This is a genomic window from Winogradskyella sp. 3972H.M.0a.05 (genome assembly GCF_040493455.1).
GTDB lineage: Bacteria > Bacteroidota > Bacteroidia > Flavobacteriales > Flavobacteriaceae > Microcosmobacter.
On sequence record NZ_JANFDA010000005.1, the window covers coordinates 115,343 to 173,013 of the forward strand.

Annotated in this window: 56 protein-coding genes (2 of these 56 running past the window's edge); 28 read left to right on the forward strand and 28 right to left on the reverse strand. The window is 35.6% G+C overall.

Features of this window, described 5'->3' with window-relative positions; all coding sequences use genetic code 11:
- Positions 1-1,086, reverse strand: partial view of a fasciclin domain-containing protein gene (locus tag NCE97_RS11355; RefSeq protein WP_353779381.1) — the 5' portion only. Its footprint begins 342 nt before the window's first position; the window shows 1,086 of its 1,428 coding nt (coding positions 1-1,086); the start codon lies at positions 1,084-1,086; the stop codon falls past the left edge of the window.
- A gap of 88 nt (positions 1,087-1,174) precedes the next feature.
- Between NCE97_RS11355 and NCE97_RS11360 the strand changes: the two genes are divergently transcribed.
- From NCE97_RS11360 to NCE97_RS11375, 4 genes are all read left to right on the forward strand, one after another.
- A complete protein-coding gene (locus NCE97_RS11360) occupies positions 1,175-1,870 on the forward strand; it encodes a toxin-antitoxin system YwqK family antitoxin (protein ID WP_353779383.1) in 696 nt (231 codons plus the stop codon).
- Positions 1,871-1,946: 76 nt separating this feature from the next.
- Positions 1,947-3,134 (forward strand): tRNA 2-thiouridine(34) synthase MnmA, encoded by a 1,188-nt coding sequence (gene mnmA / locus NCE97_RS11365; RefSeq protein ID WP_353779384.1) that lies wholly within the window; start codon positions 1,947-1,949, stop codon positions 3,132-3,134.
- Positions 3,135-3,159: 25 nt separating this feature from the next.
- A complete protein-coding gene (locus tag NCE97_RS11370; RefSeq protein ID WP_353779386.1) occupies positions 3,160-4,773 on the forward strand; it encodes a S8 family serine peptidase in 1,614 nt (537 codons plus the stop codon).
- Entirely contained in the window at positions 4,774-5,715 is a 942-nt protein-coding gene (locus tag NCE97_RS11375) for an NAD(P)H-dependent flavin oxidoreductase (protein WP_353779388.1), read from the forward strand. It begins immediately after the preceding gene.
- Here NCE97_RS11375 and NCE97_RS11380 read toward each other — a convergent pair.
- From NCE97_RS11380 to NCE97_RS11390, 3 genes are read right to left on the reverse strand one after another with little or no spacing between them, the layout of a single operon-like run.
- Positions 5,705-6,091: a Rid family detoxifying hydrolase gene (locus NCE97_RS11380; protein ID WP_353779389.1), complete on the reverse strand. Its 387-nt coding sequence runs from the start codon at positions 6,089-6,091 to the stop codon at positions 5,705-5,707. The genes NCE97_RS11375 and NCE97_RS11380 overlap by 11 nt on opposite strands.
- A gap of 20 nt (positions 6,092-6,111) precedes the next feature.
- Entirely contained in the window at positions 6,112-6,621 is a 510-nt protein-coding gene (locus NCE97_RS11385; RefSeq protein ID WP_353779390.1) for a hypothetical protein, read from the reverse strand.
- A gap of 31 nt (positions 6,622-6,652) precedes the next feature.
- On the reverse strand, positions 6,653-9,415 hold the full coding sequence (locus tag NCE97_RS11390; RefSeq protein ID WP_353779391.1) for a putative LPS assembly protein LptD: 2,763 nt from the start codon (positions 9,413-9,415) through the stop codon (positions 6,653-6,655).
- 109 nt (positions 9,416-9,524) lie between these two features.
- Here NCE97_RS11390 and NCE97_RS11395 point away from each other — a divergent pair, with 109 nt between their 5' ends.
- From NCE97_RS11395 to serB, 8 genes are all read left to right on the forward strand, one after another.
- Positions 9,525-10,673: an N-acetylmuramoyl-L-alanine amidase gene (locus NCE97_RS11395; RefSeq protein WP_353779392.1), complete on the forward strand. Its 1,149-nt coding sequence runs from the start codon at positions 9,525-9,527 to the stop codon at positions 10,671-10,673.
- 55 nt (positions 10,674-10,728) lie between these two features.
- Positions 10,729-11,670: an MlaD family protein gene (locus NCE97_RS11400; protein WP_353779393.1), complete on the forward strand. Its 942-nt coding sequence runs from the start codon at positions 10,729-10,731 to the stop codon at positions 11,668-11,670.
- 12 nt (positions 11,671-11,682) lie between these two features.
- Positions 11,683-12,990 carry a 4Fe-4S dicluster domain-containing protein gene (locus tag NCE97_RS11405; RefSeq protein WP_353779394.1) on the forward strand — a complete coding sequence of 436 codons (1,308 nt, stop codon included), beginning with the start codon at positions 11,683-11,685 and terminating at the stop codon, positions 12,988-12,990.
- Between the two features lie 239 nt (positions 12,991-13,229).
- Positions 13,230-14,012, forward strand: a complete 783-nt coding sequence (locus NCE97_RS11410) for a (Fe-S)-binding protein (RefSeq protein WP_353779395.1) — start codon at positions 13,230-13,232, stop codon at positions 14,010-14,012.
- A 2-nt stretch (positions 14,013-14,014) separates the two neighbouring features.
- Positions 14,015-14,212, forward strand: a complete 198-nt coding sequence (locus NCE97_RS11415; protein ID WP_353779396.1) for a hypothetical protein — start codon at positions 14,015-14,017, stop codon at positions 14,210-14,212.
- Positions 14,205-14,375: a hypothetical protein gene (locus NCE97_RS11420; protein ID WP_353779397.1), complete on the forward strand. Its 171-nt coding sequence runs from the start codon at positions 14,205-14,207 to the stop codon at positions 14,373-14,375. Before NCE97_RS11415 ends, NCE97_RS11420 begins: the two co-directional genes overlap by 8 nt.
- Positions 14,376-14,861: an ABC transporter ATPase gene (locus tag NCE97_RS11425; protein ID WP_353779398.1), complete on the forward strand. Its 486-nt coding sequence runs from the start codon at positions 14,376-14,378 to the stop codon at positions 14,859-14,861.
- An 88-nt stretch (positions 14,862-14,949) separates the two neighbouring features.
- Positions 14,950-16,173 carry a phosphoserine phosphatase SerB gene (serB, locus tag NCE97_RS11430; protein WP_353779399.1) on the forward strand — a complete coding sequence of 408 codons (1,224 nt, stop codon included), beginning with the start codon at positions 14,950-14,952 and terminating at the stop codon, positions 16,171-16,173.
- Between the two features lie 32 nt (positions 16,174-16,205).
- Here the strand turns inward: serB and NCE97_RS11435 are convergent, their stop codons facing one another.
- Both NCE97_RS11435 and NCE97_RS11440 read right to left on the reverse strand, forming a co-directional pair.
- Positions 16,206-17,036 (reverse strand): hypothetical protein, encoded by an 831-nt coding sequence (locus tag NCE97_RS11435; protein ID WP_353779400.1) that lies wholly within the window; start codon positions 17,034-17,036, stop codon positions 16,206-16,208.
- Positions 17,037-17,094: 58 nt separating this feature from the next.
- On the reverse strand, positions 17,095-17,568 hold the full coding sequence (locus NCE97_RS11440) for a hypothetical protein (protein WP_353779401.1): 474 nt from the start codon (positions 17,566-17,568) through the stop codon (positions 17,095-17,097).
- A 152-nt stretch (positions 17,569-17,720) separates the two neighbouring features.
- Here NCE97_RS11440 and NCE97_RS11445 point away from each other — a divergent pair, with 152 nt between their 5' ends.
- Positions 17,721-20,675, forward strand: a complete 2,955-nt coding sequence (locus tag NCE97_RS11445; protein ID WP_353779402.1) for a serine hydrolase domain-containing protein — start codon at positions 17,721-17,723, stop codon at positions 20,673-20,675.
- A gap of 97 nt (positions 20,676-20,772) precedes the next feature.
- Positions 20,773-21,909 (forward strand): N-acetyl-alpha-D-glucosaminyl L-malate synthase BshA, encoded by a 1,137-nt coding sequence (gene bshA / locus NCE97_RS11450; protein WP_353779403.1) that lies wholly within the window; start codon positions 20,773-20,775, stop codon positions 21,907-21,909.
- A gap of 24 nt (positions 21,910-21,933) precedes the next feature.
- Here the strand turns inward: bshA and NCE97_RS11455 are convergent, their stop codons facing one another.
- Positions 21,934-22,506 carry a hypothetical protein gene (locus tag NCE97_RS11455; RefSeq protein WP_353779404.1) on the reverse strand — a complete coding sequence of 191 codons (573 nt, stop codon included), beginning with the start codon at positions 22,504-22,506 and terminating at the stop codon, positions 21,934-21,936.
- 146 nt (positions 22,507-22,652) lie between these two features.
- Between NCE97_RS11455 and NCE97_RS11460 the strand changes: the two genes are divergently transcribed.
- From NCE97_RS11460 to NCE97_RS11485, 6 genes are read left to right on the forward strand one after another with little or no spacing between them, the layout of a single operon-like run.
- Positions 22,653-23,273, forward strand: coding sequence for a hypothetical protein (locus tag NCE97_RS11460; RefSeq protein ID WP_353779405.1), 621 nt, complete (start codon positions 22,653-22,655; stop codon positions 23,271-23,273).
- A gap of 27 nt (positions 23,274-23,300) precedes the next feature.
- Positions 23,301-24,653: a histidine kinase gene (locus NCE97_RS11465; RefSeq protein WP_353779406.1), complete on the forward strand. Its 1,353-nt coding sequence runs from the start codon at positions 23,301-23,303 to the stop codon at positions 24,651-24,653.
- Positions 24,653-25,000, forward strand: coding sequence for a 2TM domain-containing protein (locus NCE97_RS11470; RefSeq protein ID WP_353779407.1), 348 nt, complete (start codon positions 24,653-24,655; stop codon positions 24,998-25,000). The genes NCE97_RS11465 and NCE97_RS11470 overlap by 1 nt, the downstream gene beginning before the upstream one ends.
- A 2-nt stretch (positions 25,001-25,002) precedes the next feature.
- Positions 25,003-25,356, forward strand: a complete 354-nt coding sequence (locus NCE97_RS11475) for a 2TM domain-containing protein (RefSeq protein WP_353779408.1) — start codon at positions 25,003-25,005, stop codon at positions 25,354-25,356.
- A 1-nt stretch (position 25,357) separates the two neighbouring features.
- Complete coding sequence (locus tag NCE97_RS11480) at positions 25,358-25,687, forward strand: 2TM domain-containing protein (RefSeq protein WP_353779409.1); 330 nt, start codon at positions 25,358-25,360, stop codon at positions 25,685-25,687.
- Between the two features lie 37 nt (positions 25,688-25,724).
- Entirely contained in the window at positions 25,725-26,480 is a 756-nt protein-coding gene (locus NCE97_RS11485) for a LytR/AlgR family response regulator transcription factor (protein WP_353779410.1), read from the forward strand.
- Here NCE97_RS11485 and NCE97_RS11490 read toward each other — a convergent pair.
- Together NCE97_RS11490 and NCE97_RS11495 are read right to left on the reverse strand one after the other, a co-directional pair.
- Positions 26,472-26,900, reverse strand: a complete 429-nt coding sequence (locus NCE97_RS11490; RefSeq protein WP_353779411.1) for a DnaJ domain-containing protein — start codon at positions 26,898-26,900, stop codon at positions 26,472-26,474. The two genes, NCE97_RS11485 and NCE97_RS11490, sit on opposite strands and share 9 nt — an antisense overlap.
- Before the next feature lie 16 nt (positions 26,901-26,916).
- Positions 26,917-27,060 (reverse strand): hypothetical protein, encoded by a 144-nt coding sequence (locus tag NCE97_RS11495; protein ID WP_353779412.1) that lies wholly within the window; start codon positions 27,058-27,060, stop codon positions 26,917-26,919.
- Positions 27,061-27,247: 187 nt separating this feature from the next.
- Here NCE97_RS11495 and NCE97_RS11500 point away from each other — a divergent pair, with 187 nt between their 5' ends.
- The gene (locus tag NCE97_RS11500; protein WP_353779413.1) at positions 27,248-28,852 is read left to right on the forward strand and encodes a lipocalin-like domain-containing protein; all 1,605 of its coding nucleotides are present in this window, start codon (positions 27,248-27,250) and stop codon (positions 28,850-28,852) included.
- A gap of 1 nt (position 28,853) precedes the next feature.
- On the opposite strand, the gene NCE97_RS11505 is transcribed toward NCE97_RS11500, so the two are convergent.
- Both NCE97_RS11505 and NCE97_RS11510 read right to left on the reverse strand, forming a co-directional pair.
- Positions 28,854-30,029 (reverse strand): LETM1-related biofilm-associated protein, encoded by a 1,176-nt coding sequence (locus tag NCE97_RS11505; protein ID WP_353779414.1) that lies wholly within the window; start codon positions 30,027-30,029, stop codon positions 28,854-28,856.
- A 72-nt stretch (positions 30,030-30,101) separates the two neighbouring features.
- Positions 30,102-30,719 carry a superoxide dismutase family protein gene (locus tag NCE97_RS11510; protein ID WP_353779415.1) on the reverse strand — a complete coding sequence of 206 codons (618 nt, stop codon included), beginning with the start codon at positions 30,717-30,719 and terminating at the stop codon, positions 30,102-30,104.
- Positions 30,720-30,852: 133 nt separating this feature from the next.
- Between NCE97_RS11510 and NCE97_RS11515 the strand changes: the two genes are divergently transcribed.
- Positions 30,853-31,686: a universal stress protein gene (locus NCE97_RS11515; RefSeq protein ID WP_353779416.1), complete on the forward strand. Its 834-nt coding sequence runs from the start codon at positions 30,853-30,855 to the stop codon at positions 31,684-31,686.
- 76 nt (positions 31,687-31,762) lie between these two features.
- Here the strand turns inward: NCE97_RS11515 and NCE97_RS11520 are convergent, their stop codons facing one another.
- Complete coding sequence (locus tag NCE97_RS11520) at positions 31,763-32,143, reverse strand: hypothetical protein (RefSeq protein WP_353779417.1); 381 nt, start codon at positions 32,141-32,143, stop codon at positions 31,763-31,765.
- A 210-nt stretch (positions 32,144-32,353) separates the two neighbouring features.
- Here NCE97_RS11520 and NCE97_RS11525 point away from each other — a divergent pair, with 210 nt between their 5' ends.
- Positions 32,354-32,761: a hypothetical protein gene (locus NCE97_RS11525; RefSeq protein ID WP_353779418.1), complete on the forward strand. Its 408-nt coding sequence runs from the start codon at positions 32,354-32,356 to the stop codon at positions 32,759-32,761.
- Here the strand turns inward: NCE97_RS11525 and NCE97_RS11530 are convergent.
- The 10 genes from NCE97_RS11530 to NCE97_RS11575 all read right to left on the reverse strand — a co-directional run bounded on the left by NCE97_RS11530 (position 32,758) and on the right by NCE97_RS11575 (position 42,880).
- Positions 32,758-33,585, reverse strand: coding sequence for a universal stress protein (locus tag NCE97_RS11530; RefSeq protein WP_353779419.1), 828 nt, complete (start codon positions 33,583-33,585; stop codon positions 32,758-32,760). The two genes, NCE97_RS11525 and NCE97_RS11530, sit on opposite strands and share 4 nt — an antisense overlap.
- 56 nt (positions 33,586-33,641) lie before the next feature.
- Entirely contained in the window at positions 33,642-34,061 is a 420-nt protein-coding gene (locus tag NCE97_RS11535) for a CBS domain-containing protein (protein WP_353779420.1), read from the reverse strand.
- A 92-nt stretch (positions 34,062-34,153) separates the two neighbouring features.
- Positions 34,154-34,855 carry a sulfite exporter TauE/SafE family protein gene (locus tag NCE97_RS11540; RefSeq protein WP_353779421.1) on the reverse strand — a complete coding sequence of 234 codons (702 nt, stop codon included), beginning with the start codon at positions 34,853-34,855 and terminating at the stop codon, positions 34,154-34,156.
- A gap of 1 nt (position 34,856) precedes the next feature.
- Positions 34,857-35,303, reverse strand: coding sequence for a FixH family protein (locus tag NCE97_RS11545; protein ID WP_353779422.1), 447 nt, complete (start codon positions 35,301-35,303; stop codon positions 34,857-34,859).
- 126 nt (positions 35,304-35,429) lie between these two features.
- Positions 35,430-36,854 (reverse strand): cytochrome c oxidase accessory protein CcoG, encoded by a 1,425-nt coding sequence (gene ccoG / locus NCE97_RS11550; RefSeq protein ID WP_353779423.1) that lies wholly within the window; start codon positions 36,852-36,854, stop codon positions 35,430-35,432.
- Positions 36,855-36,880: 26 nt separating this feature from the next.
- Positions 36,881-37,855 carry a cbb3-type cytochrome c oxidase N-terminal domain-containing protein gene (locus tag NCE97_RS11555; RefSeq protein ID WP_353779424.1) on the reverse strand — a complete coding sequence of 325 codons (975 nt, stop codon included), beginning with the start codon at positions 37,853-37,855 and terminating at the stop codon, positions 36,881-36,883.
- Positions 37,852-38,037 carry a CcoQ/FixQ family Cbb3-type cytochrome c oxidase assembly chaperone gene (locus NCE97_RS11560; RefSeq protein ID WP_353779425.1) on the reverse strand — a complete coding sequence of 62 codons (186 nt, stop codon included), beginning with the start codon at positions 38,035-38,037 and terminating at the stop codon, positions 37,852-37,854. The genes NCE97_RS11555 and NCE97_RS11560 overlap by 4 nt, the downstream gene beginning before the upstream one ends.
- 6 nt (positions 38,038-38,043) lie before the next feature.
- Complete coding sequence (ccoN, locus tag NCE97_RS11565; RefSeq protein WP_353779426.1) at positions 38,044-40,236, reverse strand: cytochrome-c oxidase, cbb3-type subunit I; 2,193 nt, start codon at positions 40,234-40,236, stop codon at positions 38,044-38,046.
- Between the two features lie 18 nt (positions 40,237-40,254).
- On the reverse strand, positions 40,255-40,431 hold the full coding sequence (ccoS, locus tag NCE97_RS11570) for a cbb3-type cytochrome oxidase assembly protein CcoS (protein WP_353779427.1): 177 nt from the start codon (positions 40,429-40,431) through the stop codon (positions 40,255-40,257).
- Between the two features lie 73 nt (positions 40,432-40,504).
- Positions 40,505-42,880, reverse strand: coding sequence for a heavy metal translocating P-type ATPase (locus tag NCE97_RS11575; protein ID WP_353779428.1), 2,376 nt, complete (start codon positions 42,878-42,880; stop codon positions 40,505-40,507).
- Between the two features lie 108 nt (positions 42,881-42,988).
- Here NCE97_RS11575 and NCE97_RS11580 point away from each other — a divergent pair, with 108 nt between their 5' ends.
- The gene (locus NCE97_RS11580) at positions 42,989-43,666 is read left to right on the forward strand and encodes a Crp/Fnr family transcriptional regulator (protein ID WP_353779429.1); all 678 of its coding nucleotides are present in this window, start codon (positions 42,989-42,991) and stop codon (positions 43,664-43,666) included.
- A 3-nt stretch (positions 43,667-43,669) separates the two neighbouring features.
- On the opposite strand, the gene NCE97_RS11585 is transcribed toward NCE97_RS11580, so the two are convergent.
- Both NCE97_RS11585 and NCE97_RS11590 read right to left on the reverse strand, forming a co-directional pair.
- On the reverse strand, positions 43,670-44,158 hold the full coding sequence (locus NCE97_RS11585; RefSeq protein WP_353779430.1) for a YdeI/OmpD-associated family protein: 489 nt from the start codon (positions 44,156-44,158) through the stop codon (positions 43,670-43,672).
- The gene (locus NCE97_RS11590) at positions 44,159-47,371 is read right to left on the reverse strand and encodes a VPS10 domain-containing protein (RefSeq protein ID WP_353779431.1); all 3,213 of its coding nucleotides are present in this window, start codon (positions 47,369-47,371) and stop codon (positions 44,159-44,161) included.
- Between the two features lie 117 nt (positions 47,372-47,488).
- Here NCE97_RS11590 and NCE97_RS11595 point away from each other — a divergent pair, with 117 nt between their 5' ends.
- Both NCE97_RS11595 and NCE97_RS11600 read left to right on the forward strand, forming a co-directional pair.
- The gene (locus NCE97_RS11595) at positions 47,489-48,616 is read left to right on the forward strand and encodes a vWA domain-containing protein (protein WP_353779432.1); all 1,128 of its coding nucleotides are present in this window, start codon (positions 47,489-47,491) and stop codon (positions 48,614-48,616) included.
- Positions 48,616-50,082, forward strand: coding sequence for a MoxR family ATPase (locus NCE97_RS11600; RefSeq protein ID WP_353779433.1), 1,467 nt, complete (start codon positions 48,616-48,618; stop codon positions 50,080-50,082). The genes NCE97_RS11595 and NCE97_RS11600 overlap by 1 nt, the downstream gene beginning before the upstream one ends.
- Here NCE97_RS11600 and NCE97_RS11605 read toward each other — a convergent pair whose 3' ends face one another.
- Complete coding sequence (locus tag NCE97_RS11605; protein WP_353779434.1) at positions 50,083-52,512, reverse strand: ATP-binding protein; 2,430 nt, start codon at positions 52,510-52,512, stop codon at positions 50,083-50,085. It lies immediately after the preceding gene.
- A gap of 138 nt (positions 52,513-52,650) precedes the next feature.
- Positions 52,651-55,059, reverse strand: coding sequence for a TonB-dependent receptor domain-containing protein (locus NCE97_RS11610; RefSeq protein ID WP_353779435.1), 2,409 nt, complete (start codon positions 55,057-55,059; stop codon positions 52,651-52,653).
- Positions 55,060-55,238: 179 nt separating this feature from the next.
- Here NCE97_RS11610 and NCE97_RS11615 point away from each other — a divergent pair, with 179 nt between their 5' ends.
- Positions 55,239-56,312 (forward strand): sensor histidine kinase, encoded by a 1,074-nt coding sequence (locus tag NCE97_RS11615; RefSeq protein WP_353779436.1) that lies wholly within the window; start codon positions 55,239-55,241, stop codon positions 56,310-56,312.
- Positions 56,309-57,037: a LytR/AlgR family response regulator transcription factor gene (locus NCE97_RS11620; protein WP_353779437.1), complete on the forward strand. Its 729-nt coding sequence runs from the start codon at positions 56,309-56,311 to the stop codon at positions 57,035-57,037. Before NCE97_RS11615 ends, NCE97_RS11620 begins: the two co-directional genes overlap by 4 nt.
- On the opposite strand, the gene NCE97_RS11625 is transcribed toward NCE97_RS11620, so the two are convergent.
- Together NCE97_RS11625 and NCE97_RS11630 are read right to left on the reverse strand one after the other, a co-directional pair.
- A complete protein-coding gene (locus tag NCE97_RS11625; RefSeq protein WP_353779438.1) occupies positions 57,034-57,606 on the reverse strand; it encodes a YdeI/OmpD-associated family protein in 573 nt (190 codons plus the stop codon). The two genes, NCE97_RS11620 and NCE97_RS11625, sit on opposite strands and share 4 nt — an antisense overlap.
- On the reverse strand, positions 57,606-57,671 hold the 3' end of the coding sequence (locus tag NCE97_RS11630) for a M1 family metallopeptidase (RefSeq protein WP_353779439.1). The gene runs 1,572 nt beyond the window's last position; the window shows 66 of its 1,638 coding nt (coding positions 1,573-1,638); its start codon lies beyond the right edge, outside the window — the gene reads right to left on this strand; the stop codon is at positions 57,606-57,608. The genes NCE97_RS11625 and NCE97_RS11630 overlap by 1 nt, the downstream gene beginning before the upstream one ends.

Below are 57,671 nucleotides of genomic sequence, written 5' to 3' on the forward strand. Positions count from 1 at the left end.
ACCTTCAGTTCTAGATAAGATTCCAGCAAAATCAGTTCCTGGAGTCAACTCCGTCAACGCAGTAACTAAAGTAGAGAAGTTAGGATCTGCCAAAGCAAATGTCACAACGGTTGGTATGCCTATAACAGCATCTACGGCATGGATAACACCATTAGTACCGATTACATCTGCTTGAGCTACAGTAGAAACACCATTAAAGGAAACACCATCACTAGTGTTGAAATATAAACTTAGATTACTAGAATTTGGTCCAGAGGCACTTGTGCTTGTGTAACCAGCACCAGCATTAACTAAATCCGTAGATAGAGTTGTTCCTGCAAGAACATGATTTAAGAGTACTTGTGCTAAAGCATCAGTTGGAACATCAGTTAATGCAGCTCCATCTAAAAATGCATTAAAAGCATCGTTATCTGGTGCCAAAACTGTAAATGGACCATCTCCGCTTAGAACATCTACTAGACCACCATCAGCTAAGCCAAGCGCACTAACTAAGTTAGAGAAAGCTGGGTTTGCCAACGCATGGTTTACGACACTTGGTAAGCCTATAACTGCATCAATAATATGGATAGTACCATTAGATGCATCCACATCTGCACCTCCAGTAGTTACAGAAGCAACATTATTGAAGCGTACACCAGTTGTAGTGTCAAAATATAAACTCATGTTTTGTCCTCCAGCTCCAGTTGCTTGAGTGCTAGTGTAACCGCTTCCTAAATTTACTAAATCAGTTGAGCTAACATCTGCAGCGATAACATGATTTAATAAAATCTGTGCCAAAACATCAGTAGGAACTTCTTCTAAAGAATTAAAGTTGTTGGCAGTTAGGAAAGCATCAAATGCATCATTTGTAGGTGCTAATACAGTAAATGGACCAGCGCCATTTAAAACTGTAACTAAATCGCCATCAGCAGCTTGAAGTGCAGCTACTAAAGTGCTAAAGATCGGGTTTGCAGAAGCAATTTCTACAATAGTTTCTGGTTGATTGTTTCCAGGTGGATTAGCATCATCATCATTGCTACATGAGCTCAATCCAATTACCAGAAAAAAAATAGGAATGAATCTCAGTGTCTTTGAAATAATTTTCATTTTTTTGAGTTTTAAAGTGTTCAACGGTAACAAATATAATTAATTTGTTTAACGATTTTTAAAAATGATTAAACAAAAAATCAATTTTATGATTTTGTTAACACTTTTTGTGTCCTTATGTTATGCGCAAAAAGAGGTTAATAGATACGACAGCAATGGTAAGCGCCACGGGCTTTGGACTAAGAATTACAAGAATACCGATCAGGTGAGATATGAGGGTAATTTTGTTCATGGAAAAGAAGTGGGCTTGTTTAAGTTCTATAAGCTAGTTAAGGGGAAAAGTATTCTTAGTGCAACAAAGGATTTTAAAAAAGATTCCGATATAGTCGATGTGAAGTTCATGTCTTCAAAAGGAAAAGTAATTAGTGAAGGGCAGATGAAAGGTAAAGCATTTGTTGGCAAATGGCTGTATTACCATAACAAATTTGCTTCCGTGATGACGGTTGAACATTACAATAATGCTGGAAAGCTTGATGGTGAAAAAATCATTTACTTTAAAGATGGAAAGGTAGCAGAAAAGGTTACCTATAAAGATGGTAAAAGAGAAGGGAAGTCTGTATGGTATTCTGAAGAAGGCATACTACTTAGAGAATCCAATTACGTTAACGGAGAGCTTCATGGACCATCAAAATTTTATGATGCTTCTGGGCTAATAGCTTCTGAGGGTGTTTTTCAAAAAGATAGAAAGCATGGTATTTGGAAGTTTTATCAAAATGGAAAACTAAAAGAAGAAAAAGATTTTACCAGAAGGAGCAAAAATCCAAAACTTCAAAAGAAGCAATAGATTTAGCTTATTCACTCCATAACAATAAATAATGGCAACGCTTTTGCGTTGCTTTTTTTATAATTAATTTTGCAGCATGAAACGAGTAATAGTAGGATTATCTGGAGGTGTAGATTCTAGCGTTGCAGCTTATTTGTTAAAAGAGCAAGGCTATGAAGTGATTGGTCTATTCATGAAGAATTGGCACGATGATTCCGTGACTATTTCTAACGAATGTCCATGGTTAGATGATAGCAATGATGCCATGCTTGTAGCAGATAAGTTAGGCATTCCGTTTCAAACAGTAGATCTTAGCGAGCAGTACAAAGAGCGTATTGTGGATTATATGTTCAATGAGTACGAGCAAGGTAGAACGCCAAACCCAGATGTACTATGTAATCGCGAAATAAAGTTTGATGTCTTTATGAAGATTGCTATGGAGCTAGGAGCTGATTTTGTTGCTACAGGTCATTATTGTCGAAAAGGCGTCATTGAAAAGGATGGTGAAAAGGTATACCAATTACTGGCAGGTGTAGACAATAACAAAGACCAATCTTATTTTTTGTGTCAATTGTCACAAGAACAACTGAGCAAAGCATTATTTCCGATAGGAGAATTAACAAAACCAGAAGTTCGTAAGATTGCCACAGAACTCAATTTGGTTACTGCTGAGAAGAAAGATTCTCAAGGACTTTGTTTTATTGGAAAGGTAAGACTTCCGGAATTTCTTCAACAGCAACTACAACCAAAAGAAGGTGTCATTGTAGAAGTGCCAAAAGATCATAAGGTCTATGGTGAAGAAGTGCCAGATTTCGATTCAAAATATGATGAACTTCAGTATTTATCTCAAAAACTAGACTATTCTGTAGATTTTGGAAAAATTGTTGGGAAACATCAAGGCGCACACTACTATACCAAAGGACAGCGTAAAGGCCTAGCAGTTGGAGGTACTCCAGAACCACTATTTGTCATTGATACAAATGTAGAGGACAATGTTATCTATACAGGACAAGGCAAATCTCATCCTGGACTCTTCAAAAAAGCATTGTTTATCAAAGAACAAGAATTACATTGGGTAAGAGAAGATTTAGCCTTAGATATTGATGAAACTATGCAGGCAGAAGTCCGTATTCGATATCGTCAACCCTTACAAAAAGCTACACTATATAAGGTTGAAGGTGGCTTGTTCATAGAGTTCGAAAACGCCCAATCTGCTATAACCGAAGGACAGTTTGCAGCTTGGTATATCAATGAAGAGTTGGTAGGTTCGGGAGTTATTTCGTAAATTGCAGATACCAAATCTGTAAGATATGAAGAAGAAATTACTTTTATTAACCTTTTCTTTATTAGGAATTCTTGGGTATTCACAGCAAGATGCTTGGGTATTTCTTACTGATAAAGAGAATGTTTCGGCTTCAATAGCTAATCCTATTTCTATTCTAACTCAGAAAGCTATAGACAGAAAACTCGATAAGGGTGTTGCTATAGACGAGCGTGACGTTCCTGTTAATGAATCTTACATTACACAGCTAAAAAATCAATCGGGAATTTCTGTAATGGCAAAATCCAAATGGTTTAATGCCGTACACGTTAGAGGAACAGAAGCCGACATCAATGCATTACTGAATCTATCGTTTGTTGATAGTATTGACTTTGCAGATAATAGTTTAGACTCTTCTTCCAGAGTCTCACAACCTTCAAACAAGTTTGAAATTGAAGATACTCAAGTAAGCTTTACTTATGGAAATTCTCAAAATCAGGTGGAGATGATAAGTGCGGACGAACTGCACCTTCAAGATTATACAGGAGAAGGCATTACTGTAGCGGTTATGGATTCTGGTTTTCCTAATGTGAACACTATGGGAGGTTTTCAAAGGCTTAGAGACAATAATGATTTATTAGGAGGATACGATTTTGTAGATCGTACAGCAGATGTTTATGCTTTTGGAGGAAGCGATCACGGTACAAAAGTACTTAGTGATATGGCTGGTTTTGTACAAGATGAATTTGTAGGAACAGCGCCAGACGCTTCATATTATTTATTCAGAACAGAAGATGTGCTTTCAGAAACTCCAGTAGAAGAAAGCTATTGGGTAGAAGCAGCGGAAAGAGCAGATAGTCTTGGTGTTGATATGATTAATACATCATTGGGATACAGAGTTTTTGATAATTCTGCTTACGATTATACACCAGCTAATATGGATGGGCAGACCGCTTTTATAACAAGAGGTGCTTCTATTGCTGCTGAAAAAGGAATTCTTGTTGTAGTCTCTGCAGGAAATTCTGGAGCTACTGCTTGGCAAACTGTTGGTGCACCTGCCGATTCTCCAGATGTGCTATCGATAGGAGCGGTTGATGCAGATGAAAACTATGCATCGTTCAGTTCCCAAGGATCTAGTGCACAACCAACACAGAAGCCTGATGTTGTTGCTAGAGGAGCAGCCACTTATGTTATAGGCGCCAATAATGTCATTGTGCAAAACAACGGAACATCGTTTAGTGCACCAGTTATGGCTGGAGGTATTGCTTGTTTAATGCAAGCCTTACCAGAAGCTTCCACTGAGCAAATAAAACAATTTGTAAGAGAGTCTGCGTCCCAATTCAGTAGCCCTGATAATTTATTGGGTCATGGGATTCCAGATTTACAATTAGCTTTAGATATTGGTTTATCGATTTTAGAACAAGAGCGTCAAGACTTTGAATTATTTCCAAACCCTGTTGATACAGTACTCAATATTAGATTTCCATTCGGAATAGAACAAGCAGAGTTGAGGATTTATGATGTACTTGGAAAGCAAATCTTTAACCAACCAATCACGAATACTACTAACCGTATTGATACTTCAGAAATGGCTTCAGGAGTGTATTTGTTGAATATTAAATCTCCAACCATTTCAAAAACTATTAAACTGATCAAATCTTAGATGTCAAATAAAATTGTTGACCTTTTTAAAATAGAACATCCAATTGTTCAAGCTGGAATGATATGGAACAGTGGATGGCGCTTAGCTTCTGCTGCAAGTAATGCTGGAATCTTAGGGCTTTTAGGAGCTGGATCTATGTATCCTGAAGTCTTGCGAGAACACATTCAAAAATGTAAACAAGCTACAGACAAACCTTTTGGTGTTAATGTGCCGATGTTGTACCCAAACATTGAGGAAATCATGAACATCATCGTCGACGAAGGTGTGAAAATTGTCTTCACTTCAGCAGGAAATCCTAAAACCTGGACAAAATGGTTAAAGGATAAAGGGATAACTGTTGTGCATGTGGTTAGTAGTGTAAAGTTTGCTTTAAAAGCCCAAGAGGCTGGAGTAGATGCTATTGTTGCTGAAGGCTTTGAAGCTGGTGGCCACAACGGACGTGATGAAACTACTACATTGACTTTGATTCCAATGGTTAGGGAGCAATTACGCATACCATTAATAGCCGCAGGAGGTATCGCTACAGGACAAGCAATGTTAGCTGCTATGGTACTAGGAGCTGACGGTGTACAGGTAGGAAGTCGCTTTGTAGCAAGTCACGAATCTTCTGCTCACGATGCCTTTAAACGGGTTGTCGTAGATGCTAAAGAAGGTGATACGCATTTGACACTAAAAGAGTTAGCGCCTGTACGATTAATAAAGAACAAGTTCTACAACGAAGTACAGGAACTCTACAAAACTGGTCCAACAGTTGAGGAGCTAAAAGAGCTTTTAGGCAGAGCCAGAGCCAAAAGAGGAATGTTTGAAGGCGACTTGGAAGATGGCGAATTAGAGATTGGCCAAGTTTCAGGATTGATTCACGATGTCAAGTCTGTACAAGAGATTGTAGACGATATGCTTCAAGAGTTTGAAGACGCTAAGAAAGCGGTTACTAAGCTTTAACAGCAATCATACTTATTTCAACATTAACAAACTTTGGTAAGTTGGCAACTTCAACAGTTTCGCGAGCTGGAGCTGTATCTTCATCAAAATATTGTCCGTAAACACTATTTATTTTTGAAAAATTATTCATATCAGAAATAAAGATAGATGTCTTTATCACATGGTCAAATGTCATATCCGCAGCAGCTAAAACAGCCTTAAGGTTTTCCATAACAAGCTTTGTTTCACTTTCTACACTATCGCCTAGAGCAAGCTGACTAGTTTTAGGATCAATAGCAATTTGCCCAGAAGTGTAAAGTGTATTGTTAATTAATACTGCTTGATTATATGGTCCTATTGGAGCTGGTGCATTTGGTGTGTTAATGATTGTTTTCATGGGTAAGGATAATTTAGAATTTAATTGACCTCTCTTTGCTTTCTCGACCAATTTAAAGAATTCAATTTAATATCAATATTAGAATAATCGATTAATCCAAGGGTAATTTTATTTGCATCCTTATTAATCATAATTCCATAGTATGTTTCTTCGTCATTGAATGGGTCATCATATGTTTTTTCGTGCTTGTCATTTTTGAACCACCAAGACATGTATTCAAAGCTTTCAATATCATTTATGCCTTGTTCGTTTTCATCATCACCATATTCAGAAATGATTTGTTCTAATATACTCTTAAACTCGTCAAAGTTGTGCTTTGCTACATGTAGTTCTAAATGATGGGCAACTCCATTAAATATTGAAACTTGAAATTCGCTAAAAATACCTTTATAAGTTGGGTCTAAACCAAACAATAAAAATGATCTACTATCACCTTCCTTAGAAATTAAATCGGTTAGAAAGACTGATTTGCCATACAGTAATTCAAGATTAATATCTAGAAGTTCTTTGATGTTTTTTATTCTATTCAATCTATTCTAGATTAATAGTTACGAAGTTATGCTATAGCTGTCGATCTGGTTGTCTACGCTTGTCGTACTTCAAGTCTTTCAATAAGCTAGACTTAATACCGATGAAGAAGTTCCATGAACTACGGTCGCTAAAAGGAATCCAGCTAAAGTTCATACGCCAACTCAATAGATCTCTTTCAAACCGTAATTGTGTATATGTAAATCCTTTATTCTTAAAGTCATAACCAGATGAAGCACCAACAGTCCATCGCGGTGAGATATCTATATCACCAGAGAACATTAAGGAATGCGAAGATATTTCATTCTGCCGTCGTGTATTGGCATAATTTACCGCATAAGCAAGCCTGAGAGACCAGGGGATTTTGTAATTGAATAACTCAGATTCTTTCTCCTTTTTATTTTCATCTTTATCATCGTCAGTCAATCTTTGATCGGCAAAATCCTGCGGTTTTCCAAAGAGATCATCAGCCCGACCACCACTACGCAGAGATTCTGCTATGGCAGCATCTTCACGTCCACCAGATTCAAAATTATCGCTAGATAATGAATAACTAATGTTCATGTTGGCAGAAGTTAATCGGAATAAGCTTCCTCCATTATCGATATTAAATCTGTCGATTTTATTGTTGTTATTATCGAGTGCATAAGGGTCTAAAGTAGCTCCAAAGTTGATGCTCATTTTCTTATTAAGAATCTGCGTTCCACCAGTCACTCTAAGTGGGCTCCATTGCAAGGAATCTCCCGAAATATTATAAGCTGTAGAGAAGTTAAGGTTGTTTAATAACACAATCTTTTTAGGCTCTGTTTTTGTGCTATCCTTGTCTCTTACTTTGGCTTCAAAATTATTTCCTAGAGATAAGCCGACTGAACTTGAGAAGTTTCTATTTGGCGCGCCAAACAGCGAGCCTTCAAAACGGCTAAACACCTGATCAGAAGTCATGCCGTCTGCATCTACAACTTCATAAGTTTCATAATAGCGATCAAAAGCAGGATTGATGTTATAGCTTATGGAAGGTCGCATCACATGCCTTATCGCTTGTATCTTAGGGTCTTTACCTTCTTTTTTAAAGTCGAACATTCCATAGATTGTAGTACCTAAGCTTGCACTAAAGTTATATGTTCGGAATGAGTCAAATCCGTTTCTATCTACAGTAACAATCTCTAAGCTATTAGGATCTTGGAAACGATCTATAGTATTTAGTGTCCAGGTTTCTTGAAAATTAGCACTGGCACTCATACTGAAATACTTGAATAACTTAAAGTTGGTACTCAAAGGTATGGAGTGCTGCATTCCGATTCTGGCATCATCAAACATTTCTTTTTTGAAGAATAAAGAATCTGTAGTCTGAATACGATTTTCACCTCTAACATTGTACTGCAAGTTTATATTCTGAATGATACCTTTCTTTGTTCCAGTTTTAGGTTCAAATGGAAATATACGACTTACACTAGCCTGAAGTGTTGGTAACGTAAGGTTGACTTGTTCAGTTTGTGTATTCTGTTGATGTGTTGCTGTAAGATTAAGGTTTACTTGCGGTTCACCTTGAAATGTTTTTGAGTAAGATACTGAAGAGGATAAGGTATTATTCAAAAAGTTTGAAGCATTCAACTGATTAATCGATTGCTGAAAATAACGGCTACTACCAAGGTTTACTGACGCGGAGAATCTAGAGTTCGGATTTGCCTTTGCATCTTGGCTATGCGACCACCTGATATTATAAATGGTGCTTTTGCTAAAGTCAGGGAAACCACGCTCACTATTCAATAAGTTTTCATACCTAAAACTAAAATTACCTCTAAATCTATATCGCAAGGCGTAATTCGATTCAATCCTGAGACCATAACTACCATTGGTATAATAATCTCCAAGAACAGCTAAATCTACATAATCGCTAATTGCAAAATAATAACCACCATTTTGTAAAAAATAGCCACGATCGTTACCTGTATCTTCACCGAAAGAAGGGAAGATAACACCAGAAGTCTGTGTTTGAGTTAATGGAAAATATGCAAACGGAAGAAAAATTGGAGTCTTCACTTTATAGATTTCCATATTCGTAGGACCAGTAACTATTTTTTTTCCAGGAACTACCTTAATTTTTGAGGTTACAAATTCGTATTCTGGGTCATCAAGATCTTCAGCAGTGGTAAATCTAGCCTTCTCCATAAAGTAAACTGAGTCGTTTTCTTTCTTGGTTTTTGGAGCAAAAACATTAAAGCCTTGTTGTTCAGTCCTAGAATTAAAAATAAGTGCTTTTTGATTTTCAGTATTAAAAATAATAGAGTCGGGTTCTATAACATTATTGCCTTGTTTAAATACAGGTGCTTGAGAATAACCAGTTGAATCTTTGAGTCGTCCAGCATAGACAAGGTTTTTGCTGTAGTCTATAACAATAACTCCAGACTTAATCTCCATATCCTGATAATACACTTCAGCTTCGTTGTAGAGATAAATCTTTTTCTCGCGTTGATTGATAGAGACGTAATCTTTAGCCTTGTACTTTACAATATCCTCTAGTAAGCCTTTCTTCTTAGGAATCGAATCGGTCTTTACCGAATCATTTTCCCTAAGATTAAGTGGCTGAGTTAATAAAGAATCTGTTTTAACCACAACCAAACTATCGCGTTCTGTTTTTGGCTTAATAGGCTCCTTATTTTTTGGAAGCTCCTGAGCAAAGCCAAAACTGTTGATAAGCACTGTAAAACTTAGAAGAAAAAGTATGTGAAGGCTATTTGTACGCAATCCTTTTAGATGTATTTTTGTAAAAGTATGGCTCGGTTTTTGAACTGCCAAAATTACATATATTTTTTTGTGATTAGGATAATACAGTCATTAAAATTAAAAAATAGTAAAGCCCTTTGTTTTTGGGCACTAAACCGAGTTTATTAGCCGTTAGATATCTATGAAAACGTACATACATAACATATTCGTATTTCTTCTGTTCATATTTACAGTTTCTTTAACATCTTCTGATTTAACAGCTCAGGAAAAAGAAAAATTTATTGTCGTATTGGATGCTGGTCATGGAGGTGGAGATCCTGGTAACTTGGGTAATGGTTACAGAGAAAAGGATATAGCGCTTAAAGTGGTATTAGAAGTTGGTAAAGCTTTAGAAAAGAATAAGGATATCAAAGTCATCTATACACGAAAGACCGATGTGTTTTTAGAATTGTACGAGAGATCTGCAATAGCTAATAAAGCAGATGCAGATTTGTTTGTATCTGTACATTGTAACTCACACAATAGTCAAGCCTATGGTACAGAGACTTTCGTGATGGGGTTTACTAATGATAGACGAAACTTGGAGATTGCAAAAAAAGAGAATGAAGTGATTTTTATGGAGGATAACTATGAAAAGCACTATGAAGGTTTTGACCCAAATTCACCGGAGTCACTTCATAGTTTATCACTTATTCAAGAGCAATATGTAGACCAGAGCATAGTTTTGGCCAGAAAGATTGAAGATAATTTTTCAAAAAGTGTAGGTCGAAAAAGTAGAGGAATTAAACAAGCTAGCCTTTGGGTAATCCACAATACGTATATGCCTGGTATACTTGTAGAACTAGGGTTTTTAACAAACAATAAAGAAGGACCATTCTTAAATTCTAGAAAAGGACAGTTAAAAATGGCATCAGCTTTAGAAGATGCAATTTTGGACTATAAGAAAGAACTGGATAACAACGTCGGATCAGATATTTTTATTGACGATGACGAAGTTATTATTGAAGATGAGGTTGCTAATGATAGTACAGAAATTGCAGAGCCAGAAAAACCAATGATTTATGAAGGTGTTACGTTCAAAGTGCAAATAGCTGCTGGAAAAAGTCGATTAGCCACCAGATCATATAATTTCAAAGGCCTTAAGGAGGTCTCCCGAGAAAAGGATGGAAATCTCTATAAGTACTATTATGGAGAAACTTCGGACTATAATGAAATTCAAAGATTAAAGGAAGAAGCTTCCGAAAAAGGTTACAGTTCTTGTTTCGTTGTTGCGTATAAAGCTGGTGAAAAAGTCTCAGTAAGTGAGGTTATTAAAAGCACTGCTAATTAAACGCATTCTTAATAAATTTATTCCTAATTTTGCTAGCAACCAAATACGATAAACATTGAAGATTTCAAAAGAAATTAAGGTAGCGTTACTGGTTTTATCAGGTATTGCTCTTTTTATATATTTATTCTCATACCTCAAAGGAGAAGATATTTTTACAGCAGAAGATACGTATTACACCGAATTCGATTATAATGCATTGAGCACGTCGTCTCCTGTAACCATTAAAGGTAATGCTGTTGGAAAGGTTGAAGACATTAAATACGATTTCAAAACTGGGAAAACCAGAGTCTCTTTTTCAGTTGATCCACAATTAAAATTTTCCAAAAATAGTATCATCCGCTTGTATGAAACAGGTATCATGGGAGGAAATGCTTTAGCGATTATTAAGGCAAATGATGGCGAAATGGCCAAAACAGGAGACTTTCTTAAGTCTGAAGTTCAGCCAGGATTAGTGTCTAGCCTTAGTAAGAATTTTTCAGGATTGAGTGCGAATTTAGATGCCACATTACGTTCAACAGATACCTTATTGACTAATCTGAATAAATTAGTTATAGACGATTCCGACGCAGGTATTAAAGCCACTATAGCTGAACTTAATTCAACTTTGAAATCTTTTAAGACGCTCTCTTATACAATAGATAAAGCGATCAAGGAAAATGATGGTAAAATATCTTTAGTATTAGAAAATGTAAATAAGACAAGTGAAAATTTAGCGACACTTTCAGACGATCTCAAAGATGTTGAAATAAGTAAAACAATAACTAAACTTGATAATACTTTAGGTTCAGTAAATGCCGTATTAAGAGGCTTGGAAAATGGAGATGGAACGATGGGGAAATTGCTCAAGGATGATAAACTGTACAATAACCTAGAAGGTGCTTCCAAGGAATTAGAACTACTGTTGCTAGATATCAAACTTCATCCAGCACGATACAGACGTATACTTTCTAAAAAAGAGATCCCTTACGAACCGCCTACTGAAGAGCAGAAGAATTAGACCAACCACAACATGGAATACTTACCAAATATAGTTTTTGCAATTGCGCTCATTCTGGGTGTAGGATACTTTGTTCGTAATGTAAAGAAACTTATTAGAAACATTAAACTAGGGCAAGATGTTGATGTAAGCGATAACAAGTCGCAACGCTGGAAAAATATGATCAATATAGCGCTTGGTCAGAGTAAAATGGTGCGTAGACCAATTTCAGGAGTGCTACACGTTATTGTATATCTAGGTTTTATCATCATCAATATTGAAGTTCTAGAAATTATTATTGACGGTCTGCTTGGAACTCATCGTGTGTTTTCAGGAATGGGAAGTTTTTACGGATTTCTAATAGGGTCTTTCGAAATATTAGCTGTACTAGTATTTATCTCGGTAATCGTATTCTGGATTCGTAGAAATGTGATAAAGCTAAAACGTTTCCTAAGTGCTGAAATGACAGGCTGGCCAAAGAACGATGGGAATTTCATCCTGTATTTTGAAATGGTTTTGATGACCTTATTCTTAGTCATGAATGCAACAGATGCACCATTTCAAGCTATGGATAATGGGAATATTATCAGTCAATATATAGCACCTTGGTTTTCAGGATTGTCAGAAGGAACATTACACCTTATTGAACGCGGAGCATGGTGGATGCATATACTTGGTATTTTAGTATTCTTGAACTATTTATATTTCTCGAAGCATTTACATATCCTATTAGCATTCCCAAACACATATTATGGTAGCCTTACGCCAAAAGGAAAGGTGAATAATCTAGAATCGGTTACCAACGAAGTGAAACTAATGATGGATCCAAATGCAGATCCATTTGCAGCTCCAACTGAAGGGGCAGAAGATGAAACACCTGCAAAATTTGGTGCTAGCGATGTGCAAGACCTTAATTGGGTACAATTGCTCAATGCATATACGTGTACTGAGTGTGGACGTTGTACATCGTCGTGTCCGGCAAACCTCACAGGAAAGAAGCTATCACCTCGTAAGATTATGATGGATACTCGTGACCGTTTAGAGGAGGTTGGTAAGAATATCGATGCTAATGGAGGTGAGTTCAAAGACGATGGTAAGCAGCTTTTAGGCGATTATATCACACACGAAGAACTTTGGGCATGTACAACCTGTAATGCTTGTGTAGAAGAATGTCCTGTGAGCATTAATCCACTGTCTATTATCTTAGATATGAGACGTTATTTAGTCATGGAACAAAGTGCAGCACCAATGGAGCTGAACAACATGATGACCAATATAGAAAATAATGGTGCGCCTTGGCCTTATAACCAAATGGATCGCCTAAACTGGAAGGACGAGTAATTATGAAAGGCCTAATACTATTTAAGACAGTATTGCTATGCATTGTAATGATGTATTGCTATGTTATGTCTTTATTGATGACATCTAGTGTAGATGTTTTATTGAGAAACAATAGTGTTCAGGTTTTCATTTTAATTCATATCATAGCAATAGCGTACTACTATATAAGAATCAAGCAGGTGAATCGTAAACATTATGAATTCAATACTGATTTATAAAGAAGCATAAACAAGAGAAGTATGAGCGAGCAACTTATAGTCCCTACAATGGAACAATTAATGGCAGAAGGTAGACAACCAGAGATTCTGTTTTGGGTTGGTTCTGCTGGGAGTTATGATGATAGAGCTAAAAAAATTACCAGAGCCTTTGTGAAGATTCTCAATAAGGCAAATGTTGATTTTGCTGTGCTTGGTGCTGAAGAAAGTTGTACAGGAGATGTCGCAAAACGTGCCGGAAATGAGTTCTTATTCCAGATGCAAGCCATGATGAATATCGAAGTCCTCAATGCTTACGAAGTAAAACGTATTGTGACTTGTGACCCACATTCATTCAATACACTTAAAAATGAATACCCGAGCTTAGGTGGAAATTACGATGTGGTACATCATACCCAGTTTATTAAAGAGCTTGTAGATAAAGGTCGTTTATCTCTAGAAGGTGAAACCTATAAAGGCAAACGTATTACCTTCCACGATCCTTGCTATTTAGGTCGTGCTAACGAGGTGTACGATGCGCCTAGAGAAGTGCTCAAAAAGACCAATGCAAATATCGTTGAGATGAAACGTCATAAGCGCACTGCATTGTGTTGTGGAGCAGGAGGAGCACAAATGTTCAAAGAACCAGAAAAAGGAGACATGGACATTAATGTATTGCGTACAAAAGATGCTTTAGAAACTAGTCCTAATATCATTGCAACCGGTTGTCCATATTGCAATACTATGATGACGGATGGCATTAAGGCACACGAAAAAGAAGACAGTGTTACTGTTTTGGATATCGCAGAACTAATCGCAAATTCTTAATTATGAGTAATAAACCTTCATTCATTAAGTTTAGAATTATAGCAGGCATCGTAGGTGGTGTTGTTTGTGGTGGAATAATGTATCTCGGTAAAACGTTTCTAGATGCGTCGTTTACCAATAATACCATACTTATAGTAGCCGCTGTTGTTGCGGTTATTTTCGCAATTATAGTGAAGCCAAAACCGAATCCAAATGCTTAAAGCTGCATTGACAAATGGCATCATTTGGACAGCATTAATGTTTGGGTTGTTTTACTTTACCAATAAACCTATCACAATTGAAATTTTTGCACTAATCTTCGTAGTATTTTCTGCATTGGGTGCAATTAAATTTTATTACAGAGAAAAAAGAAAGGAAGAATAAATGTTAGTAGATTTTAATTCATTACCAGATACTTCAAGAGTTTGGATATACCAAGCCAGTCGTTCATTTACTGACGCTGAAATAGAAGAGATAAAAGCTAAGTTAGATCAGTTTATAGAACAATGGACCGCTCATGGTAGCGATCTTAAGGCTGGATATGACATCAAATATAAACGCTTTATCACGATAGCCTTAGATCAGGATTTAAATACTGCAACGGGCTGCTCCATTGATGCTTCTGTGCATTTTATTCAACAGTTAGAAAAAGACTATAATGTTGATCTTATGGATAAGATGAATGTGTCCTACAAACAAGGAGAATTCATTGCTTATAAGCCATTGTCAGACTTCAGGAAGATGGCAAAGAACAGATCCGTTTCACTCAGCACTATTGTGTTCAATAATTTGGTGACCAACAAAGCAGAGTACTTAGAAAATTGGGAAGTGCCTGCAAAAGACAGTTGGCATAGTCGGTTTATTAAGTAAATAATTTACATTCAATTAACCACAAACACTTTCATATTTTAAATAGAATACCCATTTTTGCATCTTCCTTATTGAGAATGAAGTTCTTATGGCTAAAGAGATTTTCTTACTAAACATTTCTGGACAAGATAAACCAGGTTTAACGGCAGCATTGACTGAAGTATTAGCAGAGTATGGTGCTAAAGTTTTGGACATTGGTCAAGCAAACATTCACGATACCTTATCATTGGGTATGATGTTTGAAATTGAATCTGGGAAAAAGTCCGCAGCAGTACTTAAGGATTTGTTATTTAAAGCCTATGAACTTGGCATTACAGCTAAATTCAATCCAATCTCGCTTGAAGACTATGAAAAATGGGTAAAGCTCCAAGGAAAAGACCGTTATATTATAACAATACTTGGTGAGAAATTAGCTGCTGAACAAATCTCACAAGTCACCAAAGTCATTTCTGAAAAGAACCTCAATATTGATGCGATAAAACGATTAACAGGACGTTTGTCTTTGGTTGAAAAAGAAGAATATCCAAGAGCATCAATTCAGTTGTCAATAAGAGGGCGTATCGATGATAAAGAAGAAATCACCAAGAAGTTTATGGATATTTCCAGAGACTTAGATGTCGATATCGCATTCCAAGAAGACAATATCTTTAGGCGCAACAGACGCTTGGTGTGTTTCGATATGGATTCTACTTTGATACAGACCGAAGTTATTGATGAATTGGCAGAATTGGCTGGTGTAGGTGAGGAGGTTAAAGCCATTACAGAGTCTGCGATGCAAGGCGAAATCGACTTTAATGAAAGCTTTGAAAGACGCATGAAACTCTTAAAAGGGTTGAGTGAAGATGTGCTTCATAATGTCGCTGTTAATTTACCGATTACCAAAGGTGCGAAACGTCTTATTGATACCTTGAACAATTACGGTTTCAAAACCGCTATCTTGTCTGGTGGGTTTACCTATTTTGGACATTACCTTCAGGAAAAGTTAGGTATCGATTATGTTTATGCAAATCAGTTAGAAATCAAAGATGGTGTTCTTACAGGAAACTATATTGGCGATATTGTTAATGGTGAAAAGAAAGCAGAATACCTCAAAGAGATTGCAGAAAAAGAAGGTATTGATATTAGCCAAACCATAGCTGTTGGCGATGGTGCTAACGATCTGCAAATGCTCAATTTGGCTGGTTTAGGGATTGCGTTCCATGCTAAGCCAACTGTAAAGGACAATGCACAAAACTCAATTTCTAGCATAGGCTTGGATGGTGTCCTGTATCTACTGGGTTATCACGACAGACATATCGATTTGATTGAGTAGATTTTTTGATTAATCGAATATTTTAATTTCAATTATCTAGTATTTATTAATTCAGCAATTTCATCTAATAATTTGCAAGATTTGTCCTCTACCCAATAAATGCTATTTTCACCTTTAATTCGGAATATATATTCTATTTGAGAAGAACAAAGATCTAGGTCAATCTTTTGCAGTTTTTTTACGTCAGATACAAACTCCAAAAGTTTTTCCTTTATGTCTTTGCCTTTTGAATAAATCCATTGATCTTCAGGTTCGTCTTCATATCTAAGACCATATATTTTTTTTCTAAGAAAAAGCTCATCTTCTTCATTCGATATGAACTCTATCAGATTCCTAAAACCCCCAAAACATCCATAATTTTTATAAAGAATTTGCAGTGTATCTTTTCTTGTTAAATTTTCAATATTCAGGTGTTTAATATCTTTTTTATCATAATAATCACTTACCATTTCTGGAAATGTTAACTCGATATTTTTTTCAAAACGTAGTTTTTCTTGAATGGTGTCTTTTAATTCAGATATATATTTTAAGTGATATTGACCAATACTTAGGCTATCAAAAATTAGACTGGTATTGATTTTGTCATCTTGGATAAATAATTTTGGAATGATTATTTGATGAGATTTTTCAATAACCAATTCTGTCCAAATTCCTGAATGTGGAATATATACTTGAATGAAATTTCCTTGAGGTGAGTAATACACAGATTGCCTGCTTTCGCCTATAAAAGCTTTCCCTTTTATATCATCATTAGGAATGGATATGGTTTTTATATTTTTATTTAAAGAATCACTACAATTCTGAAAAGAAAATAGAAAACATAAGACTCCGAAAAAAAATAAACTATATTTTGTTTTATTCATTATTAAATGCTTTAAATAAAACTATAACATTTAAAAGTAACATACTGCAGGGTTTCAGTTAATTATCTAATAACCTCGATTGCCCACTTAGTAACTTCCAATGATCTTTTCGTTTTATTAGTGTTCCAGATTCTATTATAGATACAGTAGATTTCGTTCCAGAAGTATCAATCGTAATGCTCCGAACTATTCCAGAATAGTTTGCAATATCATTTGACAAAGGAAATATTTGCAATGTATCCCATTGCAATTCGATAGAGCGTAACGCTTTGGAGTTAATTTCCAAGATAGTCTTTACCGAATCATAAGAAAGAGCAGTTTTATATCCTGGTGGAACCCAAAAAAATTCATCTGAAATATCTAGATATTCAAACTCAGCCGTAAGACCTTTTTCATTGATGTCTTTATGGTAGACATGCAGCATTTTGGAAACTTCTTCGGAGACAAGACTTTTGTTCAAATCTTTTGAACTTTCAGTGCCGTTACACGAAATCAGTAAGAGTAGTATCGCAATGTAGCCTATAGTTCTCATTTTGATTAAAATCCTAATACATCAAAGCTATGAAAAAGTATATCATTTTTAGTTAATTACCTTGTGATAAATCTATCATAAAGTTTTCAAACTTGTACTTTAAAATACTATTTTGGCATAGTTTTTAAATGTATTTTTCTAAATACGCCACTATGAAGCATACCTTGTCCCTCATTACCATTTTAGCACTTTCAATAATTAATGGCTTTAGCCAATCGCACCCTTTGGCATCCGAAGATGTCGAACAACAACAGCAGTGGGTCGATAGTCTATACAATAGCATGACTTTAGAAGAAAAAGTTGGGCAATTGTTTATGGTTCAGGTGTTTTCCAACAAAGACAATAAGCATAAGAACGATATCGTCAACCTTATCAAAAAACAACATATAGGCGGTGTTATTTATTCCAAAGGAGGGCCTTACAGACAAGCTAGATTGAACAATGAATTACAAGCCGCAGCTAAAGTTCCTCTATTGGTTGGTATGGATGCAGAATGGGGATTGAGTATGCGATTAGATTCTACATACGCTTTTCCATGGAATATGACTTTAGGTGCTATTGAAGACAATAAGCTTGTCGAAAAAGCAGGATACCAAATAGGAAAACATTGCAAGCGTGTAGGTGTGCATTTCAATTTTGCACCTGTAACAGACATCAACACTAATCCTAATAACCCAATTATAGGGAATCGTTCTTTTGGAGAGGATAGAGATAATGTTACCGAAAAAGCTTCAGCCTTTATGAAAGGGATGCAAAGTGCAGGCGTGTTAGCCAATGCCAAACATTTTCCAGGACATGGCGATACTGAGCAAGATTCACACAAAACCCTACCAACCATAAACTTTAGTGAGCAACGTATCGATTCTGTAGAGTTATACCCTTACAGGCGGTTGATTAAAGAAGGTTTATCGAGTGTTATGGTGGCGCATCTTAATGTGCCAAGTTTAGAATCGAGATCTGGTTTTCCATCGTCATTATCTAAGTACATTGTCACAGATATTCTCAAGGAAAGGTTAGGATTTAAAGGACTAATCTTTACAGATGCCTTGACCATGAAAGGCGCTGCAGATTACGTGCAACAAGGTGTAGATGGTATTACAACAAAAACCTTTACAACAGGAGGCGAAATAGATTTAATGGCCTTTTTAGCAGGAAACGACGTCATGCTCATGTCTGAAAATCCTCAAAATGGTGTAGCAAAATTTGTAGCCGCATATAATGAAGGTATTATTACGGAAGAACGATTAGCACATTCGGTGAAGAAAATATTAATGGCTAAGTACAAAGTCGGGCTCAACGATTACAAACCGATTGGTATGTACAATCTAGCCAAAGACTTGAACAGACCGATTGATGATGCACTTTATGGTGAATTGATGGAGAATGCTATTACAGTTCTAAAAAATAAGAATGATCTGTTGCCATTGCGACATTTGGATACCAAGAAGATTGCTTATGTAAAGTTTGGAGATGATGATGGTTCAGCCTTTTATAACGAATTGAGAAAGTATGCTAAAGTTGATAAAGTCAATGCAGACAACCTTGATGAATTGTTAACCAAGCTAAAAAATTACAACACTGTTATTATTGGTTTTCATAAGTCTAATGCCAATCCTTGGAAGGGTTATAAGTTTACCCTAGAGGAAATAAACTGGATGTACGAAATTGCCAGAACCAATACAGTTGTACTCAACATATTTGCAAGACCTTATGCATTAATCGATCTAAAGAGCGAAACAAACTTTGAGGGCATTGTAATGAGCTATCAAAATAGTGAGATTGGACAGCAAAAGTCAGCACAAGCATTATTTGGCGCAGTTCCAGTAAAAGGCAAACTCCCAGTAACTACAGGTGAATTTTTCAAAGTAGGTGATGGTATTACCTATAATGGACTGCAGTCACTAAGTTATGGTATTCCTGAACGTGTAGGAATGAGTACAGAACGTCTTAAAGCATTGGACTCCATTGCTAACCATGCTGTAAATAATAAAATGACTCCAGGTATTCAACTACTTGTTGCCAGAAAAGGGAAAGTCATTTATAATAAGAATTTTGGTAAGCACACTTATGAAGGCTCTGAAAAAGTAAAGTTCGATGACATCTATGATGTTGCTTCTTTGACTAAAATCGTCGCAACCTTACCACTGTTGATGGAACTTGAAGAAAAAGGGATAGTTAGTTTGAATACTAAGCTATCACAGATACTTCCAGAGTATAAGGATTCAAACAAAGAAGATGTCACCATAAAGAAAATGTTGTCGCACTATGCGCAATTACGTCCTTGGATTCCATTTTATTATGCCACGTTAGATTCAGTAAGCAAAAGACCTCTGAAAGAATATTATCGAAAGTCATCACAGAAAGGATTCAAAATAAAAGTTGCCAACGAACTATATCTAAGAAATGATTATAAAGATTCTATTCAAGAAATCATAAAAGAAAGCGAACTCTTATCTAGGTTGAGGTACAGATACAGTGACTTACCATATTATATTTTGAAGAAGTATATCGAAAAACATTACGATAAGTCATTAGCGGAACTGGTTCAAGATCATTTTTACCGTTCCTTAGGCGCAAACTATACAACTTATAATCCGCGCAATACATTCAGTAATAAAAATATAGTACCAACAGAAGTTGATGATTATTACAGGTATCAAAAAATACAAGGTTATGTTCACGATATGGGTGCAGCAATGCAAGATGGTGTAGGAGGACATGCAGGTATTTTTAGCAATGCCAATGATATCGCCAAGATTATGCAAATGTACCTTCAGAAAGGCTATTATGGCGGCAAGCGCTATTTAAAAACCCAAACTATAGACAAGTTTAACAAGTGCTATTATTGTCATAGAGATAATCGAAGAGGCGTAGGGTTCGATAAGCCACAACTAGGCGAAGAAGGACCAACCTGTGGATGTTTATCCATGACTAGTTTTGGACATTCAGGTTTTACAGGCACTTACGCTTGGGCTGATCCTGAAGAAGAAATTGTCTACATCTTTTTAGCAAATAGAACCTATCCTAAAGCAGGGAAAAATCTATTGCTGAGAGAAAATATAAGAACAAATATTCAAGAGGCAATCTATAATGCCATTGATAATTGAGATTGAAAATATTCAATACCGAATTAACTTCTTCTTATCATTGAAATAGAATAAAAACACATAACTTTAACCACACAAAAGGCATTTATACTTTAATATGAAGATAGGAATCGTATGTTATCCAACATTTGGAGGTAGTGGCGTCGTTGCAACAGAACTAGGCTTAGAGCTGTCCAAAAGAGGTCATGAAATACACTTTATTACTTACAGACAACCAGTTCGCTTAGACCTCCTGAGTCAAAACGTACATTTTCATGAAGTAAACGTGCCAGAATACCCTTTATTTCACTATCAACCTTACGAATTAGCATTATCTAGTAAGTTGGTAGATATGGTTAAGTTACATGGGATTGAAGTATTACACGTACACTATGCTATTCCTCATGCTTATGCAGCCTATATGGCTCAAAAGATGTTGGAAGAAAACGACATATATGTACCCATAGTAACTACACTTCATGGTACAGACATCACACTTGTTGGGAGCCATCCGTTCTATAAGCCTGCAGTAACATTTAGTATCAATAAATCTGATGCCGTAACCTCAGTATCTCAGAGTTTGAAAGAAGATACACTGCGCTTATTTGATGTTGATAATGGAATACATGTCATCCCGAATTTTATTGATATTTCTAAATACAAGCACGATTATACCGATTGTCAGCGAGGCATGATGGCGGAAGACAATGAACGTATTATTACACACATCAGTAATTTCAGGGAAGTGAAGCAAATTCCAGATGTTATCAAAATATTCTACAATATCCAGAAAGAAATGCCTGCCAAATTAATGATGGTTGGTGAAGGCCCTGAAAAGGAACCGGCTGAGCGACTTTGCAGAAAACTTGGTATTTCTGATAAAGTGGTATTCTTTGGAAACAGTAACGAGATCGATAAGATTTTATGCTTCAGCGACTTGTTCTTATTACCATCATTGACCGAGAGTTTTGGTTTAGCAGCTTTAGAAGCTATGGCGTCTGGTGTCCCTGTAATTTCAAGTAATACAGGAGGAATCCCAGAGGTGAATGTACAAGGTGTTACAGGCTTTTTGAGTAATGTCAATGATGTAGAAGACATGTCCAAAAATGCCATCCATATTCTAAGTGATGACCTCAGATTACAGCAGTTTAAAGCTAATGCTAAGCTGCAATCCAATAAGTTTGATATCCATCAAATAGTACCTAAATACGAAGCAATTTATAAGGACACTTTCAATAAGTGTATGGTGATGTAGTCGTAAACTTGTATAATTATTTTGTTACTCCGCACTTGATGTGGAATCTTTGCGTCTAGTCTCGTAAACCTCAAGATTCTGAATTTCTTGCCTAAAGTGTTCTAAACGATCAGGATCATTTCTATAAAAAAGCTCAACTAAACTCATACTGTCAGTAAAGTATAATAAAGTTCCGAGACCTCCAATTATAATAATTCTAATGATATTTTCTTTTAACAGTCTTCTTCTTTTCATTACGTAGAAGATGAAAAAGACAACAATCGAAACTAATAACATTCCTAACGAGAGTTTTAAGCCCATTTGTCCATATGGCCAAAATTGAATTTTGAAAAGCATATAGATTACAATAAAGGAAAATACAAACCCTAGGCAAATAGCACCAATTATACCTAGAGCCGAAATATGTTGGTAACTAGATTTTTTGGCAATATCTCTTAAACGAATTCCATTCAGCAAAATAAACCCTAAGCCAAAATATAACATACCTAATAGCGTAGCACTAAGTGCCAATATCAATGAATTATATGGCCAGTTCATAAGCTTCATTATAAAAGCAATACCTATTAAAAAAGAGAGTGCTATTTCTAATTTTTTCATAAATAAATAATTAGTCTCAAATATAGTATTTATCACTAATTATTGTCACTTCTACATTTCATCACAAAATATCTACAATTCGGTAATTCATTCTTTATTGAGCTTTAAGGTTGAAGGATATTTGTTCCAAATTAAAATCAACAATAATGAAACATTTAATTATCCTCGCTTTTATGATAAGTTCTGCAATTTGTGGAGCACAAGGAAATTTTGAAAAAGGTATGCAAAAGGCCTTTGAACTTTGGGAAAACGACAAATGGGGCGAAGCCGAAAACTTATTTGAGCGTATTGCTAAAGCTGAACCAGATCAATGGTTACCGCACTATTACATTGCACAAATGAATAGTCTAAAAAGTTGGAACGAAAAGGACGAAACCGTTTTAAAATCACAGTTAGATAAAGCACAACAGCACTTGGATCTAGCCAAGAACATTAGTGAAAACAATCCAGAGATTATGGTATTACAAGCACATTTATATACCAATTGGGTTGCTTTTGATGGTGCCACTTACGGAATGAAATACGGACAGACAGTTACTGAAATTTATAACAAGGCTTATGAACTAGCTCCAGACAATCCTAGAGTAGTTTACAATAAGGCAGAATGGGGAATGGGTAGCGCTCGATACTTTGGGCAAGACACTAAGCCGTTTTGTAAGGACATCGAAAAATCCATAGAACTTTTTGCTAACTTTAAACCAGAAAGCGAATTGCACCCAAATTGGGGACAAAAAAGAGCTGAACAAGTATTAGCTTCGTGTAACTAATAAATTCCAAACCTTTAAAAGGAAACAATGACTAAGTCTTCTAAAAATATCATAATAGTAATCATAATTGGAATCCTAGTATTCGTACTTGGCAACTTCTTAGAAGGTGGTTTCGATTTTGAAAATGCTAAAGAGTTTTGGATAGAGTTAGGGTTTTATCAGCTATATAGTTTTGTGCTTGGCTATGCTAACATGTATTTTTTTGATTATCTAGAAAAATTCAGTTGGAAAAGGAACATAGGTGTAAAACGTATTGTCATTGGAATCTTTGGGTCGTTAATGATTACTCTGGTTTGTTTATTCTTTCTGAGATATTTAGTAATGTTCTTTTATACCAATGCAGGTATAACGTTCTCAGACTATTTAGATAACCAAAGTTGGGGGAATTACATATTTGGACTTTGGATTACGTTGACGATTGTTATTATTTTTCATGTTGTATACTTCTACAATCGTTACCAACAGACCAAAATAAAAGAGCAAAAGGTAATTGCAGGGACAGCTAGCGCTAAGTTCGATGCATTAAAAAATCAACTCGATCCTCACTTTTTGTTCAATAGCCTTAACGTATTGACCAGTCTTATTGAGGAGAACCCAGATAACGCACAACGCTTTACCACATCTCTGTCTAAAGTCTATCGCTACGTTTTAGAGCAAAAAAATAAAGACTTAGTAACGGTAGACGAAGAGTTAGATTTTGCCAGGACGTATATGTCCCTATTAAAAATGCGATTCGAAGACAGTCTCACTTTTGAAATACCAGAGAGCGCTTCAAATCCAGAGAGTAAAGTAGTGCCATTATCGCTTCAGTTGTTGTTGGAAAACGCAGTAAAGCACAATATGGTTACAACAAGTAAACCACTTCATATAAAAATCTATGAAGAGGGCACCAATCTGGTTGTGATGAACAACCTTCAACCTAAGCAGATCGTAAAAAAGAGTAGTGGAGTAGGCTTAGGAAATATAAAACAACGCTATAGCCTATTAACTAATAGGAAAGTACTAATCAATCAAGGAGCAAGCAGTTTTGCAGTAGCAATACCGATGCTTACAAAACAAGTAACAGTAATGAGAAAAATAGAATCAAAATCCGAGTTTGACGATAGATATGTCAGAGCTCGAAAACATGTAGAGGAAGTCAAAGAATTCTACTACAGTATATTATCATACATCGTCGTAATGCCATTTCTGATCTTTATCAATTGGTATACATCATGGCACTTTCAATGGTTTTGGTTTCCATTGTTTGGATGGGGAATAGGAATCGCTTTCCATGCCTATAAAGTCTATGTCAATGACGGTGTTTTGGGTAGAAATTGGGAAGAGAAAAAGATAGAACAATATATGCGTGAAGAAGAACAACGCAACAAATGGAACTAATGATGAATACTAAAGAATCATACAGAGACGAAGGTATTTACTTTAGAGCCAGACATCGTGTTGAGCGCGTTAGGAAATACTATACACATCTTATTATTTTCCTAGTGGTGAATATTATTATTTCTACTGGTAAAGTCATTAGAAATCTGAATAATGGAGAAACTTTTGAAGAAGCATTTTTTGACTTCAATACCTTTTCAGTGTGGATAGTTTGGGGGCTCATCATAATTATACATACCATTGCAGTATTTGGGTTTCCTTTAATATTGGGAAAGAACTGGGAAGAAAGAAAATTAAAACAATTTATGGACGAAGACCAATCTAAAGATTGGAAACAAAATATATAACTATGGAAAACTACGATATAGAACCATATAAAGATAGAGACGCAAGATCGCATTATGAGCGCGAAGAAGCTTATATGCGTGCAAAGAAAAAGCTAGACAAAATAGTTGGCTTTTATTGGCACTTGGCCGTGTATATTGTCATCAATATATTTTTAATCATACTTATAGGTTTAAACTCTGGCGAAGGCTTCACTGGCTTTGGGCCTTATGCAACAGCTACATTTTGGGGTATAGGGTTAATTTTCCACTTTTTAGGAGTATTTGGACCAAACTTCATGTTTGGCAAGAATTGGGAGGAACGCAAAATTCAGGAATATATGGATAAAGATATGCGAGACAGGCAACGTTATGAATAGCATGGAGCAAAAGAGCGAAAATAAGCAGGATTATATAAAGGCTAAAGAAAAAGTCAAAGCCTTACAATTATTCTATATACACCTACTAGGCTATATTATTTTAATGGGGCTTCTTACCTACAATTTGTTTATTGTACAGGGCGAATATAAAACGGCTATTATCTGGTTAGATAGCTGCGTTATGGTTGGCTGGACGATCTTTATAGCTGTCCATGCCTGGAATGTTTTCAAAGGGAGGTTGCTTTTCAAAGAAAGTTGGGAAGATAGAAAGATTGACGAAATCATTAAAGAGGACCAAGAAGGAGAAGAAGAAGTGACACTTTGGGAATAATAATTAGTTTGTAAATAACCATCAAAAAGCATAATACATGAACGTTATCATCATAGAAGACGAAAAACCATCTGCAAGACGCTTACAGCGTATGCTTCAAAGATTAGAAATTAATACTGAAGTCATGCTGCATTCAGTTGAAGAATCTTTAGAATGGTTTCAAAATAATGAACATCCAGATTTGATATTCTTGGATATTCAGTTGAGTGATGGTTTGTCGTTTGAGATTTTTGAGCATGTCGAAGTAAAATCAGCAATTATTTTTACAACGGCCTATGACGAATATGCGCTTCAGGCCTTCAAACTAAATAGTATTGATTATTTATTGAAACCAATCGATGAAGACGATTTGGCTAAAGCAGTCTCTAAATACCAAGAACGATTACCCAAAGAACAATCTGTGACATTGGATTTTAATGATATAAAGAAACTATTGGTCAACCCTATTGAACGCGAATACAAAAAACGATTTTCAGTTAAAGTGGGTCAGCACCTTAAGCTTATCAATATAGATGACATAGAGTGTTTCTTTAGTGAGAATAAAGGAACTTACCTACATACAAACGAAGGTAGAAACTATCTGTTAGATACAACTTTAGAGCAATTAGAAGATGAGTTAGAACCGCATACATTCTTCAGGATTAATCGCAAATTCTTTATCAACATCAATGCGATTAGGGATATCATTAGCTATACAAATTCTAGGCTACAGATAAAACTCAATTCCTATAAAGAACAAGATGTTATCGTAGCAAGGGAGCGTGTAAAAGATTTTAAAGCGTGGTTAGAATAAATCGAATAGATCACCAATAGCATCGCCAACATCATCAAAGAGATCTCCAGCACCAAACATTCCAGGAATACTTACGTCCAAGAAAATATCTAGTAATAATAATTCTTCAAGCGCAGTAGTTCGATATTTTTTCGAAGAGGTTTTAGATTCTTCTTGCCATTCTTCATACTGCTCTTGTTGTTCAATAACCATTGGTTTATTGGTCATAGATGCTCGGAGCATTTCGTCATAAGCGCTTCGCTTTTTTGGGTCGGATAATACATTGAAGCCTTCGACCAAGTCATTGAATCGGTCTTTGGCTTCTTCGTTAGGGTTATTATCAGGGTGATATATAGCAATCTCTCTTCTGAATGCTTTTTTTATAGCATTGAGATCACTGTTTTGATCTATATTGAATATAGAATAATAGTCCTTTATCATTGACTATGGATATACTCTACATTAAAAGTAATCCAGCAGACGAGGAGATTCCTTTATCTGCATAGATTTGATACGCAACTAATAAACAAGCAGCTATCAAAACGATTTTTACCATTAACGTAAATAGTACAAGCAAGTTAGCCTTTGTAAGATATTTCATTTTTTGATTGATTAATATTGATGATCGTTAGCTAGCAACTAACTATTCAAATAGACGGAATAAATCTCTATATGTTACACTTTTTAACATTTGATTAGCCATTTTAACATTATAATCATGTGATTTGTCTTGATTTTTTGCCAAAACAAGCATAATCGTTTAGTTTTCAGGTGTAAAGCTATTAATCATGAATCGGTTACTTTTAATACTCTTAATAGGTATATTTTCATGTCCGATATTCTCTCAAGACTGGAAAGTTTACCCTTATGAACCAGCTGGGCAAGTTGCTTTTCCTGTTGATGAAGGTAGGCATACTTCAGAGCCTATAGAATGGTGGTATACTGCTGGGCATTTGTTAGGACAAACATCCGGAACTAACTATAGTTATATGTATACCTTCTTCCATTATCCTCAAGCAGGTTTTGATGGATTTAGAATTTTGAACATTACCAATGATGATACAGGAGAATTCTTCCAGGATGTATTACCATTAAACTATACGACACTCTCTACAACAGGCTTTGACGTAGAAGCCTCAGTTTTTTTAGCCGGAACAGAATATTGGAAGAATAAACTAGATGGTAGCAATCAACCAATACCTTTTGAGTATGAATTGTTTGCAGCCAATGGCACTGGAGGATTGTCTTTAGATATTGTAACTACCAAGCGACCGTTAATCTTAGGTGATGATGGTTTTTTGAATCAAGGATTAGCAAACTACACATATTACTTTTCTCAAACTAAGAACGATATTACTGGTACGCTTACATTTCAAGGTGTAACTGAAAATGTGGTCGGAACCGGTTGGATTGATAGACAATATGGTGACTTTAATCCACTTACGGGAGAAAAGTACGAGTGGTTTAGTATGCAATTATCTAATGGTATGGATATTAATCTATGGAACATCTTTACTGCAGATAGAACCATACCAGATGAAGAAGAATATAGAATTTTATCAGCTTACGTAGATGAAAGCACCCAATATACTACAGATGATTTGCAGATAGAACGCTTACAATTTTTCTGTACACCAGACGAAGTTATGTGTTATTCCAAACAGTGGCGATTAACGTCTACGACGAATCATAGCATCGATCTTACGATAAGCACATTGCATACCACAACAGAAGTACAATTACCTTTCAGATTTTTTGAAGGCGCAACTACTATTTCAGGAACCATAGATGGTCAGCCAGTTACTGGAATTGGTTTTGCTGAGCTGTTGCATGCTTACGAAGACCCAGACATTGAGATAACAAGTCCAGCAGGAGGAGTTTATGATACATCTGTTCCTATTAGTTGGCAATTGAATAACCCAGATGAAGGACGACCAGTTTATTATGATTTGGAATATAGTATAGATAACCAGGCAAACTTTTTGCCAATAGTGTCAGATATCACAGATACTAATTATTTATGGAGCAATCCACCAATATCTAATAATGATGAGGTTTGGTTTAGGATTACAGCCCATTCTATCGATGGGACTTTGACATCAACCATTACTAGCGATTCTGCTTCATCAGCTACTCTGTCTGTTTCTAATTCTGAAGTTTTTCAAATTCAACTACATCCGAATCCTGTTGATGAAAAATTAAATCTTTTGCTGTCAGATGCAGTTGCTAATGGAGAATATCAGATTTTTGATATTGAAGGTAGAGTAGTTAGTGAATCAGTATTCAACGATACTAGTTTAAGCCTGAATGTATCCCATCTCAATTCAGGATTATATTTTATCAGAATAGTATCAGATAGAGGAGTGCTTACAGAAAAATTTATCAAGCGATAATTTAATCGTCTTCAATTCTATTATCGTCAAAAGCTGAAGGTAATAGCTTAGGGATAAACTTAATAAACAAAGGCAATAATATCATACCTCCAGGTAACATGAAAATCGCCAAACTCGGTATGGATTTAAAAATATCGAGCAATTGATTTTGGATCTGCTTTTGTTCTTCGTCAGTGAGCTTACGTGTTGTTGACTGCGTTAAAAGCACCATTACTTCTTTACTTTCTTTGAGCTCCTTGAGCAAACGCTTACTATTTCGCTTTATGAGTTTGTTTACCAGTTTACTGGAATTATCATAAAAACTTTGCACAAGATTCTTAGAATTCAAAAATGCAATCTTGTCTTTATTATTGTTATAAAACCAATTGATGTCATCAACAGAACTGGTAATGATATTGTCGTCGAGACTCAAATCAGTTTTTATTTGATTCAAAAACTCTAGTTCTTTTTTATCAATCACTTTATCACTCCAAGAAGCCATGCAAACAATATCAATGATGTATTGTTTTTCGAGATTAGAATTTATGTAGCCAATAACATCATCATATTCCAAAAGGTCATTATTGTGGAAACGTAGCGAAGACTCAAAAAGTTTTAAGAGGCTTTGGTCATACTCGGTCTTAGTAGGCTTAGATTCAAAAACTTTAAAAACAATAACCTCAATAGCAGTTTCAACATCTTGGATATAATCTTTTGTGATATTACCAGTTTTCAAAAACTTGTTATAGGCCAGAACATCTACAAAAAGTAAGGCATTAATTATAAAATGATTAAAGCTTTTTGTCAGAAGATTATCATCAATATGAACACGCTTATGAATGATTTTTTCTAGCAACCCAGATGATTTTCGCTGTCCAATTAACTCTTCAATAAAAGAGGTTTTGGTTTCATTAATTGCTCTATAAAAGTCTATAAGAGAATAGATGAAATTAGTTTTAGAATTCTGTCTGCTGAAGACATAATAATGTGCCAAAACTAAATTGACTTTGCAAAGTTCTTCGTCGGTAAGATCATTAATACTTATTGAAGATTCTATAGTCGCTACATTACTGCCGTAGATGAATCCAGATTCTTTTAAAGAATGATAAAATGTAGCATTATCATTATCAAGATAATTGTGATTATCATTGATATGCTTCATCAATTTTTTTACCCAACCTGACGCCGAAGGATTCATGCAATTAATTTGATATAAAAATAAAAAAGCTACTCAAAAAGTAGCTTCTTTGAATGTTATTTTAATTAAAAGTTATTCTATAATTCCACCGCAGCTTACTCTACTACCCGCTGCTCCAGAAGGTTGTGAAGTAAAATCATCTGCGCCTTGGTGTACAATAATGGCTTTACCTAATATATCCTTTGCAGGATCGCCACAGCCAATACACCATTCTTGAGTTTTGAAATCTATGGTGCCATTACCATTGGCATCAGCGACAAAATTTCCAATATCACCTTTATGGTAACCCTTTGCATCTCCCCATTTACCATGAGGCTGACCAGTTGGATTCCAATGGCCTCCTGTAGATTTTCCATCATCCGAAGAGCAATCTGCTTTTTCATGTATGTGGATAGCATGTTCACCTTCAGACAATCCACTCATTACAGCAATCATACTCACAACACCTTTATCTTGTTTGATAACGACATTGCCAGTTGCAGTACTTCCACTTTTAGAGTCCAATGCTATTCTTAGTTTTTTTACTTCATCACTATAGGTGGCTGGTTGAGAGGTCTTGTTGGTATCTTCCTCTTTTACGTCAACAACTTCTTCAGTCTTAACATCTGTAGCGTCTTCTTTTTTATCTTTTTTACAACTGTAAAAGGAGATAAGGCAAAGCACCATTATTAGTGTAGAAATTTTTTTCATGATGTCGGTTTTTAATTTTTATGAAAGTTAAGTAGATATTTTTCCATAAACAAATTAGAGATATGACATATATCATATTTTATGATTTGGAGCTATTGTAGTTTTGAAAAGTATTAGTTTAATTTTTTGACCAATGAAAAAAATAATCGTACCCATAGATTTTTCGGAACATTCTGAATATGCCTTAGAAACAGCAGCAAATATTGCTAAAAAGCATAATGCGCAAATCTTGGCATTGCACATGCTCGAAATTTCTGAAACCTATCTCACAAAAGGTCATCTGGACCTTAATGCTGAAACAGCTTTCTTTTTGAAACGTGCCGAACAAAAATTTGATGAAGCACTAAGCAAGCCATTTTTAGAGGGAATTACCATAACTCCAATCATTAAGCACTTTAGAGTATTTAGTGAAGTTAATGATATTGCAGAAGAGCATGATGCTGATTTGGTGGTAATGGGGTCGCATGGAGCAAGTGGACTGAAAGAAATGTTCATTGGGTCTAATACAGAGAAAGTAGTACGACATTCAGAAATTCCAGTGCTAATCGTAAAACACAGTCCAATACTTACCGATTTTGAAACCGTTGTATTTGCTTGTGATTTTTCTGAAGATTCTATTGCGTCATATCAAAAAGCCAATGCTTTATTCGACAAGTTTGGAGCTACATTGAATATTGTCTATGTCAACTTACCAGATAATAGATTCTTGAGTTCTTCAGAAATGGAACAACGCGTGGCTAATTTCTTTAAGTCAGCAAATGGAAACCTAGACAAAATGAAGGATGTATCGTATGTCTGTGATTATTCGATAGAAAAAGGAATTCTCAATTATGCTAATGTGATCGGTGCAGATTTAATCGCGGTAGCAACTCATGGTAGAAAAGGATTGGCACATTTCTTTGAAGGGAGCATTTCAGAAGATATTGCTAACCATTCGACATTGCCAGTGATGACATTCAAAATATAAATTCAAGTTCTTGATTTTTTAGTTAGTTACATTTTATGGTCAAGAAGAAAAGAGCTAGACATTGTTTAGCTCTTTTTTAATTTTTGAAAGCTAAACTTAGCTTAGCAATAAGGACTAACTCAGATTTGTTGACATTATTTACTGAGCGTGCTAAGATGCCAGAAACTTTCAAGATTAAAGATTTGAGTTCTTCCGTGAATAAAGGTTTATTTTTCTCTATAAATGTGATAAAACTATCAAAAGATGCTTCAGCATTTGCGTCATCTAGATACAGCTTGTTGTATGAATCTAGTATTAATTCATGATTAATATTCTCCCCAAAAACCTCTTTTTTAATAATGTTTTTAAAGGTGTTGTACTCTTCTGGTCTAATGATGCCATCGGCAGCTGTAATAGCATAAAATAGTTTGCCTATATGACTGTGCAAAGCATGTATTTGTTGATTATTCTCCTTCATTAGTTTTTATGAAAAACGAGTAATAAAGTTATAGCCTTATTAATGAAATTCCCATGATATATGTCATAGTATTTGTTGAAGCGTTGAGGTAATTTAGGATAAGTAATTACCAAAAGGCTTTATGATATAGGTAAAGTATCGATGACTTTGTAAGTGTATTGATTTTAGGTATATGGCTATAGATTAAAGCCTTTTATAAAATGTAGTATCATGAAAAAAACAGGAATTTGGATGGATCAGGATAGGGCTTTTATAGTAAGTCTTATTAACGATAAAGAGATTGTGAAAACGTTTTCTTCAGGGATTGAACACTTTAATGTTCATGGAGGATCTGGCACAAAATTTAAAGGAGGGCCACAAGATGTAGTCCAGGATAGTAAATATTTGGAGCGAGAGAAGCATCAATTCAGAAATTATTTTAAATCTTTAATTCCAGAACTGATTGATTGCGATAAACTTGTCTTATTTGGACCTGCGGATACTGTAAATAAGTTTTCAAAAACCTTAGAAGAAAATTATAGAGATTTATTTAAACGCTTGCTCGGAGTTCATAAAACAGATAGCATGACGGACAACCAAATGCGAGCTTGGGTAAGAGATTTTTACAATCATAATTAATCATTGTGCAATACAAGCATTGGCAATTTTAATGAATTACTAAGTTTGGTAACTGCAGAACCAGAGAACAGGCGATCGAAGAACCCTTCATCCTTTACTAATATAACAGCTACGTCGATGTTTTTGAGTTGTATAAAACTATTAACAGCATAGTGCAACGGAACATCGTTGATGATAAAATAATCATACTTTAAATCCTCTAAATTAGATCTGTCGAAGAGCTTGAATTCTGGATGTTCTTTGCCATCAGGATTAACCCTAAGTACTTTAAAATCTAGGTTATAAGCTTGTAAGAATTGCTTAAGACGATTTATAGAACTACCATGAACAGTATCTTTAGTGTTCAAGGGAAGCAATGCCGTTTTTGGAGCTTTGTATTTGTAGTTTTCAGGAATAACCAAAGTATTACAATGTACATTTCTAACTACATTTAGCGTGTTACTTCCAAAAATTACTTCTTTAGCGCCAGTTTTGCCATTAGTTCCCATAATGACTAACTCTATGCTTTTCGATGTTACAACTTGATTTACAGCATCAGTAAAATCATCAAAATCTACAATGGTTTCAAAGGTGTAATTAGAGTTTTTGAATGAGTTTTTCAGGCTATTTACTAATCTTACTAACTTCTCTTTAGGAGCTTTAACAATTGAGTCGTATATATTACTTTCAGAAGACATCATAAGATCATCCGAAGTGAAAGTTCCCATTTTATGGACATGCATTACATGAAATTGGCAAGGCTCGCCTTTAAAGAATTCAAGAGCATAATTAATAGCATTTCTTGAATTGTCTGAGAAATCGGTTAATAATAGAATTTGTTTCATGATTTCAGTATTTTAAAGGAGCTGCTTAAAACATTAAACAGCTCCTGGATTTTTGTTTAAAACTGGTCTAGTAAATAGTTGATAAGATCTGTTGTCGTCACAATACCTGTTAGTGTACCATTGTCTACCACAGGCAATGCATGAAACTCTTCTTTGGCCAAAATTTCTGCAACTTCTTTTATTGTAGTATCCGACGATACAGTGGTCACATTTTTAGTCATTACTTGGTCTATTGTAAACATATTGTAGACCACAGTATCGACTTCATTGGTATCTTCGTTGACCGCATCAGCAAAGCTTATTCTAAGCAAATCCGTATAGCTTAGCATACCAATAATAACATCTCCAGATACTACAGGGATATGTCTTATATGGTGTTGTTTAAACAATCGTTCTGCTGTATCAAGATCATCAGTACGGTTAATAGCGATAATATTCTTGGTCATAATTGTTGAAACTGGCATTCTTTTTTTCATGATGTTTAGTTTTAAAATGATACTTAAAGTTAGTTCAGTATACACTCAGAAACTATGATAAATGTCAGTGTTCACAAGGTTTTTAAAGCTTGTTAATGACAATTCATTTGAGAAGAAACCACATCGTTAATTTCAGTAGGAGAGAGGTAAGGAATTCCAAGCCCTAAACCACGAACAATAAATAAAACTCCAATAATAATAACCATAACAGGGATAAGCTTCTGTATTTGCTTTTTTCTCTTTGGTGTGAAAAGCTTACCGATAAAAATCGCTGCAGTCATCAAAGGAACAGTTCCTAATCCGAATAAGAACATAAACACAGCACCATGCAATATATCTGCAGTTCCTATAGCTCCAAAGACTGCCATGTAAACCAAACCACAAGGCAATAATCCATTTAAAAAACCAATGGAGAAGAAAGCAGATAAAGTTCGCTTCTTTAATGTGCTACCCAATGCGGATTTTATTCGAGATACAAAAAGATATAAAGGTTTAGATAACGTATTATGTCTAAAGCGACTGTAAGGGAGAATAACTATAACAATCATTAAAACACCAATGGCAATGGACAGTTGTTGCTGAAAACCAAAAAGCGTCAGGCTTCTGCCAATTAATCCAAATAAGACACCTATACCAGAATATGCTAACAGTCTACCTAGATGGTATGTGGAAATCTGAGAAGCTCGTTTTCCAGAGTTGTTTCTATCTACAGGAAGCATAAAGGCTATTGGGCCACACATACCAATGCAGTGTAGACTACCTAATAAACCGAGTATGAAACCTGCCCAAATCATTTTAGTAGATAATTTCTTTTTTAAACAGATAGGATTTGCCTTGATATTCCCAGTCAACAGAAATGTTCCATCGACCACCCAATAAGCGTTTGTCAGGTATGAGCAAATTGTGGTCAGACAGTGAAATGGGAGTTTCAAAGTCAAACTGCTTATTAGATGGCCTGTATAGGAACACATTTCCTTTAATTAAATTAGGTTGAAGCGTTTTAGGAAATGTAATCAGGATCCCGTTTTCTGTTTTTTCCCAGGTAACCTGTTCGGTCAATGCCTTGGCATTTTTTTCTTTGTCAATACTTTGTTGGTATTCGAGCTCAGCTTTATAGTAGTTTTCATTAACCAAGTCATGATCATATTTATCATTGGTATTCATGTTTATGACGAAGTACATAATAAAGGCTATAAACCCTATAAAAGCTAGTACGATTCCTGTTCCCCAATTTAGTTTCATAATGTTTTATTTTTTCTGTCATTCAGAGCGTAGCGAAGAATCTAAATTTTTATAGACAGAAGATTCTTCAGTCGTTATACTCCTTCTGAATGACAATTGTTATATAATCCAACTACACATTGCATATCATCGATAGCTTCTAGGTCCTAAAAAGCGAACCGTAGTCGTTTCAATAATGTTGTTATTGCTAATGACTTCAATCATTAATTTATTCTTGTCTCCACTAAGCTCACTCTGCGGAATTTCAATAAACAATGTGCCTTCTGCTAAGTCTTGAGCTGGGACGTTAATCTTGTTTTCTGTAGAAACAATCTTTATTGTTCCTTTATATTTTCTAAGCCTAAACGTTACATCATCGATCTCGTTAGTGGTTTTATTAATGAGTTTGTAGGTAAACACATTACTAATAATGTTATCATCCTTGTGTTCATACAATTGCCCAGGGAGTCTTAGTATTCTGGCCTCAACATCGTTTCGTAATGCAAGCATTCCCGATAATACTCCTGTAAGAATAATAAGCACAGCAATGTAACCCTTCATTCTAGCGGTGAGCTTAAACTTTTGTTTCTTCTCAATATTGGCCTCACTTGCATAGCGTATCAATCCCTTCGGTAGATTTATACTTTCCATAATATGGTCGCATTCATCAATACAAGCGGTACAATTGACGCATTCTAGTTGCGTGCCGTTTCTAATGTCGATTCCCGTAGGGCAAACATGAACGCATTGCAAACAATCTATACAGTCGCCATGACCAAGTGCCTGACGGTCTTCATTTTTTCTAAACTTTTTGCGACCATTATCGCCTTCACCACGTTTATGGTCATATGCCACAACAATAGATTGATTGTCTAGCAAAACGCCTTGTAACCTTCCGTAAGGACAAGCTATAATACATACTTGCTCACGAAACCATGCAAATACAAAATAGAATACAGCTGTAAAAATGATGAGCGGTATAAGAGTACCCAAATGCTTAAAAGGGCCATCAATAATGTATTGCAGTAGCTTATCGCTGCCTATTAAATAGGCTAGAAATACATTAGCGATTAAAAACGAGATGATTAGAAATATAAACCACTTTAAGAGGCGTTTCCTTATCTTCTCGCCATCCCATTTTTGTCTGTCTAGCTTTCTCTGTTTATTTCTATCGCCATCGATCCAATATTCTATTCTCCTAAAAACCATTTCCATAAATATGGTTTGTGGACAAATCCAACCGCAAAAAATACGACCAAACCCAACTGTAAATAATGTCACGAAAATGACACCAATGATCATGGAGATTACGACCAGATGAAAATCTTGTGGCCAAAAAGGGAATCCAAAAATATTGAATCGTCTTTCTAAGACATTGAATAGTAAAAACTGATTGCCATTAATTTTGATAAAAGGGGAAGCAAATAAAAACGCTAATAAAAAGTAGCTGACCAATTTTCGTTTGTCATAATACTTCCCTTTAGGCTTTTTAGGAAACACCCAAGCACGTTTGCCTTTATTGTCAATAGTGCCAATAGAGTCGCGAAATATTTCATTTTCTGGTGTCTCCATAGCTTAGGATTCTGTGTATATCCTTTTTAGTTATTTACTGAAGTAGAATCAGTTTCGATTGTATTTACATCGTCTTCGGTAACCTGTTCTTCAGTTACCTCGCCTTCTGTGTCTTTATCACTTTCTGGCGTCCAGATAATATCACCTTCAGGAGCTTTTGGCTCAGCAGGAGTAGTACCCTGAAATTGTAACAGATAACTTGCTACTTGAGCAATTTCTGAGGGTTTAAGATTCTGTTTCCAGGCAATCATACCCTTACCATCTCTACCACCTTCAGAAATGGTTTTGAAAATGTTCTTAATTCCACCACCCAAAATCCAATACTCATCAGTTAGGTTAGGGCCAATTCCTCCGCCACCATCAGCTTTATGGCAAGCAATACAGTTAATGTCAAATATCTTTTTTCCGGCACTCAAATCTCCAGCATCTGTTAATAGTTCAACAGTGTTAAAATCCACCAAATCTTTAGCCGTTTTCTTGTATTCTTCTATAGCAATCTTGGCTTCAGCATATTCGATTTCCAGTTCTTCATATTGATTTTCGCCATTAAAAATGTGATACTTTGCCATGTACACAAAACCAAAAATTATAGTGGCATAGAAACCATATAACCACCAAGGAGGAAGCGCATTATCCAATTCTCTAATGCCATCGTAGTTATGGTCTAGAATAATTTCATGCTCTTCTTCAATAGGCTTAGCTTTTAAAAGCTTTTTGTAGGTGCTTTTTACCCAAAGCCAGAGTTTTAAAGGTTTTTCTCGTTCTGCAATAAAACGTGCTTTTGCATCTTCGTCTAAACTCTGAAACAGTACATTTTCCATACCGCTAACTATCGCTTCAATAGCTATGAGAATACATAGTACTAAGATTAAGAATAGCAATACTGTTGGCTGTTCTATAAATGCTAGCTTCTCGCCAGAATCGATAAAATATTCTGTAAGCCCTGCAATGGTAAAGAATACTACAGGAACTCGTATCCAAGATGGGATTTTGTGTCTCATAGTTTAGTTTGATTTTGGTTGTCTAAAGGCATGTTGCTCATCAACTTGATATAGTCTTTTTTGGCAGTGAAAACCCACCAGAATAAAGCGACGAAGAAGATGAAAAATATAAGCAATGAGATCATAGGGTAGATTTCTATCCCAGTGATACTTTCCATATGGTTTTTTACAAATTTTAGCATGACAAATTAGTTTTCTGGTGTTACTGCTTCTCCAAGGTCTTTAACCTTAATATCTGTTCCCAATCGTTGTAGATACGCAATCAGGGCAACGATTTCACGATTTCTCATCTCAACAAACTCTGCACCTCCAGCTTTTTTATCTGCTTCATAAGTTTTAGCAAAATCTGGATCTGTATACAGGTTTTCTTCAATTTGAGTCCCTTGCTCTAACATACTTTGCTGAGCATTGGTAATATCTTCTTCAGTATAAGGCACACCAAGTTTTACCATGGTTCTCATTTTGGCTTCGGTCTGAGACTTATCAAGTTCATCTCTAATCAACCATTGGTATGCAGGCATTATAGAACCAGATGAGGTACTTTGTGGATCGTACATGTGGTTGAGGTGCCAATTATCTGAATATTTTCCGCCGATTCGATGAAGGTCTGGTCCTGTACGTTTACTTCCCCAAAGGAATGGATGATCATATACAAATTCTCCAGCTTTGGAATATTCACCATAGCGTTCTACTTCGTCTCTAAAAGGTCTAATCATTTGAGAGTGACAAGACACACAGCCCTCACGTATGTAGAGGTCTCTTCCTTCTAGCTCTAAAGCGGTATACGGTTTCACATTTTCTATGGTTGGTACATTCGATTTTACCATTATTGTTGGTACAATCTGAATGATACCACCAATTAGTACAGTTACAGTAGCTAAGATGGTTAACTGAACAGGTTTACGTTCTAACCAATTGTGGAATGTTTCACCAGCAATACGTCTTTTTGAGACACGTTGAAGCGCAGGAGCTTCAGCCAATTCGTCTGTCACTTTGCTTCCAGATCTTATAGTCTTATAAATGTTGTAGACCATAACAAACATACCAAGGATGTAAAGTGAACCACCAATAGCACGCATCCAGTACATCGGAATGATTTCTGTAACAGTTTCTAAGAAATTCCCATAAACTAAGGTTCCATCAGGATTAAACTGTTTCCACATAGCCCATTGAGTGAACCCAGCAACATACATTGGTAGTGCATATAGTATAATACCTAAAGTACCTATCCAGAAATGGAAGTTTGCCAAACCTTTAGAAAAGAGATCTGTCTTAAATAGCTTCGGAATTAACCAATACGCCATCCCGAAGGTTAAGAAGCCATTCCATGCTAAGGCACCAACATGAACGTGGGCTATAATCCAATCCGTGTAATGAGCCATAGCATTGACGGTCTTTATGGATAGCATAGGGCCTTCGAAAGTTGCCATACCATAACCAGTAATCGCAACAACCATAAACTTTAAAACTGGACTTGTACGAACTTTGTCCCAGGCACCTCTTAAGGTCAATAACCCATTTATCATACCTCCCCAAGATGGAGCGATAAGCATGACAGAGAATGCTACACCTAAGTTTTGTGCCCATTCTGGTAAAGCAGTATATAATAGGTGATGAGGACCAGCCCAGATATAAATGAATATCAATGACCAGAAGTGAACAATTGAGAGCCTATATGAATAAATTGGTCTATTAGCAGCTTTGGGTACAAAGTAATACATCAATCCTAAGAAAGGTGTAGTTAAGAAGAATGCCACCGCATTATGTCCGTACCACCATTGTACCAAGGCATCTTGAACACCTGCATATACTGAGTAACTCTTAAGACCATTGACCGGTAATTCTAAGCTATTGAAAATATGAAGTACAGCGACAGTTATAAACGTTGCCAAATAAAACCAAACAGCAACATACATGTGACGTTGGCGACGTTTTAATATGGTCCAAATCATGTTGATACCAAAAACGACCCATACTACAGCTATAGCAATGTCTATAGGCCATTCGAGTTCGGCATATTCCTTTGAGGTTGTATATCCTAGAGGTAAGGTGATGGCTGCGGCTACAATAATTAATTGCCAACCCCAAAAGTTAATGTTACTCAATAAGTCACTGGCCATACGTGTTTTGAGTAATCGCTGTAGCGAGTAATAAATACCAGCAAACATTGCATTACCCACAAAGGCAAAAATGACAGCATTGGTATGTAATGGTCGCAATCGACCAAAACTTAACCAAGAAATACCATCAGTGAGGTTAGGGAATAGGAACATAAACGCCAGGAGCAGTCCTACAGTCATTCCTACAATACCAAAGACTACTGTGGCATAAAGGAATTTTTTTACGATTTTATTATCATAATAGAATTGTTGTACTTCCATAATAGCTGTTTCGAATGATTATTCGTTTATTGTTGGTTTCTGTTTGTCTTTAATGATTTCATCCTCAAAAAGCATGCGCACCGAAGGTGTATAACTATCGTCATACTGTCCTCGCTTAACCGCATATATAAAGGCTATGAAAAAGATTATGGCAACCACGATACTGGCACCTAGTAAAATATATATAACGCTCATACCTATTGAAGTTATGGGTCAAAATTACCTTGACGCCTATTGATAAAAAATGACATTTGTCATGTTTGGTTAATTATTTCAATTTTCTTCCTATCCAATTTGTAGTAATCGTTGTGAACACTACAATACTGATCGAACTCAAAGGCATCAGTATAGCTGCAATGACGGGGGATAACTGTCCTGTTACTGCAAAGTATAAGCCTATTGCGTTGTAAAAAAAGGAGAGTAAAAAACTCCATCGAATAATGTTTATTGCAGATTTTGAAGCTTTGATATAGTTGTAAATCTCATTGAACTTTGTGGCATCGAGAATCGCATCACAAGCCGGAGAAAACACATTGACATTTTCCGAAATGGCGATACCAACATCACTCTGCGCTAAAGCTCCAGCATCATTGAGTCCATCACCAATCATGAGGACTTTTGAACCTTCATGTTGATGATGTTTTATGTATTCTAATTTGTCTTCTGGTTTTTGATTGAAAAGCAATTTGGTTTTTGAAGGCAATAACTTTTGAAGGTTTTCCTTTTCACTTTCATTATCACCTGAAAGAATAGCCAAATCGAAATTAGACTTTAGGCTATTGAACAATTTTGAAACTCCTTTTCTATAGCTATTGCTAAATGTAAATTTCCCTTTGTAAGTGTTATTACTGTTGACATGAACTGCAGTTGTAAGTACATTGTCATTTTCAGTTTGTCCAACAAAATTCGCCGATCCAATCCTCATTATATTGGAACCCGAAGCACCTTCAAGCCCTTTTCCTAAGTGTTCTTCGAAGCGATCGAGTGAAATGATATTATGTTCATCTAGAATATCATATAATGTTCTACTCAATGGATGGTTAGAGCCACGAAGCGTATTCTTTAATAATTCTTCTTCTGAATTAGTAAGTGGCTCTCCATAGTATGTTGCTTTACTGGAATTACTGGACGTTAGTGTTCCTGTTTTATCAAATATTACTGTATTGACATGAGCCAATTGCTCTATTACCGAAGCATTTTTTGCATAAAACTTAAGCTTGCCAAAGATGCGCAACATGTTTCCAAAGGTGAATGGAGCAGCCAAAGCAATAGCGCATGGACAGGCGATAATTAGTACAGCTGTAAACACATTCATGGCTTTGCTAGCATCGTAAAACAACCAAAAGACTGTAGCGATTACTGCAATGCTTAGCACAGTAATGGTAAAGTGTTTACTTATTGAATTGGTAAGAGTTGTAAAGCGTTCTTCTTTATTTTTTTTGAATATGTCATTGCTCCAAAGTTGGGTCAAATAACTTTGCTCTACAGATTGTAAGGCTTCAATTTCTATACTACCTCTGGTTTGTTTTCCGCCAGCAAATAATTTGTCTCCAGAGGTTTTGCTAATGGCATTAAATTCACCTGTGACAAAACTATAATCTATAGACGCATTACCCTTAATTAAAATAGCATCTACCGGGATGAGTTCTTCATTCCTGATGAGTAATCGATCTCCTTTTTTGATGTCATAAACCTGAAGCGGAGTTTCAGAACCATCTGTATTGATTTTAGTAACAGCAATAGGGAAGTAGCTTTTGTAATCGCGTTCAAAAGACAAAAAATTGTAGGTTTTTTGCTGAAAGAATTTCCCTAGCAATAAAAAGAATACCAGTCCTGAAAGGCTATCGAAAAAACCAGTGCCTAGATCGAAAATAATCTCAACCGTACTCCTTATGAATAATACAGCTATGCCCAAGGCTATGGGAACATCTATATTGAGTAATCCTGATTTCAAACCTTTGTAGGCAGATATGAAATAATCTTTGGCTGCATAAAACACAACAGGTAGAGAAAACGTAAACATTAACCACCTGAATAAATGTTTGTACTGCTCTAGCCAGAATTCGCCAACTTCAAAATACTCTGGGAACGATAAGAACATAATATTCCCAAAGGCAAATCCTGCTATACCAAGTTTGTAGATTAGGCTTCTGTTGATATGCTTCTGACTAGACCCATAATCTTCCAAACTGATATAAGGCTCGTAACCAATACTACTGAGTAGCGTTACTATTGCTTTTAAGTTAATTTCATTTGAATGGTATGAAACTCTCACAGTTTTCTTCCCAAAGTTGACCTGGGAATCTGTTATATGGGGGTTGAGCTTGTTTAAGTTTTCTAGTATCCAAATGCAGGAACTACAGTGAATATGTGGAATATAAAGTGTTGCGATTTGCAGATTGCCATCATCAAACTCTATCAGTTTTTCAACAATAGCATCATCTTCAAGAAAATCGTATTTACCTGAAATCTCCTTTGGAACTGCACCAGGAGAAGATTGTAAATCGTAATAACAGGTTAGTTCGTTTTCAGAAAAAATCTCATAAACGGTTTTACAACCATTACAGCAAAATGCTTTGTCATCCAAAAAAATTGGATGCTTGCCACAAGAATCGCCACAGTGGAAACAATCTAGTTGTTCCATAATAATTTGCTCATTAATACCTGTGACAAAGGTTATATTTTGAGCAATTTTAAAATATGATATTTGTCATACTTTGAGTATTTTTACATTAGCTAATTTATCAAGGACATGGGCAAGTGCGAACAGTGCATTATTAGGCAGTTTAACACTCTAAGAGCATTAACCAAAGAGGAACTTATTAGAATTTCTGGATGCAAAACTGACCGCATTGTAAAGAAAGGTGAAGTTTTATTTAGAGAAGGAGAGACTATCAATGGTGTCTTTTGTATTAAAGATGGTATTTGTAAAGTGTCCAAATTGAGCGAAAATGGTCGTGATCAGATTGTGAAATTGATTACTAAAGGTGATTTACTGGGTCAACGCTCTTTAGTTAGTGATGAATCAGCCAATCTTACCGCTGTAGCTTTGGACCAAATGGAAGTATGTTTTATTCCCAAACATGAAATTATCTCTGATCTTAAGAAGAACCCAAATTTTACTATGGAAGTCCTTAAGGATATGGCTAAAGATCTAAAAGAAGCAGATGATTTCATAGTAGATATGGCACAGAAATCTGTAAAACAAAGATTAGCAGAAACATTGTTGTATCTGAATGATAACTTTGATGTTGATGATAATGGGTATTTGAGTCTGACACTGTCTAGGGAAGACTATGCGAATATCGTTGGAACAGCTACGGAATCTGCGATACGTATCTTATCCCAATTCAAAAAAGAAGGTTTTATTTCTACGTCTGGCAAACAGATAAAGATTGAAGATGTCAGAGGATTGCGACAGGTAGTTTAATCTTCAAAAAGATTTGAAAAAATCCATCGTATTTGTAACACCTCTCTTAAGATTTTCAATAACTAATAATGCTTTGTCTACTCTCGTTTGTGGAGTTTTGTATCTTAGAATAGCATATATAATGGTGCGTTGTTTACCAGGAGTTAGGTTTTCGAAAATCTGATAGCCTTCATAATCACTCATGAGAACAGCTTCCAATTCTTCAGGCATTTCTACGCCATATTTACTTTGGTCTTCAAATAGTTGAAGTTGAAAATAATCGTTAGGAAACACACCCAGTTTTTTCTGATTGTCTTTCCCAAACATAATAGAAAACGAACCGTCTTTTCGTCTGTTTAGAGCAGCATGAAATTCAATCGTGTTCCCTTCAAAAGTGGCTTTAATTTTTACTCTGGTTTTACCTCCAGAATAGAACAATTTACCTATATCCTCTGGAATAGGTAAACTGTGTATGCCTTTTATTGTAGTTTCAAATATGTTGCTTTCTTTCACTTAGTCTATTGAAAATGTTTTAATGTCTTTGAATTCTGAAAGATTAATGGTTTTGACCTTATTTTCATATGGTTTCCAAACATCGTTAAAGAATGTATTAGTTTTATTTAGAGCATCTTGAAGCGCATCTTTAGCCTGTTTTATAAGTCTGTGCTCAGTCGAAGTTAAACCATTCTTGCGAGAACCAACATAAGAAGCAGCCGTTCCCAAACGTCTGTTTACGTTCATCTCTGGATTTCGTGTAATACCTTGGCGCTTGTCCTCTTTTCCTAAGTAAATTGCAATGGTTTCATTAATTTGCTTTATGATGTCTTTTGAAGATTTTATCTCTTCTTTATAAGCTTCTTTATCTAACTTCTTGAGTGCTTTCTGATACTTCTCGGCAATCTGTTTGCTTTCTACGAGTTGTTTCACTGCATCTGCTGCAGTTTGGCGCATGCGTTCTATGTCTTTTAAACCATTATATACTTGATTGATACTAGCCTGAGACACATTTAACCTAGGATCTGATTCTACAGTAATCATCTGCTCTGAGGTTTGATCACCAAAATGCAATACCACTTTGTAAGTTCCAGGCTTTACGGAAACACCGCCGGGTTCTCTTGTGCGTTTTCTGATGGTTCTCGATGGTCTGTCGCCGCCTTTTTCATTCATAAACCAGCGCCATTTATAGATTCGAGTACTATCTGGAGCTTTACGTTTTAGAGTTCTTATAAGCCTGTCACCATCATAGATATTCATGGTCAAAGAATCCCACTTGACTTTGTTTTCAATTTTTTCGGTATTGTCTTCTTTTTTACCTTTTTCCTCTTCCTTTTTCTTATCATTTTTAGGTTCAACCTGAACATAATAAGCTAAGTGCGCACCAGATGCTCTATTTTCACCATTATAAAGAGCATCACCTCCAAAACGACTTCCAGTAGGTTGCTGATAAGCGGCTTGATACGCTGTTGCAGGTTTAAATAATTGAAGTTTTTTATTCAATAAAGATTTGTTTTTTGCTAAAGCTCTTAAAGGTCTAATGTCGTCCAAAACCCAGGCAGCTCTACCAAACGTGCCTATTACTAGATCGTGCTCTCTAGGTTGGATTACTAAATCTTTTACTGATGTAGTAGGGAAACCAGCTGTCCATTTAGTCCACTTATTCCCTGCATCTATCGAGATGTACAAACCATCATCTGTGCCCAGAAATAGTAGATTCGGTTCAATAAGATCCTCAACGATTGCAAGCGTATAGCTTTCGGTGTCATTAGCATCGACGATACGTTCCCATGTTTTTCCGTAATCCTTAGTTCTATAGGCATAAGGTGTATAATTGAATCGTCTGTAATCATTCGCAATTAAAAGCGCTTCGCCTTTATTTTTGTTTGAAGCCTTTATCTGAGGAATCCAACTTCCAGCAGGAAGCCCTTTAATATTTTCTGTGACTTCTGTATAGGTATTACCTCCATCCTGAGTATAATGTACACGACCATCATCTGTACTTACCCAAAACATATCTTTCTCTAGTGTAGAAGGTTCTATAACCAGAATCGTACAGTGATTTTCTGCTCCTGTAGCGTCCATCGTTAAACCACCACTTTCGTGTTGTTTTAACTTTTCAGGATCATTTGTAGTTAGGTCTGGTGAGATGACTGTCCAAGTTTCTCCTTTATCTGTAGACTTGTGTACAAATTGACTTCCGAAGTAAATGGTATTATTATCAAAAGGATCAATGTTGATAGCAGCATTCCAATTGAAACGTAATCTCACATCAGGGTCTGGATGCGTAGGGCGCACACTATAATTATTACCAGTTTGCCAATCATAACGACTTACAAAACCTTGTTGACTCATAGACCAACCATAACGTGAGTCGTCTCTATCTGGTACCACATCGAAACCATCACCAAAGCTTATTTCTTGCCAGTAACTATTTCTTATCCCTTGAGCACGCCATACATAAGCTGGACCTCTCCAGGATCCATTATCTTGCATACCTCCATAAACATTATACGGAAACTCATTATCTACAGCAATGTGATAAAATTGGGCTACAGGCAAGTTTCCGATAAAACGCCATGTTTTGCCACCATCTTTGGTAATATTCAAACCACCATCGTTACCATCAATCATAAATTGCCCATTTTCAGGATGAATCCACCAAGCATGATGGTCTGGATGCACACCATTGCTCACACCATAGGCAGGCATTAGTTGTTTGAAACTTTTTCCTCCGTCTTCAGACACATTTACATACGTGTAGATACTGTAAAGTCTGTTCTCGTTTTCGGGATCTACATATATTTCAGAATAATAAAAAGGTCTATTTCCAATTCCTGAAGTACCACTCTTATCATTAACTTTTTTCCACTTAAAGCCACCATCTTCACTTTTATATAGAGCATTCTTTTTGGCTTCAATAATAGCATAGACAATATTTGGATTATTCGCAGCTATGGCTACTCCTATACGACCAAGTTCACCTTTTGGCAAACCATCCTTTTCAGTGAGTTTCTTCCATGTTTTTCCACCATCATGTGTAATATGTAATCCTGAGCCTTCACCACCAGATTTAAAGAACCAAGGATCGCGCTTATGTTCCCAAAGGGCAGCTATAAGTTTATTGGGATTGGTTGGATCCATAATAAGGTCACCAACTCCAGTTTTATTATTAGCGAATAATATCTTGTTCCATGTTTTTCCGCCATCTGTAGTTTTAAACACACCACGTTCTGGATGAACTCCCCAAGGTGACCCAATAGCACCAACATACACAACATCTGGGTTTGTAGGGTCGATAATAATTCTATGTATGTGTCGTGTTTTTTCTAATCCCATAGATTGCCAGGAGCGACCACCATCTAATGAGCGATATACACCATAACCACCATTGAGACTATTCCTTGGATTGCCTTCACCTGTGCCTACCCAAATTACACTTGGGTTTGACTGTTGAATGGCCACTGCTCCGATGGATGCAGTAACTTCCTTATCGAATATAGGATCCCAAGTGATGCCACCAGAGTTAGATTTCCATAAACCTCCAGAAGCAGTTCCAACATACATTATATCGGGATTATTAAGAACAACGTCAATTGCTGTTACACGGCCAGACATACCACCAGGTCCAATATTCCTTGGTGCCATGTTTTTAACTAAGTCCATCGAAAACTCTTGTGCAGACAGAAGTGTGAAGCCTATAAAGGCAATCACAGAAAGGTATTTTCTCATTATTTATTATAAGGTTAGTTAAGAAGACACTAAAGGTAACGAAAACAAAATTGTCATTTCTAAAATAGATGTTAATGCTGTTATTACAATTTTAAAAAGCCGTATTTTTATACTGCTATGAATGTATCTCCAAATAGAAAAGGTTTTGTTTTTAAATTTTATGAAGCTCCTGAGCAATCACCCTTCGAAAAACTGTTTGAAGTTTTTAAGGAGTTAATCACGTATACTTCTGGTGATTTTGATGAAGCTATAGATTGGTTACGACAATTGGATGAAGAATACAATCTTACCACAGAGGATTATACTATTGAAGATTTTATTGAAGACCTTAAAAAGAAAGGCTATATACGAGAAGAAATTGACCCTGATGGAAACGGCAATGGATTAAAAATCACCTCTAAAACAGAGCGTGCCATCAGACAGCAAGCCTTAGACCAAATCTTTGGCAAGATAAAGCGATCTGGTTCTGGAAATCACAAAAGCAAATCTCCAGGGATAGGCGATGAGCACACAGGGGATTTTAGAGCATATCAATTTGGAGATGCTTTGGATAAGGTGTCGATGACTGAAACCTTGCGAAATGCACAGATTAACCACGGTATCAATGACTTCAATATTACTGAAGATGATCTGGTAGTAGAAGAGACTTTGCATAAATCGCAGATGAGTACTGTGTTAATGATTGATATTAGCCACAGTATGATTTTGTATGGTGAAGACCGAATTACTCCTGCTAAGAAAGTTGCCATGGCATTGGCAGAACTTATCACTACACGATATCCAAAGGATACACTCGATATTTTGGTTTTTGGAAATGATGCCTGGCCAATAGCAATTAAAGATTTACCCTATCTTAAGGTTGGTCCTTACCATACCAATACTGTTGCTGGTTTACAATTGGCCATGGACATGTTGAGACGAAAACGCAATACCAATAAGCAGATATTTATGATTACTGATGGTAAGCCGAGTTGTCTTAGAATGCCAGATGGGCAATATTATAAGAATAGTGTTGGGTTAGATCCCTATATTGTGAATAAGTGTTATGCTATGGCTCAGCAGGCAAGACGGTTACATATACCCATCACAACATTTATGATCACCGATGACAGTTATTTGATGCGATTTGTACAGGAGTTTACCAAAGCTAATAGAGGTAAAGCCTTCTATACTGGATTGAAAGGTCTCGGTGAAATGATTTTTGAAGATTACGAAAACAATAGAAAAAGAAGAATAAAAGGTTAATGAATATAGAACAAGTAAGAACACTAGGAGCACTAAAGCAAGCAGGTTATCAATGCAAGTCTATAAAGGATGAGTTAAGAGATAATCTAATTAAAAATATTAAAGAAGGCATTACGTCTTTTACTGGAATCCATGGTTACGAGCATACGGTAATCCCAGAACTGGAACGTGCAATTTTGTCTAAACACAATATAAATTTACTAGGACTCAGAGGACAAGCCAAAACTCGTTTAGCACGACTGATGATTGGTTTACTGGATGAATACATCCCAGTAATTGAAGGTTCAGAAATTAATGATGATCCTCTTCAGCCGATTTCAAGATATGCTACTGAATTGATTAAAGAAAAGGGCGATGATACACCAATAAGTTGGTTGCATAGAGATGAGCGATTTGCCGAAAAGCTTGCTACACCAGATGTTACTGTAGCTGATATTATTGGTGATGTAGATCCTATAAAAGCTGCAAATTTAAAGTTGAGTTATGCAGACGATCGTGTGATTCATTACGGGATGATTCCTCGTGCGAATCGCTGCATTTTTGTTATTAACGAACTTCCAGATTTGCAGGCTAGAATTCAGGTAGCATTGTTTAATATTCTACAAGAAGGTGATATTCAAATTAGAGGATTTAAGTTAAGGTTACCACTTGATATGCAGTTTTTATTTACTGCCAATCCTGAAGATTATACCAATAGAGGAAGTATTGTTACACCTTTGAAGGACAGAATTGGATCTCAGATACTGACGCACTATCCAGATACTATAGAAATTGCTAAAACGATTACTGAGCAGGAAGCCAAGTTGGATGCTAGGCAATCGGAACTTGTCTATGTACCTGAACTTGCAAAAGAGTTGTTGGAACAAATCAGTTTTGAGGCTAGAGAAAGCGAATACGTCGATGTAAAAAGCGGTGTGAGTGCAAGGATGAGTATTACTGCTTTTGAAAACTTATTGAGTACAGCAGAGCGTAGAGCATTACTTTCTGATGATAAGATGACATCAGTAAGATTAAGTGATTTTATTGGCGTTATTCCTGCTATTACAGGGAAAGTGGAATTGGTGTACGAAGGTGAGCAAGAAGGTGCAGATTTTGTTGCAAATTCATTGATTGAAGAGGCCATAAAGACGTTGTTCCCAAAATATTTCCCAAAGATTGAAAAGCTTCAGAAGCAAGATGAAGAGACGCCTTATGATGATTTAGTATCATGGTTTTTTCATCAAAAAGAAGGATTCGAACTGCTAGATGATCTCAGAGATAAAGAGTATAAAGCTGTTTTAGACGCTGTATCTCCGCTCGATGATTTAGTTGGGGAATATCAGCCTAATTTGGAAAAAGCGGATAGCTATTTTGTGAAAGAATTTATTCTTTGGGCTTTGGTAGAATATAAACAGCTAAGTAAATATAGATTTACCGAAGGATTACAATTTAAAGATCCTTACGGAAGTTTTATTAGTGGTCTATAATTAGCTAGCTTTTAAAAAGATTTCATTAAAAATCGTTTCGTGAAGTAGCTTTTTATCTATTGGCTTGTTCAAGATGGTTTTTATGCCAACTTTTTCAAAGTTCTTTAGGTTAGATTCTTTTTCGATAGAGGTAAATGCGACAATAGGAATTTGCTCGTTAAATTCTCGTATTTTTTCTGAAGCTTCAAAACCATCCATCACTGGCATCATCATATCAATGAGTATAAGATCAAAATTGTCGTTTTTTTCTAGCAGATCTAGTACTTCTTTACCATTACTGGCGATTTTGAAGGAGATATTTTCATGATCCAAAGTCTTTTTGAGCAACATTTGATTGATAAGATTGTCATCCGCTGCTAGAATATTGATATGCTTTGGGTACGTCATTTCTGATGTAGGAAGCTCTTTTTTGTTATCCTTTATTTTTTTAAAAGGAAGTGAGAATGAAAATGTAGAACCTTTACCTTCAGCAGAAATTAAATATAATTCCCTATTATAAAGCTTCAATAGTTTTTGGATGATAGATAGCCCTAAACCAGAGCCTTCGTACTTTGAGTTTAATTCTGAATGTACTCTAAAGAAGGTGTCAAAGATTTTTTGTTGATTGGATTGCGAAATACCAATCCCGGTATCTTTTACACTAAAATTTAATTCTATGGTGTTGTTGATTTGTTCAACTAGTAGAATAGTAATATTGATATTGCCATTCTCTGTAAATTTATTAGCATTAGAGATTAGATTAAAGAGTATTTGTACCAGCTTTATTTCGTCTCCAATAACTTCCTTTGGGACTCTTTTGCCTATGGTGTAATTGATTTTATTATTGTTGTTGGAATTGGTTAGTTCTATCACATTATTCAAGAGCATTTCTATATTGAAAGGTGATTCAGCGATACTAATATCTTTTTTCTCGGAGAAGAGGTTTATGGTAAGTACATTGTTTACTAAGCCCAAAAGGTATTTCCCTGAAAAAGATAAAGTTTCCAGTAATGATTCCCTTTCAGAGGCTTTGACCTTTCTTGTTTCGGACAACAATTGAGAAATACCAATAATGGCATTGAGAGGGGTTTTTAATTCATGAGTTATTGAATTTAAAAATAAAGACTTATCCTTATAAGCCTTTTCGGCACCAATCTTGGCTTGATATAACTCTTCATTGCTTTGTTTTAGTTGTGCCGAATATTTCGTTTTGGATTTGTTTCTCTGATATTGAATAAAACTGATAAGCAATAGGCTAGAAACACAGATTATAGCGATTGTATTTGTGTTAGATACTTTTTGTCGCAAAATGGAGTTTTCTTGTTCTTTTATTGTTGCTTGGTATTGAGCAATTTCTTTATCTTTTTTTTCTAGCTCGTATTTTTCAGTGCCTTCGGCTATCTTTTTGAGGATGTTTTCATTATACAAACTATCTTTTAATAGGAGACATCTTTCAGCTAAAATTATTTTCTCTTTATCATTATTATTTGATTCTTTTAGTAGCTGAAATAATTTTTCGGAAACTAATAACTCGCTTTGCAATAGTTTGGATTCTTTAGCTCTTTTTTTTGCGTTTCTGTAGCTTTTTTCAGCATTTTTATAATCATGCATTTTTCTATAAATATCTCCTATTAAAGTATGAATAGCAGCAACCTCATAATCATTATCATTCTTTATTTCAGATTTAGCTTTTATAGCATGATCTAAGGCTTTATTTGTTTTGTTTACTTTATAATAATATTGTGTGTAATAATAATTTAACCAATAATTAATGTGGTATTTTGATGTGAAATTTTTATCGAGCTTTTTTGCTTTAATCTCTAGCTCATTTAGTAGCTCAAAACATTCATTTAGATTATTAGTATCCAAATGAATTTGAACTAATCCAGTACTAGCCATTGTGTAAGCAATGTCATCATTGGTTTTTTGCGCTAAGCCGACTGCTTTTTTTAAATATTTTTTGGATTCTTCAAGCTCTTTTAGTTCGGTATGAATAAATCCCATATTCCTGTTAATCTTTATAATTTTACTTGTGTCTTTAAGTTTTTCATATAAATCTAAGGCAATAAGGTAGTGTTTAGATGCACTTTCATGATTGGACTTAAAACTATGGAGAATACCAAGGTTAAAATTATTTTCTGCGATACCTTTTTGGTAATTGATCTTAGTAGCCAAATTTAATGCAGTACTTGCAATTGAATCACCAAGATCAATTTTATTTACTCGAGCGATATATGCAAATGCTATCTTACTGTTGGCATCAATAATACCTTTAGTGTAATCTAAAGATTCTGATTCTGCTCTTACTTGTAAATATAGTTCCAACGCTTTATTGACATCACCATTAAAAATTTCCTCAGCGTGTTTTAAAGTTTGCTGAATAGATGTTGTATCTACTTGGGCATAAGTATTGACAGCACAGAAGACCACAATAAAAAAGAGTACTCTCATACAGTTTGGTTTTGTGGTTTCAGAAAGAAAAATAGCTAATAAAAAAGAGGATACGAATAGTGTAAGCGTATTCGTATCCTTAAAAGTACATTTTTTTTATTGATTCCAATAATAAGCCAGAAAAATTAACAACTGGGTTTAACCACCTATTCTGTTTTTCTCATCTTCAAGACCTGTTTTCCTTTGTCTCGCTTTTTTGATTTCGTTTCGTCCAAAATTGTATGTAAGGTTAAAGCGTACTTGTCTACTATCGTTACCGCCATCGCCATTAATGGTAAGACTACCAAATTGGGTGTCACCTTGCCAAGGCGATGTGTAAAGAATATCATTAAAAGCTAGTCTAGCAGTAAGTCTATCATCAAAGAACTTTTTTTGCACCGCAATATTCAAAGAGCCTAAGCTTCTGGTCTCATAGGTACCTCCCCAAATTGATGGAGAACTGTACCATCCAGATACTTCTGCTCTAAATCCTTTTGGAAGTTTAAATGTATTCTGTGCATAAAGGCTTAGTGTATTCTGAGAAATAGGATTAAAATCTTCATTAGTAGCTTCAAATATACTTCTGTAAGCATTCAAACTAAAGTAAATACTCCACCATTTATTGAAGCTTGTAGGGTAGGAGACGCCTAGATTAATGACCTTTTGGTTTGCAACATTTCTTGTGGTTAAGAAATTCTGATTATTCCCGACCGCCTCAGTTATTTTAGCAAAATAGTCTTTAATAAAACTATAGCTGATCGATGTAGTTAAACGATAGTTGAATGTATGCGATAACTTTAGATTATCTGTGTATTGCGGTTGAAGAAACGGATTTCCTTTACTGAATGATAACTCATCGATTTTGTATTCAAACGGATTTAAACTAGCATAATTTGGTCTTTGAATACGACGACTATACGTTAATGCAAAAGAGTTTTTTTGATTCATTTGATAGGTAATACCACCACTTGGGAACCAATCTGTATAATTACGTTTTACACGGTCGTTTTGTTCTTCCTGTAACGCGGTCAATGTGCCATCAGAATTGGTATGCTCCATACGTAACCCTAACTGGATATTAAACTTTTTATATTTCTTGTTATAGTTGATATAAGCAGCATTTACTTGCTCATCATATTCAAATTGGTTGGTACGCTCTACATTGATGATATCTTGTCCGTTAATGCGATCAAAGAAATCAAATTGGTTATCAGTGACTACCTGAGCAAACTTAACACCTACTCCCAGTTTTCCCTTTAAGAGATCTTGCTCGTAATCGAGTTTTGAAGTGAATAGATTAATTTCGATAGGTGTAACCATATAGTTAATAGTTTCACTAATCAAGTTAGTCTCAGTACCATCAAAATACTGGTTTGGCTGTAGATTGTTGCGATCACTGTCATAGATACCATAATCGACATCAATGTTGATTGAAGAGCCATTGTCGCCTTTAAATTTATAGTTGATGTTGGTATACAAATTCGACGTTTTTGATTCTGTGTCACTGCCAGCAACCAATATTTCATCAGGAATATTAGCACCAATTGGAGTTATTGGAGTTCTGGAGTCGCTATCGGAATCTCTTCGGCTAAAGTTTCCAGACAAGATAATTCCGAATGTGGATTTTTTGCTCGCATACCAATCAAAACCAGTTCTGATGTTGTTACTCGCATTGTCATAAATAGTTTCAGTTTGTGCATCAAAAATTGTGTTGTTCTGTGTTCTGAAGAGGTTTATAAAACTTAGGCTTTCACCAAAACGATTGCTAAATGTGCCGTAAATGCTCACTTTTTTACTACGAGTGTTAAACGATACAGAGTTATTCAGCCTAGCAAATTCTCCATAGGTAAATCCAGAAGTCGCACTTCCATTTGTGCCCAGGCTTTTATCGCGTTTAAAACGAATATTGATAATTCCAGCATTCCCTTCAGCATCATATTTTGATGATGGTTGAGTGATTATTTCTATGGCATCAATATCACTAGCTTGGATTGTTTTTAGGTAATTCACCAAATCCTGTCCTCTAAGAACTGATGGCTTATCATCAATGTAGATCAGTACACCTGTTTTTCCTTCGACGATGAGGTTGTCATTATTATCAATAATAACTCCAGGTGCCTTTCTAAGCAGTTCGAAACCAGAGTCACCAGTGGCGTTAATGGTATTCTGAACATTGAACACTGTTTTGTCTGCCAAGACCTGCACCATTGGTTTCTCGGCTTTTACAACAACTTCATCCAAGGTTTCAGAATCTGTAATCAAGGTGATGTTACCAAGATTTTTTTCACCGCCCAAAACTTCAAAAACTTCAGAATTATAATCTTTAAATCCTAGGCTAGTAATATTAATAACATACTTTCCTTGTGCAACATTATTAATAATGAAACTACCATCATTCTCAGCAATAGCTGCTTTAATGAATTTGCTTTTATCTTCATTGAATAGTGAAACAACTACTGCTGGAACTGCTTGAGAGTTGTCATCTACCACACGACCTTTTACACTAGATTGAGCGAAGGATGTTGAAGTAAATAAACTGATTAAGAATATGATGACGTTCGTTTTCATGATTGAATGATTTTATGACACAAAGATGATTGTATCCTATATGGTATGCACTTCAATTCCGATAAGTTGACCTATAGAGCGACGAATTGAAATGGACAACTCAACTGGAAATAGGTCAGCTCATCGATTAGAGTAAGCGAAAAAAATATGCTAACTTTAAATTTGTTGAAAATAAAAGTATGGAGGCACAACCATTTTTAAAGAAACGAATATTGGGAATTCAATCAGGCGAATTGATTGCTTTTTTGGGATTTTATCTTTTTTGGGCATTTGCTTATCATACTGCAATTACTATTAATAGTAGAGCCTGGAGCAAAGGCGAAGTTTCTCTATTAGATTTTGGAGAGTTTATGGATACTGTCGGGCTGGATTATATTCTTAAAGCTTTGCTTACCTTTCCTATATGGTGGTTGCTTATAAGACGTTTGAAGGGATGGAAAAACATAAAAAAGATCTCTTTGCATTTTATTTTCCTGCCAGCTTTTGTGCTAATCTGGCAACAGCTTTATTATTGGATAAGCGAAATCGTTGGTTTTGGACATCTTAACGGCGTAGCTAGAGTATGGGATATTTATATACCAGCCTTGTTTTATACACTTCAGTTTGGGATTATTCATTCTTATAATTATTACTTAGATAATCAGAGGAAAATACGATTAGAAGGGGAATTACGAACAGCAGCATTAAAAAGTGAAATATCTGCTCTAAAGGCTCAGCTCAATCCTCATTTTTTATATAATATTTTTAATACGATAAGTGCTTCGGTTCCGGCAAAAAATGAACGTACACGCCATCTCATTGCTGAGTTATCTGATTTGTTTAGGTATCAACTAAAAGCTTCTCAGGTAGAAAAAGTTCCGTTAAGAGAAGAACTAGAGTTCGTCAATAAATACCTTGCTTTAGAAAAAGAACGCTTTCAAGAACGCTTAGAGATTGATATTGATGTGGATGACAGTATTCTCAATGAACTAGTGCCTCCGATGCTACTTCAACCTTTGGTAGAAAATTCAGTAAAACATGGTCTGTCTTCATTGATTGAAGGTGGGAAAATCTCAATTAGCATACAGAAAAAAGGAGACCAGTTGGCATTTGAAATAGCAGATACAGGAGTTGGTATTAAGGACAAAACCAATGCATTCGATAAAGGTATAGGACTTACCAATACTAGGCTTCGCTTAGAAAAAATGTATAAAACTACCTTGCAGTTGTCTGACAATACACCTAAAGGTCTAAAAATTAATTTCGCTATATGAAGAAAGTAATTATTGTTGATGATGAAGCAGCTGGCAGGAAATTGATTAAGGAATATCTTGAAGATTTTCCTGAGTTGGTACTCTTGGGAGAAGCAAATAACGGTGTTGATGCCGTGAAAATGGTGAATGAGTTCAAACCAGATCTTGTATTTCTGGATGTTCAAATGCCAGGAATGACAGGGTTTGATGTTTTAACTCATCTAGAAGAATTGCCACAGATTATATTCTCAACAGCGTACGACCAATATGCACTCAAGGCTTTTGATGTACATGCCGTGGACTATCTCCTTAAGCCTTATACAAAGGAACGTTTTAAAGTAGCTGTTGAGCGTCTAGAACTTAATTCTGGGGGTAACAAAGCTAGACCTTTGGCTGAAAGCTTGTTCATGGACTCTCCAAAGATTCCTGAGCGTATTCTTGTTCAGTCACAAAATAAATTGGTTACCATTTCTTTGGAAGATGTAGTACGAATAGAAGCTTATGGAGATTATTCCAAGCTTATTACTGAAGACAAAACGTATTTAAGCAACTACGGGATTTCTTCACTCGAAGAAAAATTGAATGCTTCTATTTTTATCAGAGTACACCGTTCTTCGATCATCAATATTAATAGAGTGAAAGAACTTAATAAGTATACTAAAAGCTACGATGTTACCATGCAAAATGGCGATGTGGTAAGAGTAAGTAGAGGGTATATGGATAATATTAAAAAACTGATGTACTAATAAGTACCGCGAGTTTTTATGTTTGCTTCGCAAAGCTTTATAATCTCCTCAATGCGTTTTTGTCTTGTTGCTTCTCTCTTTGCAGAATTCAACCAATATAAATAGCCTTTTCTGTATGAGGTTGAAAAGTTTTTGTAATTCTCAAAAGCTGTAGGGTTTTGGTCAAATGCGTTTTGGAGTTCTTCTGGAATGACTTCATTCTCAACATCATCTAAAGCAGACCAACTACCATTTGCTTTAGCAATATCTATACTTTTTTGCCCAGCATCTTGAATCAGGTTTTTTTCGGTTAACTCTACTATATATCGCTTGTTTAAAGCGCTCCAGACACTTTTTGGTTTTCTTGGGCAGAAGTACTGCCTGCGTTTACCATTGCCTAAACTTTTTACAGTAGAATCAATCCAACCAAAGCATAAAGCAACTTTTACAGCTTCTTCCCAACGCATTGTAGGGATTTTCGTTTCAAGCTTATAAAAGATGAGGTAAACACCATTATGCTGATCATGGTTTTGTAGTAACCAGTCGTACCAATCGACATCGCGTTCAAAATAAAGTTCTGGATATCCCATTATAGCTTTTTTGAGTTCACATAGAAGTCACGATCAACTTCAAATGATTCTGTTTTAATTGATTT

Bases quoted from the DNA above. Each gene is read 5' to 3' on its own strand.
- ccoN (WP_353779426.1), bottom strand. From the start codon at position 40,236: ATGGAAGTACAACAATTCTATTATGATAATAAAATCGTAAAAAAATTC.
- NCE97_RS11370 (WP_353779386.1), top strand. From the start codon at position 3,160: ATGAAGAAGAAATTACTTTTATTAACCTTTTCTTTATTAGGAATTCTT.
- NCE97_RS11485 (WP_353779410.1), top strand. From the start codon at position 25,725: ATGAACGTTATCATCATAGAAGACGAAAAACCATCTGCAAGACGCTTA.
- NCE97_RS11500 (WP_353779413.1), top strand. From the start codon at position 27,248: ATGAATCGGTTACTTTTAATACTCTTAATAGGTATATTTTCATGTCCG.
- NCE97_RS11595 (WP_353779432.1), top strand. From the start codon at position 47,489: ATGAATGTATCTCCAAATAGAAAAGGTTTTGTTTTTAAATTTTATGAA.
- NCE97_RS11505 (WP_353779414.1), bottom strand. From the start codon at position 30,029: ATGAATCCTTCGGCGTCAGGTTGGGTAAAAAAATTGATGAAGCATATC.
- NCE97_RS11445 (WP_353779402.1), top strand. From the start codon at position 17,721: ATGAAGCATACCTTGTCCCTCATTACCATTTTAGCACTTTCAATAATT.
- NCE97_RS11620 (WP_353779437.1), top strand. From the start codon at position 56,309: ATGAAGAAAGTAATTATTGTTGATGATGAAGCAGCTGGCAGGAAATTG.
- NCE97_RS11415 (WP_353779396.1), top strand. From the start codon at position 14,015: ATGAGTAATAAACCTTCATTCATTAAGTTTAGAATTATAGCAGGCATC.
- NCE97_RS11560 (WP_353779425.1), bottom strand. From the start codon at position 38,037: ATGCTAAAATTTGTAAAAAACCATATGGAAAGTATCACTGGGATAGAA.
- NCE97_RS11510 (WP_353779415.1), bottom strand. From the start codon at position 30,719: ATGAAAAAAATTTCTACACTAATAATGGTGCTTTGCCTTATCTCCTTT.
- NCE97_RS11375 (WP_353779388.1), top strand. From the start codon at position 4,774: ATGTCAAATAAAATTGTTGACCTTTTTAAAATAGAACATCCAATTGTT.
- NCE97_RS11425 (WP_353779398.1), top strand. From the start codon at position 14,376: ATGTTAGTAGATTTTAATTCATTACCAGATACTTCAAGAGTTTGGATA.
- NCE97_RS11465 (WP_353779406.1), top strand. From the start codon at position 23,301: ATGACTAAGTCTTCTAAAAATATCATAATAGTAATCATAATTGGAATC.
- serB (WP_353779399.1), top strand. From the start codon at position 14,950: ATGGCTAAAGAGATTTTCTTACTAAACATTTCTGGACAAGATAAACCA.
- mnmA (WP_353779384.1), top strand. From the start codon at position 1,947: ATGAAACGAGTAATAGTAGGATTATCTGGAGGTGTAGATTCTAGCGTT.
- NCE97_RS11420 (WP_353779397.1), top strand. From the start codon at position 14,205: ATGCTTAAAGCTGCATTGACAAATGGCATCATTTGGACAGCATTAATG.
- NCE97_RS11600 (WP_353779433.1), top strand. From the start codon at position 48,616: ATGAATATAGAACAAGTAAGAACACTAGGAGCACTAAAGCAAGCAGGT.
- NCE97_RS11590 (WP_353779431.1), bottom strand. From the start codon at position 47,371: ATGAGAAAATACCTTTCTGTGATTGCCTTTATAGGCTTCACACTTCTG.
- NCE97_RS11495 (WP_353779412.1), bottom strand. From the start codon at position 27,060: ATGAAATATCTTACAAAGGCTAACTTGCTTGTACTATTTACGTTAATG.
- ccoS (WP_353779427.1), bottom strand. From the start codon at position 40,431: ATGAGCGTTATATATATTTTACTAGGTGCCAGTATCGTGGTTGCCATA.
- NCE97_RS11540 (WP_353779421.1), bottom strand. From the start codon at position 34,855: ATGATTTGGGCAGGTTTCATACTCGGTTTATTAGGTAGTCTACACTGC.
- NCE97_RS11405 (WP_353779394.1), top strand. From the start codon at position 11,683: ATGGAATACTTACCAAATATAGTTTTTGCAATTGCGCTCATTCTGGGT.
- NCE97_RS11480 (WP_353779409.1), top strand. From the start codon at position 25,358: ATGGAGCAAAAGAGCGAAAATAAGCAGGATTATATAAAGGCTAAAGAA.
- NCE97_RS11520 (WP_353779417.1), bottom strand. From the start codon at position 32,143: ATGAAGGAGAATAATCAACAAATACATGCTTTGCACAGTCATATAGGC.
- NCE97_RS11380 (WP_353779389.1), bottom strand. From the start codon at position 6,091: ATGAAAACAATCATTAACACACCAAATGCACCAGCTCCAATAGGACCA.
- NCE97_RS11575 (WP_353779428.1), bottom strand. From the start codon at position 42,880: ATGGAACAACTAGATTGTTTCCACTGTGGCGATTCTTGTGGCAAGCAT.
- NCE97_RS11545 (WP_353779422.1), bottom strand. From the start codon at position 35,303: ATGAAACTAAATTGGGGAACAGGAATCGTACTAGCTTTTATAGGGTTT.
- bshA (WP_353779403.1), top strand. From the start codon at position 20,773: ATGAAGATAGGAATCGTATGTTATCCAACATTTGGAGGTAGTGGCGTC.
- NCE97_RS11515 (WP_353779416.1), top strand. From the start codon at position 30,853: ATGAAAAAAATAATCGTACCCATAGATTTTTCGGAACATTCTGAATAT.
- NCE97_RS11535 (WP_353779420.1), bottom strand. From the start codon at position 34,061: ATGAAAAAAAGAATGCCAGTTTCAACAATTATGACCAAGAATATTATC.
- NCE97_RS11435 (WP_353779400.1), bottom strand. From the start codon at position 17,036: ATGAATAAAACAAAATATAGTTTATTTTTTTTCGGAGTCTTATGTTTT.
- NCE97_RS11625 (WP_353779438.1), bottom strand. From the start codon at position 57,606: ATGGGATATCCAGAACTTTATTTTGAACGCGATGTCGATTGGTACGAC.
- NCE97_RS11490 (WP_353779411.1), bottom strand. From the start codon at position 26,900: ATGATAAAGGACTATTATTCTATATTCAATATAGATCAAAACAGTGAT.
- ccoG (WP_353779423.1), bottom strand. From the start codon at position 36,854: ATGGAGACACCAGAAAATGAAATATTTCGCGACTCTATTGGCACTATT.
- NCE97_RS11475 (WP_353779408.1), top strand. From the start codon at position 25,003: ATGGAAAACTACGATATAGAACCATATAAAGATAGAGACGCAAGATCG.
- NCE97_RS11410 (WP_353779395.1), top strand. From the start codon at position 13,230: ATGAGCGAGCAACTTATAGTCCCTACAATGGAACAATTAATGGCAGAA.
- NCE97_RS11525 (WP_353779418.1), top strand. From the start codon at position 32,354: ATGAAAAAAACAGGAATTTGGATGGATCAGGATAGGGCTTTTATAGTA.
- NCE97_RS11615 (WP_353779436.1), top strand. From the start codon at position 55,239: ATGGAGGCACAACCATTTTTAAAGAAACGAATATTGGGAATTCAATCA.
- NCE97_RS11440 (WP_353779401.1), bottom strand. From the start codon at position 17,568: ATGAGAACTATAGGCTACATTGCGATACTACTCTTACTGATTTCGTGT.
- NCE97_RS11605 (WP_353779434.1), bottom strand. From the start codon at position 52,512: ATGAGAGTACTCTTTTTTATTGTGGTCTTCTGTGCTGTCAATACTTAT.
- NCE97_RS11460 (WP_353779405.1), top strand. From the start codon at position 22,653: ATGAAACATTTAATTATCCTCGCTTTTATGATAAGTTCTGCAATTTGT.
- NCE97_RS11470 (WP_353779407.1), top strand. From the start codon at position 24,653: ATGATGAATACTAAAGAATCATACAGAGACGAAGGTATTTACTTTAGA.
- NCE97_RS11395 (WP_353779392.1), top strand. From the start codon at position 9,525: ATGAAAACGTACATACATAACATATTCGTATTTCTTCTGTTCATATTT.
- NCE97_RS11555 (WP_353779424.1), bottom strand. From the start codon at position 37,855: ATGAGACACAAAATCCCATCTTGGATACGAGTTCCTGTAGTATTCTTT.
- NCE97_RS11530 (WP_353779419.1), bottom strand. From the start codon at position 33,585: ATGAAACAAATTCTATTATTAACCGATTTCTCAGACAATTCAAGAAAT.
- NCE97_RS11360 (WP_353779383.1), top strand. From the start codon at position 1,175: ATGATTTTGTTAACACTTTTTGTGTCCTTATGTTATGCGCAAAAAGAG.
- NCE97_RS11610 (WP_353779435.1), bottom strand. From the start codon at position 55,059: ATGAAAACGAACGTCATCATATTCTTAATCAGTTTATTTACTTCAACA.
- NCE97_RS11455 (WP_353779404.1), bottom strand. From the start codon at position 22,506: ATGAAAAAATTAGAAATAGCACTCTCTTTTTTAATAGGTATTGCTTTT.
- NCE97_RS11580 (WP_353779429.1), top strand. From the start codon at position 42,989: ATGGGCAAGTGCGAACAGTGCATTATTAGGCAGTTTAACACTCTAAGA.